Source organism: Paraburkholderia caballeronis, assembly GCF_900104845.1.
In the GTDB taxonomy this organism is placed as follows: domain Bacteria; phylum Pseudomonadota; class Gammaproteobacteria; order Burkholderiales; family Burkholderiaceae; genus Paraburkholderia; species Paraburkholderia caballeronis.
On record NZ_FNSR01000001.1, the window covers coordinates 1091151 to 1145735 of the forward strand.

Below are 54585 nucleotides of genomic sequence, written 5' to 3' on the forward strand. Positions count from 1 at the left end.
CGCGGATGATGTTCAGCCTGTCGCGCGCCGGTTATGCGCCGGCGGTGTTCGGGCGTCTCACGCGCAGCAGCGTGCCGACCGCGGCGCTGTCGCTTTCGACGATCGGCATCGCGGTCGCGGCGGTGCTGAACGCGCTGTATCCGCAGACGGCGTTCACGCTGATGATGTCGATTGCGATGTTCGGCGCGATGTTCACGTGGCTGATGATCTTCGTCACGCACCTGTTTTTCCGCCGGCGCTACGCGGGGCCGACGCCCGCGTTCAGGATGTGGGGGCATCCGTTCGGCAGCGTGCTCGGCGCGCTGTTGATGGCCGGCATTCTGGTGACGACCGCGTTCACGCGCGAGTTCAGGATGACGCTCGCGTATGGGCTGGCGTTCGTCGTCGCGCTCGTCGTGGCTTATGCAGTGTGGTATCGCCGGCGCGCGATTGTCGCCGCGGAGAAAGAGGCGTCGCGCGCGGGGCTTTGATTTTTCGCGGGCTGTAGCGATGCAGATGCTATGGCTGACCCGTCCGGCGATATATCGCTTCGCGCCGGGCGCGCCATGCGAATTTCGGTTCCGGCGGCCGCACTACGCAGCGCGAGGCATGAGAGCAATGCGCAAGCCGACGTTACGCGGCGGCCCTGGGTTCGGCGGCCGTCGCCGTAACGGCATCGCGCAATGACGCCACGCTGGCAATGGCGACCAACGGTGAGGGCGGGTTAGAACCGCCGCTGTTCGCCGAATGACGCGACACGAACGCCTCGACGCACTCCGTCAATGCTTGCCGGTGCTGCCGAACCCGCCAGTGCCGCGCTCGCTCGCGTCGAAATCCTCGACGATATTGAACTGCGCCTGCACGACCGGCACGATCACCAGTTGCGCGAGACGTTCGAACGGATTCAGTGTGAACGTCGTCTGTCCGCGGTTCCACGTCGAGATCATCAGTTCGCCCTGGTAGTCGGAGTCGATCAGCCCGACCAGATTGCCGAGCACGACGCCGTGCTTGTGGCCGAGCCCCGAACGCGGCAGGATCAGCGCCGCATAACCCGGATCCGCGACGTGGATCGCGAGGCCGGTCGGCACGAGCGCGGTCTGGCCGGGTTCGAGCGTCAGCGGCGCGTCGATGCATGCGCGCAGGTCGAGCCCGGCGCTGCCCGGCGTCGCGTAATGGGGCAACTGGTCGCGGATGCGTTCGTTCAGGATCTTCAGGTCGATTTTCATTGAGTCGTTGCGGGTACGGACGGAATCAGGAGCGGGGAAGCTGGAACGCGTCGGCCAGCAGTTCGTAGGAGCGCAGCCGCGCCGCATAACTGCCGGCGACGGTCAGCACGATCAGTTCGTCGGCCTGGAAGCGTTCCTGCAACGCGACGAGCCGTTCGGTGACGATTTCCGGCGTGCCGATGACGCTGCGTGGTTTTTCGCGGTCGATCACGAGCCGTTCGCGTTCGCCGTATTCCTGCGCGAGCCCTTGCGCGATATTCGGAATCGGCGCGTTGAGGCCGTAGGCCATCTGCACGCGGCGCAGGTCGACGGCTTTTTCGAGTTCGGCGGCTTCGGCTTCGGTGTCCGCGCAGATCGCGAACACGGCGGCGGCCAGATACGGCTTCGCCTCGTGGCCGGCGGTGAAGCGCTCGCGATACGTTTCTGCGACCAGATGCCCGAAGTGCGCGTTGATGAAATGCGCGAACGAGAAGCGCAACCCGAACTGCGCGGCAAGCAGGCCGCCGAAGTCGCTCGACCCGAGCACCCACAACTGCGGGCGCGTGTCGATCTGCGGCTGCAGCACGACGCCGTGCGCGACGTGGTCGGCGGGCAGCTTGCCTTCCATCAGGCCGACGAGGTCGCGCACCTGTTCCGCGAAGATATCGCCGCGGTTGTATTCGCCGGCCGCGACCGCCTGCGCGGTGCGCATGTCGCCGCCCGGCGCCCGGCCCACGCCGAGGTCGACGCGGTTCGGAAACAGCGCTTCGAGCATCATGAACTGCTCGGCGACCTTGAACGGGCTGTAGTACGGCAGCATCACGCCGCCGGAGCCGATCCGGATGCGCTTCGTCACGCTGCCGAGCCGCGCGAGCATCACCTCGGGACACGGATTGCAGACGCCGAGCAGCCCATGGTGCTCGGCGCACCAGTAGCGCGTGTAGCCGAGGTCGTCGGCGAGCTGGGCGAGTTCGACGGTCGCGGCGATCGCGTCGGCCGCCGTGTGCCCGGCGATCACGGGCGACTGGTCGAGTACGGAAAGTAGCGTCATGGCAGTACCGCTCCGGGGTTCCGTTCGGACTGCGCGCCGCGCTGGGCGCGCGTCACGAGATGATGCTCTGGTCCGGCAGACGCCGCGCGATCTCGGCGACCAGCGCGCGCGCGAGCGACTGCTTGTCGGCGCGCGGCAGCTTCGTGCGGCCGCCCGCTTCGAACAGGATGACTTCGTTGTCGTCGAGGCCGAACGTCAGCGGCCCGAGGTTGCCGATCAGCAGCGGCACCTTCTTGCGCACGCGCTTTTCCTCGCCGTGCACGTCGAGGTCGCCGCTCTCGGCCGCGAAACCGACGCAGTACGGCGGATGGGGCAGCGCGGCAACCGATGCGAGGATGTCCGGGTTCTCGACGAACGCGAATTCCGGAATCCGCCGGTCGGCGGTCTTCTTGATCTTCTCCGCGCTCACGTGGTCGACGCGCCAGTCCGCGACCGCCGCGACGCCGATGAACACGTCGTAGTCGGGCACTGCGCGCATCACCGCGTCGTGCATCTGCTGCGCGGTCTGCACGTCCTCGCGGTAGACGCCCCACGGCGTATCGAGCGCGACCGGCCCCGCGACCAGATGCACGTCCGCGCCGGCCTGCTGCGCGGCGCGCGCGAGCGCGAAGCCCATCTTGCCGCTCGACCGGTTCGTGATGCCGCGCACCGGATCGATCGGCTCGAACGTCGGGCCGGCGGTCAGCAGCACGCGGCGGCCGGCGAGCGTCTTTGGCGTGAAGAACGCGGTGATCGCTTCGTAGACGGCTGCCGGCTCCAGCATCCGGCCGTCGCCGATCTCGCCGCACGCCTGCGGGCCGGAGTCGGGGCCGAGCGTTTCGATGCCGTCGGCGCGCAGCTGCGCGACGTTGCGCTGCGTCGCCGGGTTCGACCACATCTGCCGGTTCATCGCTGGCACGACGAGCAGCGGGCAGTCGCGCGCGACGCACAGTGTAGAGAGCAGATCGTCGGCGAAGCCGTGTGCGAGTTTCGCGAGAAAGTCGGTGGAGGCGGGCGCGATCACGATCGCATCCGCGCCGCGCGACAGGTCGATGTGCGCCATGTTGTTCGGCACGCGGCCGTCCCACTGGCTTGTGTAGACCGGGCGTCCGGACAGCGCTTGCATCGTGACTGGCGTGATGAACTGCGTTGCCGCGTCGGTCATTACGACCTGCACGGTTGCGCCGGCCTTCGTCAGCAGGCGCGTCAGTTCGGCGATCTTGTAGCAGGCGATGCCGCCCGTCATGCCGAGGACCAGGTGTTTTCCAGCGAGTTCTGCGGTGCTCAAGTGACGTCTCCTGTCGGCCGCTCTTGGCGCTTTAGCGCCTGGAGCAGCCCCATGCAAAGCTGTCGGCCGCACTTGGCGCTTTAGCGCCTGGAGCGGCCCCATGCAAAGCTGTCGGCTGCACTTGGCGCTTTAGCGCCTGGAGCGGCCCCATGCAAAGCTGTCGGCCGCACTTGGTGCTTTAGCGCGTAGTGCGGCCCCATGCAAGGCTTGTCGTTAGCGCCCGGCGAGGCCCCACACCAACCCGCGCCGGCCATTCAACCGCCACTCCACCCCTCAGCGCGAGCCGCGCACGCGGCGCAGCTCGTCGAACACCAGCAGCACCGCGCCGATCGTGATCGCGCTGTCCGCGACGTTGAACGCCGGCCAGTGCCAGCCGCCTACGTGGAAGTCGAGGAAGTCGATCACGTGGCCGTAGACCAGCCGGTCGATCACGTTGCCGAGCGCGCCGCCGAGAATCAGCGCGAGCGCAGTGCAGAACAGCCGCTGCGCGGAGTGGCGCTTCAGCAGGTAGCAGATCACGAGCGCCGCGACCACGCCGAGCACGGTGAACGCCCAGCGCTGCCAGCCGCCGGCCGCCGCGAGGAAGCTGAACGCCGCGCCGCGGTTGTACACGAGCACGAGGTTGAAGAACGACGTGATCTCGCGGACCTGGCCGTAGCTGAACACGCGTGCGACCGCGATCTTCGTCAGTTGATCCGCGAGAATCACGATCAGCGCGACGCCGAGCCACGGCGCGAGCGAACCGCCCGCGCCGCTACCACGCTGCTTCGTCAGAGCCTTGGCCATTATGCCGCGCTCCTCGTTTCGCCGCTGCCGAACAGGTTCGCGACGCAGCGGCCGCACAGCGTCGGATGTGCGGCGTCCGCGCCGACGTCCTCGCGGTAGTGCCAGCAGCGTTCGCACTTCAGGTACTTCGACGTGATCACATCGATGCCTTCGTCGTCGGCGCTGTCCACCTTCGCGACTTCCGCCGCCGACGTGATGAGCACGAACTTCAGGTCGTCGTCGAGGCTCGCGAGCGCGTCGTAACGCGCGCCGCTCGCGCGGATCCGCACTTCGGCCTGCAGCGACGAGCCGATCTGGTTCGCGACGCGCGCTTCTTCAAGCGCCTTCGTCACGTCGCCGCGCACGGCGCGCAGCAGCGTCCACTTGTCGACCAGCGCATCGGCCTGCGGCACGTCCGGATACGCGTGATACGTTTCGGTGAAGATCGTGTCGCTCTGCGGCTCGAACACCTTCCACGCTTCCTCGGCGGTGAACGACAGGAACGGCGCGAGGATGCGCAGCAGGCCGTGCGTGATGTGATACAGCGCGGTCTGCGCGGCGCGGCGCGCGCGCGAATCCGGCGCGCTCGTGTACAGGCGGTCCTTCAGCACGTCCAGATAGAAGCCGCCCAGGTCTTCCGAGCAGAACGTCTGCAGTTTCGCGACGACCGGATGGAACTCGTAGCGGTCGTAGTGCGCGAGCACGTCGCGTTGCAGGCCGGCCGTCAGCGCGACGGCATAACGGTCGATCTCCAGCCAGTCGGCCACCGGCAGCGCGTGCTGACCGTAGTCGAAGTCGGACAGGTTCGCGAGCAGGAAACGCAGCGTGTTGCGGATGCGCCGATAACCTTCGGTCACGCGCTTCAGGATTTCCTCGGAGATCGCGAGTTCGCCCGAATAGTCGGTCGATGCGATCCACAGCCGGATGATTTCCGCGCCGAGGCGGTTCGACACTTCATGCGGATCGACGCCGTTGCCGAGCGACTTGCTCATCTTGCGGCCTTCGCCGTCGACGGTGAAGCCGTGCGTGAGCAGCGCGTTGTACGGCGGGCGGCCGTCGAGCATCGACGCGGTCAGGAGCGACGAGTGGAACCAGCCGCGATGCTGGTCCGAGCCTTCGAGATACAGGTCGGCCGGGAACTGCAGTTCGTCCTTGTGCGAGCCGCGCAGCACGTGCCAGTGCGTGGTGCCGGAGTCGAACCACACGTCGAGCGTGTCGCGGTTCTTCTCGTACAGGTTCGCGTCGTCGCCGATCAGTTCGCGCGGATCGAGCGTCTGCCATGCCTCGATGCCTGCCTTCTCGACACGCTGCGCGACTTCTTCGAGCAGTTCCAGCGTGCGCGGATGCAGCTCGCCGGTTTCCTTGTGCACGAAGAACGCCATCGGCACGCCCCACTGGCGCTGGCGCGAGAGCGTCCAGTCCGGCCGGTTCGCGATCATCGCGAAGAGACGCTGCTTGCCCCACGACGGATAAAACGCCGTCGCCTCGATCCCTTCGAGCGCGGTTTCGCGCAGCGTCTTGCCGCCGTCGTTCGGCGTCACGTCCATGCCGGCGAACCACTGCGACGTCGCGCGGTAGATGATCGGCGTCTTGTGGCGCCAGCAGTGCATGTAGCTGTGCAGATACTTCTCGGTGCGCAGCAGCGTGCCGGCTTCTTCGAGCGCGTCGACGATCTTGGGGTTCGCGGCCCAGATCGTGAGGCCGCCGAACAGCGCGAGCGATTCGATGTAGCGGCCGTCGCCCATCACCGGGCCGAGGATGTCAGAGTCGGCCATCCCGTGCGCCTTGCACGACGCGAAGTCTTCGACGCCGTACGCGGGCGCCGAGTGGACGATGCCGGTGCCGGTATCGGTCGTCACGTAGTCGCCGAGATAGACCGGCGACGTGCGGCGGTACGCCGGATGCAGCGACGCGAGCGGATGGTGGAAGCGCAGGTTCGCGAGCTTTTCGCCCGGGGTCGTCGCGATCACCGAGCCTTCCAGGCCGAAGTCCTTCAGGCATGCCTCGACGCGTTCTTCCGCGAGGATCAGCAGGCCGCGCGGCGTGTCGACGAGCGCGTACACGATCTCCGGATGCACGTTCAGCGCCTGGTTCGCGGGGATCGTCCACGGCGTCGTGGTCCAGATCACGATGCCGCCTGCGTTGTCACCCCCGGCGCGCGGCAGCGACGCGAGCCCGAACGCGGCCGCGGTTTCCTGCGGCTGCGCGAACGGGAACATCACGTCGATCGTCGGATCGGTCTTGTCCTTGTACTCGACTTCCGCTTCCGCGAGCGCCGAGCCGCAGTCGAAGCACCAGTTCACCGGCTTCAGGCCGCGGAACACGTAACCCTTCTCGATGATCTTCGCGAGCGCGCGGATCTCGCCCGCCTCGTTCACGAAGTTCATCGTCTTGTACGGGTTGTCCCAGTCGCCGAGCACGCCGAGGCGGCGGAAGCCCGCCTTCTGCGTCTCGATCTGGCCGGCCGCGTACTCGCGCGCCTTCTTCATCACCTCGGCGGCGGGCAGCGATTTGCCGAACTGCTTCTCGATCTGGATCTCGATCGGCATGCCGTGGCAGTCCCAGCCGGGCACGTAGACCGCGTCGAAGCCCGCGAGATTGCGCGCCTTCACGATCATGTCCTTCAGGATCTTGTTCACCGCGTGGCCGAGGTGGATGTCGCCGTTCGCATACGGCGGGCCGTCGTGCAGGATAAACTTCTTGCGGCCTTTGGAGGCCGCGCGGATCTTCTCGTAGATCCGGTTGTCCTGCCACTCCTTCACCCACTGGGGCTCGCGCTTCGGCAGGTCGCCGCGCATCGGGAACGGCGTGTCGAGCAGGTTGACGGGATATTTCGACTCGGTCTTGCCGGGTTTGGAACTGGCTTTCTTGTCGCTCATGGTGAGATCACGGTGAATTCGGGGAGGCAGGGCGCCGGGCGCGGCAGGCGGGGCCGCGCAGCCGTCGCGTCGCGCGCCGGCGTCGGCGCAGGGTGCGGCGGGTCCGTGCGGCGTCGGGCGCGCACGGGCCGCGAGGTCATCTAATTCGGTCGGTGGCCGACGTGGCGAAGCCGGTCGAGCGGCTGCCCGCGTGAGCGCCGGACGCAGCGAACCACGCGCGCGCGTTCGCGACGTCGCGTGCGATCGCCGCGCCGAGCGCTTCGAGGTCGACGAACTTCTCCTCGTCGCGCAGCTTCTTCAGGAATTCGACGCGCACCAGCTTGCCGTATGCGTCGCCGTGCCAGTCGAGCAGGTGGACTTCGAGCAGCACGCGGCCCGAGTCGTCGACGGTCGGCCGCAGCCCGAGGCTCGCGACGCCGGGCAGCGGGCTGTCCGCGAGGCCGTGCACCTGCACGACGAAGATGCCCGCGAGCGCCGGCCGCTTGTGGCCGATCGGCAGGTTCAGCGTCGGGAAGCCGAGGTCGCGGCCGAGCTTCATGCCGTGCGTGACGTGGCCGCTGATCGCATAACCGCGGCCGAGCGCGGCGCGCGCCGCGTCGAGGTCGCCCGCCTGCAATGCCGCGCGCACGCCGGAACTGGAGATGCGCGCGCCGGACGGATCCGCGACGGTCGCCATCTGCTCGACCTCGAAGCCGTAACGTTCGCCGGCTGCCTTGAGCGACGAGAAATCGCCGGCGCGCTTCGCGCCGTAGCGGAAGTCGTCGCCGATCATCATCCAGCGCGCGTGCAGCCCGCCGACGATGATCCGCTCGACGAACGCGTCCGGCGACTGGCTCGCGAACGTATGGTTGAAATGCTCGACGACGACGCGGTCCACGCCGTTCACGCGCAGCGACTCCAGCTTGTCGCGCAGCATCGCGATGCGCGGCGGCGCGCCGGCCGGGTTGAAGAACTCGCGCGGGTGCGGCTCGAAGGTCATCACGCAGACCGGCAGGCCGCGCGCGTCGGCGGCCGCGCGCACGCGCGCGAGCAGCGCCTGATGTCCGCGGTGGACACCGTCGAAATTGCCGATCGTCAGCGCGCACGGCGCGCGGCTTTCGGCATTGGGAAGACCGCGGAAGACTCTCACGATAGCGGGACCAGGATTGCGCAGAGCGAAAGCGCGGCCCGCATTCCGGGTGGGCCGCAACGAAACAGGAGATTATAAACGCTCGGCGGGGCGACCGCCGCCGCGGCCGCGGCGGGGGGAGGCCGCGATGATAAAATCCGCGGATGAAAAATCTTGTGATCCTGATTTCGGGACGGGGCAGCAACATGGAAGCCATCGTGCGCGCGTGCGAGCGCGAACGCTGGCCGGCGCGCGTCGCCGCCGTGATTGCGAACCGGCCCGACGCCGCGGGCCTTGCGTTCGCGGCATCCCATGGCATAACCACGGCGGTGGTCGATCACCGCCCGTATCCCGACCGCGCGGCGTTCGATGCGGCCCTTGCGGCGGAAATCGACCGCTTCGCGCCGGACCTCGTCGTGCTCGCCGGCTTCATGCGCGTGCTGACCGACGGGTTCGTCGAACGCTACGCGGGCCGGATGCTGAACGTGCATCCGTCGCTGCTGCCGAGTTTTCCCGGACTGAAGACGCACCAGCAGGCGCTCGACGCCGGCGTGCGGGTGCACGGCGCGACGGTCCACTTCGTGACGCCGCGCCTCGACCACGGGCCGATCGTCGCGCAGGCGGCGGTGCCGGTGCGGCCGGGCGACGACGCGGCGACGCTCGCGGCCCGCGTGCTCGAAACCGAGCATCTGATCTATCCGCGGGCGGTGCGCTGGTTCGTCGATGGGCGCCTCGCGTCCGACGGAATGCGCGTGACGCTCGCGCCGGCGCAGCAAGCGGGATCGCCGGCATCGCCGGACCCGTCGCCGGACCAATCGGGGCCGCAATGGCTCTTCCTTGACGAAGCAAACAGAGCTGGACACACCGCCGGGGAGGGCGCATGAGGCTACATGGTTTTCTGATCGGACAGACCGAGACGTTGCTGGCCGACGTATTGAAGTTCACCGGTCCCGCGGACGCGGTGACGAGCCGGTTCTTCCGCGCACACCCGAAGCTCGGCCACAGCGAGCGCGGCGTGATCGCCGAGGCGGTGTTCGCGGTGCTGCGCCGCCGGATGGAGTTCGCGCATCTCGCGGAGAGCGGCAGCGGCAGCCCGGCGCGGCGTCTCGCGCTGCTCGGGCTGATGCAGACGGCCGGCCGCTCGGCGGTGCGGCCGTTCGTGTCGGACGCGGAAGCGGGCTGGCTCGAACACGTGTCGAAGATCGATCCGGCGAGCCTGCCGCTGCGCGTGCAGATGAATCTGCCGGACTGGATCCTGCGCGCGCTTGAAACCCGTTTCGAGCCGGCGGAACTCGCGCAGCTCGCGGCCGCGCTGAACTATCCGGCGCCGCTCGACCTGCGCGCGAACCCGATCAAGGCGAGCCGCGACGAACTGCTGAAGTCGCTCGCGGCGGCCGGCATCGACGCCGCGCCGACCACGTTCGCGCCGTACGGCGTGCGGATCGACGGCAAGCCGGCGCTGTCGAAGCTCGACGCGTTCACGAACGGCTGGTTCGAGGTGCAGGACGAGGGCAGTCAACTGCTGTGCTCGCTCGTCGCGCCGCGTCGCGGCGAGATGATCGCGGATTTCTGCGCGGGCGCCGGCGGCAAGACGCTCGCGCTCGGCGCGGCGATGCGCTCGACCGGCCGGCTGTATGCGTTCGACGTGTCCGAGCGGCGGCTCGCGAAACTGAAGCCGCGCCTCGCGCGCAGCGGGCTGTCGAACGTGAACCCGGTGCTGATCGACAGCGAGCACGACGCGAAGATCAAGCGGCTCGCGGGCAAGCTCGACCGCGTGCTGGTCGACGCGCCGTGCAGCGGCCTCGGCACGCTGCGCCGCAATCCGGACCTGAAGTGGCGGCAGACGCCGGATTCCGTCGCGGAACTCGCGCCGAAGCAGCTTTCGATCCTCACGAGCGCCGCGCGCCTCGTGAAGCGCGGCGGGCGGCTCGTGTACGCGACGTGCAGTATCCTCGAAGCCGAAAACGAGGCGGTCGTGAAGCAGTTCCTCGACGCGCATCCGGAGTTCGTGCTGGTCAGCGCGCGCGACGTGCTCGCGGAACAGCGGATCGACCTCGACACCGGCGAGTATCTGTCGCTGTGGCCGCACCGGCACGCGACCGACGGCTTTTTCGCGGCGGTGCTGGAGCGCCGCGGCGACGCGAAGCCGTCCGCGGAGCAGACGGAAGCGGCGGCGCTGCCGGACGCGCTGGCCGACGCGCCCGCTGAGCCGGGCCAGTGACGGGCAGGAAGTAGAAGCAGGATAGAAGCAGGAAGCAAAAGCGCCGCGCGGGCGGTCCGGACTCCGGTCGGAAACCGTCCGCGCGGCGCGTGCAATTCACAGGACCATGGAAAACCGGTTGCTCTCTCACATGCTGGGCGGCGTCGTTCGCGACTACGGCCAGCCGGTCATGCTCTGGCAGGCGGCGGTGTTGATCGGCACGCTGGTGCTCGCGTGGTTCGCCGCGCGATTCGTGCGGCGCGCGCTCGACGCGCGCCGTCAGGCCCGCCACGAAGGGCGGCCGCATTTCGGCGCGGAAAGCCTGAACAAGGCGTTTTTCCCGCTGATCGGCGCGGTGTTCGTCTGGCTCGCGCGCGACATCGCGCGCAGCTTCATCCACACGTGGCTGCTCGACCTCGCGCTGGTGCCGCTGTTCGGCATCGGGCTGATCTACATCGTGTTCTATCTCGCGCGGCGCGTGTTCGGCCGCAGCGGGCAGACGCGCGCGTGGCTGTCGCTCGTCGAGCGGGTCGTGTCGCTCGTCGTGTGGGTCGGCATGGTGCTGACCGTGCTCGGCATCCAGGACGACGTGCTCGCATGGATGGAAAGCGTGCGGGTGCGGATCGGCACCGTCCACGTGACGCTGCTGTCGCTCGCGAACGGCCTGCTGTGGGTCTGCGTGACGATGGTCGTCGCGACGTGGGCGGGCGGCGCGCTCGAAGACCGGCTGATGCGGGCCACCACGCTCGACGCGAACCTGCGCGTCGTGCTGGCGCGCGTCGGGCGCGCGCTGCTGATGCTCGCGGCGGTGCTGGTCAGCCTGTCGCTCGTCGGCATCGACATCACGGTGCTCGGCGTGTTCGGCGGCGCGCTCGGCGTCGGCCTCGGCTTCGGCTTGCAGAAGATCGCGAGCAATTACGTGTCCGGCTTCATCATCCTGCTCGACCGGTCGCTGCACCTCGGCGACTCGATCAACGTGAGCGGCCTGCAGGGCAAGGTCACGCAGATCCGCACCCGCTACACGGTGGTGCGCGGGCTCGACGGGATCGAGACGCTGATTCCGAACGAGAAGCTGATTACCGACGTCGTGCAGAACCAGTCGTCGTTCCTGACGCGCGGTTACGCGAAGGCGGCGGTGCAGGTCGCGTACACGTCGGACCTCGAACTCGCGATGAAACTGCTCGCGCAGGCGGCGGAAGGCGTCGACCGGGTGCTTGCCGATCCGCCGCCGACGCCGTATCTGGCGGGTTTCGGCGCGGACGGGATCAACCTCGAACTCGGTTTCTGGATCGCCGACGCGGCGAACGGGACGGCGGGCGTGCGCTCGGCGGTCAACCTGAACATCTGGCGGCTCTACGGCGAGCACGGGATCTCGATTCCGTTCGCGCAGCGGGAAGTGCGGATCATCGGCGCGGACGGCGGCGACGCGATCCTGCCGGGCGGCCCGGCGACGGTTGCCATGGCGGTGGGCGCCGCGCCGGTCAAGGAGCCGCCGGCGAACGACGCGCCCGGCACGGCGGCGGCGTAGCGGCCACCGGGACGGGCGGAGGCGGTCGATTCTGCACGGAGAACGGCATATGCGGCAGATGGTCCAAGGCGGGGAACGGAACCGTCGTGGCGCGGTCGCACAGATGTGCCGCGACGAAAAAAATCCCCATTTGTTACAAACACTTGGAGCGGTTCTAGTAGAATGCCGTCCAGTCTTGCCGACGCTTTCACTTTCTTGACATCGGCGTTTGCCGGCGCGAGCCGGCGTTCTGGTTACACGGGTATATGACCTTGTTGAATTCCCTGCTCGATTTCCTCGCCAACGGGCTGCTGCGTTTCTCGTGGTGGCAGATCCTGTTGTTCGCCGCAATCGCCACGCACATCACGATCGTCGGCGTGACGGTCTATCTGCATCGCTGCCAGGCGCACCGCGCGCTCGACCTGCATCCGGTCGCGAGCCATTTCTTCCGCTTCTGGCTGTGGATGACGACCGGCATGCTGACCGGCCAGTGGGCGGCGATCCACCGCAAGCATCACGCGAAGTGCGAAACCGAAGAGGATCCGCACAGCCCGCAGACGCGCGGCATCTGGAAGGTGCTGCTCGAAGGCGCGGAACTCTATCGCGCCGAAGCGAAGAACGAAGAGACGATGCGCCGCTTCAGCCACGGCACGCCGAACGACTGGATGGAGCGCAACGTCTACTCGAAGTACCCGATCCTCGGCATCTCGCTGATGATGGTGATCGACGTCGCGCTGTTCGGCATCGTCGGCCTGACGGTGTGGGCCGTGCAGATGGTCTGGATCCCGTTCTGGGCGGCTGGCGTCGTCAACGGGCTCGGCCACTTCTGGGGCTACCGCAACTTCAACTCGTCGGATGCGAGCACGAACCTGTTCCCGATCGGCATCATCATCGGCGGCGAGGAACTGCATAACAACCACCATACGTTCGCGACGTCCGCGAAGCTGTCGAACAAGTGGTACGAGTTCGACATCGGCTGGATGTACATCCGCCTGATGTCGGCGGTCGGCCTCGCGAAAGTGAAGAAGGTCGCGCCGACGCCGCGCCTGACGGCCGGCAAGGCCGTGCCCGACCACGAGACGCTGCAGGCCGTGCTGTCGAACCGCTACGAAGTGATGGCGCGTTACGCGAAGGCCGTGAAGCAGGCGTACCGGCAGGAGCTGGCGCATCTGAAGGAAGTCGGCGCGCGCGAGAAATACCAGCTGATGCGCGGCGCGCGCAAGTGGTTCGACAAGGAAGAGGCGAGCCTCGACGAGCCGCAGAAGCGCCAGTTGCCGCAAATTTTTGCGGACAGCCAGAAACTGCGCACGTTCATCGAACTGCGCAACGAACTGGCCGCGATCTGGGAGCGTTCGAGCGCGTCGCGCGAACAACTGCTCGCGCAGCTTCAGGATTGGTGTCATCGCGCCGAACAAAGCGGGATCAAGGCGCTGCAGGAATTCTCGATGCGCCTGCGGCGATACGCATGACCCGGAAAGAAATCCATTAAAATCGTGTTACGTCACAAAACCCCGCGTTGGCGGGGTTTTTTGTTTTCAGGCCGTGCGAACGCAAGTGTGCGTTTCCCGCGGCGAACGGCAGCGCAGAGGGGATCATGAGTCAGGCGATCAGGATGGTCGAATACGACCGGCCGCAGGGCGCGACGTGCCGCGTCGGCGAGGCGTGGGCGAGGGTGCCCGACGCGCCGGCCGCGGCTGAGCGCGCGACATTGAAGGAACGTATTCGCGCGCTGCTCAAGCGCGAGAAGGCGGTGCTCGTCGCGCACTATTACGTCGATGCGGAGTTGCAGGAACTGGCGGACGAGACCGGCGGCTGCGTGGCCGACTCGCTCGAAATGGCGCGCTTCGGCCGCGATCACGACGCGCAGACGCTGGTCGTCGCCGGCGTGCGCTTCATGGGCGAGACCGCGAAAATCCTGAGTCCGGGCAAGCGCATCCTGATGCCGGACCTCGACGCGACCTGCTCGCTTGATCTCGGCTGTCCGGCCGACGAGTTTTCCGCGTTCTGCGACGCGCATCCGGACCGCACGGTCGTCGTTTATGCGAACACGAGCGCGGCGGTGAAGGCGCGCGCGGACTGGATGGTCACGTCGTCGATCGGGCTGGAGATCGTCGCCGATCTGCATGCGCGCGGCGAAAAGATCATCTGGGCGCCGGACCGCCACCTCGGCAGCTACATCCAGAAAAAGACCGGCGCGGACATGCTGCTGTGGCAGGGCTCGTGCCTCGTGCACGACGAGTTCAAGGGCGTCGAACTGGACCTGCTGCGCGCCGAGTATCCGGATGCGAAGGTGCTCGTACATCCGGAGTCGCCGGAAGGCGTCGTCGCGCTGGCGGACGTCGTCGGCTCGACCACGCAACTCATCGATGCGGCCGTGAAGCTCGACGCGCAGCGTTTCATCGTCGCGACCGACCTCGGCATCCTGCACAAGATGCAGCTTGCGGCGCCGGGCAAGACTTTCATCGAGGCGCCGACGGCCGGCAACAGCGCGACCTGCAAGAGCTGCGCGCACTGCCCGTGGATGGCGATGAACGGTCTCGCGAACCTCGCGGACGTGCTGGAGCGCGGGCATAACGAGATTTTCGTCGAGCCGTCGATCGGCGAGCGCGCACGCGTGCCGATCGACCGGATGCTCGCGTTCGCCGCCGAGCACAAGCGGCGCGTGCAGGCGAGCGGCGATCTCGCGCGCGACGCCTCGCTGTTTTCGCAGGTGGGGGCCGCGTGATGGGCGCACGGGAACTGATCGGCGTCGGCGCGGCGTCGCCGCTGCTCGACGAGGTGCGCGCGCAGTACGGCGCGGCGTTCGACGCGGCGCTCGCGCGCAACGTCGCGGATGCGCTGGCCGAGGACGTCGGCGCGGGCGACCAGACCGGACGGCTCGTGCCGGCCGACGACGTGCGCGATGCGCGCATCGTCGTGCGCGAGGACGCGGTGCTGTGCGGCGTGCTGTGGTTCGACGAAGTGGTGCGGCGCGTGGATTCGCGCATCGACGTGCGCTGGCACTACCGCGAAGGCGACCGGATGACGGCGGGTACCGCCGTGTGTTCGCTGCGCGGGCCGGCGCGCTCGCTGCTGACCGCCGAGCGCAACGCGATGAACTTCCTGCAACTGCTGTCCGGCGTCGCGACCGCGACCCGGCGCTACGTCGACTCGATCGCGCATACGACGACGCGTGTGCTCGATACGCGCAAGACGCTGCCGGGGCTGCGCCTCGCGCAGAAGTACGCGGTGCGCGTCGGCGGCGGCGCGAACCAGCGGCTCGCGCTGTACGACGGCATCCTGATCAAGGAGAACCACATCGCGGCGGCGGGCGGCGTCGGCGCGGCGATGGATGCCGCGCTTGCACTGAATGCCGGCGTGCCGATCCAGATCGAGGTCGAGACGCTCGAACAACTCGAAACGGCGCTCGCGCACGGCGCGACGTCGATCCTGCTCGACAACTTCTCGTTCGATGCGATGCGCGACGCAGTGCGCGTGACGGCGGGGCGCGCGGTGCTGGAAGTGTCGGGCGGCGTCAATCTGGACACGGTGCGCACGATTGCCGAAACCGGTGTCGATCGCGTGTCGGTCGGCGCGCTGACGAAGGACGTGCGGGCGACCGATTTCTCAATGCGGATCGTTTGACGACGCGTGGGCCGCACCCGTTGCGGCCCGGAAACAAGGAGGCCGCCGGCTTACACGGCGGCCTCCTTGTTTTCACATGCCCGGCAATCACACGTTCCGGTTGCGCACCCGTTCCGGCGACAGCACGGTAGGCAGCGCCTTCGGCAGCGAACCGGGCCAGTCGCGGCTGTAGTGGAGGCCGCGGCTTTCACGCCGCGAACGCGCGCTTTCGACGATCAACGACGCGACGTCGACCAGATTGCGCAATTCCAGCAGATCGCGGCTCACGCGGAAATTCGCGTAATACTCGTGAATCTCGTCGCGCAGCAGCGACAGCCGATGCTGCGCGCGCGCGAGCCGCTTGTCGGTCCGCACGATGCCGACGTAATTCCACATCAGCCGGCGCAGTTCGTCCCAGTTGTGCGCGACGACGACTTCCTCGTCGGAGTCCGATACGCGGCTTTCGTCCCAGTCGGGCAGCGGCGCGTGCGCGGCCGCGCCGAATCCTTCCTGCTCGATCGCTTCCGCGGCCGAACGGCCGATCACGAGGCATTCGAGCAGCGAATTGCTCGCGAGCCGGTTCGCGCCGTGCAGGCCGGTGTACGACGCCTCGCCGACCGCGTACAGACCCGCGAGATCGGTGCGGCCCGCGAGGTCCGTGACGACGCCGCCGCACGTGTAGTGCGCCGCCGGCACGACCGGGATCGGCTCTTTCGTGATGTCGATGCCGAACTCGCGGCAGCGCGCGAGGATGGTCGGAAAGTGCTCTTCGAGGAACGCCGCCGGTTGATGGCTGATGTCGAGATACACGCAGTCGATCCCATGCTTCTTGATCTCGAAGTCGATCGCTCGCGCGACGATGTCGCGCGGCGCCAACTCCGCGCGCTCGTCGTGAGCGGGCATGAAGCGGGTGCCGTCGGGCAGGCGCAGCACGCCGCCTTCGCCGCGCACCGCCTCCGAAATCAGGAACGACTTCGCGTGCGGGTGGAACAGGCACGTCGGATGGAACTGGATGAACTCCATGTTCGCGACGCGGCAGCCCGCGCGCCACGCCATCGCGATGCCGTCGCCCGTCGCGGTGTCGGGGTTCGTCGTGTACAGGTAGACCTTGCCGGCGCCGCCGGTCGCGAGCACCGTATGCGGCGCCTCGATCGTCACCGTGCGGTCGTTGTTCAGGTCGAGCGCGTAGAGGCCGTGGCAACGGCGGCCGGGCAGGCCGAGACGGTCGGACGTGATCACGTCGATCGCCTGGTAGTCTTCGAGCACGGTGATGTTCGGGTGGCGGCGCACGCGCTCGCTCAACGTCTGCACGACCGCGTGGCCGGTCGCGTCCGCCGCGTGGATGATCCGGCGATGGCTGTGGCCGCCTTCGCGGGTCAGGTGGAAGCCGAGTTCGGCGGCGGCGTCCTTCGTGAACGGCACGTCCTGGCGGATCAGCCATTCGATCGCTTCGCGGCCGTGCTCGACGATGAAGCGCGTCGCGGCTTCGTCGCACAGGCCGCCGCCCGCGATCAGCGTGTCGCTGACGTGATTCTCGACGCTGTCCGCCGAGTCCAGCACCGCGGCAATGCCGCCCTGCGCGCGATCGCTCGCGCCTTCCAGCATCGACCGCTTCGCGATCACGACGACGCGCCGCGTCTGGGCAAGATTCAGCGCGACGCTCAGGCCTGCCAGCCCGCTGCCGACGATCGCCACATCGAAATTCATGGTGCTGCTTCTCCGTCTCATCCGTTGAGTCGTGGCGGTGCGCCGGCCGGCGTCCACCGATGAAGCGGCAAGCATACTCCCGTGACACGCATCAGGAAAAGCAGTACGAAAGGCCGACGCGGAAATTCGCGCGGCGGCGGCCCAAAAGAAAAGCCCCGCGCGAGGCGGGGCTTTTCCTGTCTTCGTCAGGCCTGGAGACCGATCAATTACTTGATCTTCGTTTCCTTGTACTCGACGTGCTTGCGAACAACCGGGTCGAACTTCTTGATCGACATTTTTTCCGGCATGTTTCGCTTGTTCTTCGTCGTCGTATAGAAGTGACCCGTACCAGCGGTCGACTCCAGCTTGATCTTGTCGCGGGCGCCCTTTGCCATGATTTACTCCTTACGCTTCGCCGCGTGCGCGCAGGTCGGCGAGCACGGAGTCGATGCCGTTCTTGTCGATCAGGCGCAGGCCAGCGTTCGAAACGCGCAGGCGCACCCAACGGTTTTCGCTTTCAACCCAGAAACGGCGGTTTTGCAGATTCGGGAGAAAACGACGCTTGGTCTTGTTGTTCGCGTGGGAAACGTTGTTGCCGCTCATCGGCGCTTTCCCAGTTACTTGGCATACGCGTGCCATGAGAGCACTCCTAATACGCTTAAATTCTGAGTTCGAACGCCGCTGAGGTTTCAGGGAAGGCGAGGCGGTGGTTCGTGATCCGCACGTATGGATGTGGACTGAACCGACTCGACGCCAACACCGAAACACCGTGATGGGCTTCGGAACAGGGTTGGAAAGAGGCAAACCGCGATTCTAGCAGAAAAACTGCAGGAAAATCAAACGCGATTTGCTTCGCACCGACACGCCGCCAGGCGGCGTGTCGGCTTCAGCGCGGCATTATGCACTCAATCCCAGCCGTTGCGGGCAAACGAGAACGTCTCGTGCGTGCCGATCACCAGATGATCGAGCAACTGCACGTCGACGAGCGCGAGCGTGTCGCGCAACACGCGGGTCAGGCGCCGGTCGCTCGCGCTCGGCTTCACCGCGCCGGACGGATGGTTGTGCGCGACGATCAGGCCGGCCGCGTTCAGCGTCAGCGCGCGCCGCACGATTTCGCGCGGATAGACGGCCATGCGCGTCAGCGAGCCGCGCGAGCTTTCCTCCGAGCGGATCAGCCGGTGCCGCGTGTCGAGGAACAGGCACACGAATACCTCGTGCGGCCGTCCGCCGATCAGCAGCCGCAGATAGTCCTCGACGGCGCCCGGCGAATCGACGAGCGGGCGCTCGCGCAGCTTTTCGGATAACGCGCGCCGCGCCAGTTCGATGACCGCGAGCAGTTGCGCGGCCTTCGCCGGGCCGATGCCGCGCACGCCCGCGAACTCCTCGGGCTGCGCGTCGAGCATCGCGCGCAGCGAGCCGAAGCGCGCGAGCAGCGAGCGGGCGACGTCGAATACGTTGTGGCCCGGCAGGCCGGTGCCGAGCAGCAGCACGATCAACTCGACGTCGGACAACGCGCCGGGTCCCGCATCACGCAGCCGTTCGCGCGGCATGTCGCACGCCCGGGGCTCCACCTCGGCGCACGCCGCGGACGTGGCCGAGGCGGACGCGCCGCCGGATCGGGTGTCGGTTTCGCGCGCCGGCCCGCGTGTCGTCCGACAGGCAATGTCATTCATCGCTTACCTCCTGGGGGCGAGCCGGGGCGCAGCGGACAGCCCGCCCGCCGCGCCCCGGTGCGCCGACACGCCCGGCGACCGCCGCCGGATATGTGGCTTACAATACGGGTTTTCAGTCCGCGCGGTCGCGGCCTGTCCTGCGCCACGCGGCGCGCACGCGCGACGAGCGCGTTCAGATGGAATGAGTCCCGCATGAGCATCATTGACATCTCCGAGGTGAAACCCGGTTCCCACGTGACGCTTCATTACCGGCTTTCGCTCGCCGATGGCACCGAAATCGTCAATACGTTCGTCGATCGGCCCGCCACGCTGCTGCTGGGCGCCGGTCAACTCGCGCCGCCGCTGGAAGACATTCTGCGGGGCCTGAAGGTCGGGCACCATTCGACCTTCCAGCTAGCACCGGGCGAGGCGTTCGGCCAGCGCAACCCGGAGCTGATCCAGCGCGTGTCGATGAAGACTTTGCGCGAAAACGCGATGGTCGGCGAGGACTTCACGCCTGGCGACCTGATCGAGTTCAATGCGCCCGACGGCAGCCGCTACGCGGGCGTGCTGAAGGAAGTGAACGAAACCTCCGCGCTGTTCGATTTCAATCACCCGCTCGCCGGCCAGGCGGTCGCGTTTGAAGTGAAGATCATCGGAATCCTGTAAACCCATGAGCACCACGGACACGTCCTTTCTCGCCGACGCCGAAATCCTGCTGGCCCAGCCGCGCGGCTTCTGCGCAGGCGTCGATCGCGCCATCGAGATCGTCGAGCGGGCGATCCAGCTGCACGGCGCGCCGATCTACGTGCGCCACGAGATCGTCCACAACGCGTATGTGGTCGAGGACCTGCGCAAGAAAGGCGCGATCTTCATCGAGCAGCTGGAGGAAGTGCCGGCCGGCAACACGGTGATCTTCAGTGCGCACGGCGTGTCGAAGGCGGTGCGCGCCGACGCCGAGGCGCGCGGACTGCGCGTGTACGACGCGACCTGTCCGCTCGTCACGAAGGTGCACGTCGAGGTCGCGAAGATGCGCGAAGAGGACTTCGACATCGTGATGATCGGCCACAAGGGGCACCCCGAAGTCGAAGGCACGATGGGGCAGGTCGGCGAGCGGATGTACCTCGTCGAGGACATCGAGGACGTCGAGGCGCTGCAGCTGCGCGACCCGAACCGTATCGCGTTCGTCACGCAGACGACGCTGTCGGTCGACGACGCGGCGGAGATCATCGCCGCGCTGAAGGCGCGTTTTCCAGGCATCCGCGAGCCGAAGAAGCAGGACATCTGCTACGCCACGCAGAACCGCCAGGACGCGGTGAAGTTCATGGCGCCGCAGTGCGACGTGGTGATCGTCGTCGGCAGCCCGAACAGCTCGAATTCGAACCGGCTGCGCGAAGTCGCCGAGAAGCGCGGCATTCCCGCGTACATGGTCGATGCGCCAGACCAGATCGATCCGGACTGGCTCGCCGGCAAGCGGCGCATCGGGCTGACGGCCGGCGCGTCGGCGCCGGAGGCGCTCGCGCAGGCGGTGATCCGCCGGCTGCACGAACTCGGCGTGCGCAATGTGCGCGCGCTCGACGGCATCGAGGAGAACATCGCGTTTCCGTTGCCGCGAGGGTTGGGATTGCCGGCCTGAGCGGGTCTACCGGGAACGCTGAATCGACCGTTAAAAAGCGCGCCAGATGGCGCGCTTTTTTGTTATCTGGCGATCGCGGACCGTGAAAATATAAGTGCCATATCATAGTTGCAACCTGCTGTGGCAGGTGCCCCTTTTGCCGCAATGGGGCTGCCTAGGCGCCAACACCCTGCGGTAGCAGTAGATATGTCCCCTATTAATTGACGATACCCGCTATCCGCTCCAAACTGCTGCACTAACCCGGTGCGCAGGATCAGGGGCGTCGTCTCGCGAGACGAAATCATCGAAAACTCCGGCTGACAGTGCATTCCAGCGTTGCTGCAAGATTCTTCGCGGTGCAGCATGGGGCATAACTGGTGCATTCAGCGCACATAAAAGCGGCGCAACCATGGGTGCAACCCAATCCGGGATGCCTCTCAAAATTCGGTTGCAATGCAGGAAAACCCTGCCGGCTCAACATATTGCCCGGGGCGTTATTGGAGTTACAATGCGCGCGTCCTGAAGGCTGGACAGCCTTGTAGCAAGGGATTTCGGAAGGCGCAGGAGACCTTATTAATGCAAGTCGAGTTTGCTGATGCCGCGTGTCACGCGGCTGCGGTTGCGACGCACTTCGTGCGTGCGGACCGCAGTGGCGGTCCGGGCATGCGCGCAGCCGGAGTGCGGGCGGCGCGATGGACTGGCAGCGATGTGCTCTCCGGAGATGACAAAGAAAACGGCGCGCCGCCTGTGGCGGCCCGCCCAGAGGACTTCGGCGCTGTCCGCCTTCCGTTCGCAGCGCAATCTGGCATAAGGATTGCTTGCGAAAGCGCCGGCGTTCGCGCCGCTTCCGCACTGGCCGGCTCGGCCGGATTCGCCGCCGTCCCGCACGGGATCGAGCGACCGGCGTTCCAGCCATGTACGGAAGCGGCGGTGCACGAACGCAGCCAGGTGTCGTTCCCGTTCGCCGCTGGCGGCGGGTGCGGCCCTGATGAGGGGGTCATTTCGCGTCGCGCATTCCGGGGCAGCCGTCAGGCGGTCCGCGATGCGCGCGCCGTGCAGTGACAGGAAGTCCAACCCGACGGCACCGAACCATCCGACGGTGCCGTTTTTGCATCCGCTTCCCGTGAGCGTCCTGCCGTAACCCGGCGGCGATGCGATCAGGCGGCGGTCAACCGTTACCGGTCTTTTACATCAGTACCCGAGAGTGTCGTTGCGGTTCCGCGAACCATCGCCCACCGGCGGTGACGAGCACGAATCCGGTCGCACGGGCTAAGGAGCATTAAATGGATATCTTCATCCAGCAGATCCTGAATGGGCTGGTGCTTGGCAGCATCTACGCCATCATTGCACTGGGCTATACCATGGTGTACGGGATTCTGGGCATCATCAACTTCGCGCACGGCGACGTGCTGATGGTCGGCGCGATGGTCGCGCTGTCGGCGATCACGGTGCTGCAGAACCACTTTCCGGGGCTGGGCAACATCCCGACGCTGATCATCGCGCTGGTGATCGCCGCGGCGGTCTGCGCGGTGGTCGGCTACACGATCGAGAAGATCGCATACCGGCCGCTGCGCCGCGCGCCGCGCCTCGCGCCGCTGATCACCGCGATCGGGGTGTCGATCCTGCTGCAGACGCTCGCGATGATGATCTGGTCGCGCAACCCGCTGCCGTTCCCGCAGCTCATCTCGACCAACCCGCTCAACGTGATCCAGGCCGGCGAGAACAATCCCGGCGCGGTGATCTCGCCCACCGAGATCGTCATCATCGCCGTCGCGTTCCTCGTGATGGCGGGCCTGCTGCTGCTCGTGCACAAGACCAAGCTCGGCCGCGCGATGCGCGCGATCGCCGAGAACCCGAACGTCGCGAGCCTGATGGGCGTGAACCCGAACTTCGTGATCTCCGCGACCTTCATGATCGGCTCCGCGCTCGCGGCGCTCGCCGGCGTGATGATCGCCTCCGAATACGGCAACGCGCACTTCTACATGGGTTTCATCCCCGGCATGAAGGCGTTCACCGCCGCGGTGCTCGGCGGCATCGGCAACCTCGGCGGCGCGATGGTCGGCGGCGTGGTGCTCGGCCTGATCGAGCAGCTCGGCGCGGGCTACATCGGCAACCTGACCGGCGGGGTATTCGGCAGCAACTATCAGGACGTGTTCGCGTTCGTCGTGCTGATCATCGTGCTCGTGTTCCGTCCGTCGGGGCTGCTGGGCGAACGTGTCGCGGATCGCGCCTGATCCGGGGAGCCACATAAAATGACTTCGATTCAACCTGTCGAGCCGTCCACGACGCTCATCTCCGACAAGAACACCACGAAGACCGTCGCGGTGGGCCTTCTCACCGCGATCTTCGTGATCGCCGCGCCGCTGGTCGTCGGCGCGGCCGGCGGCAACTACTGGGTGCGCGTGCTCGACTTCGCGATGCTGTACGTGATGCTCGCGCTCGGCCTGAACGTGGTGGTCGGCTTCGCCGGCCTGCTGGACCTGGGCTACATCGCGTTCTACGCGGTCGGCGCCTATACCGCCGCGCTGCTCACGTCGCCGCACCTCACCACGCAGTTCGCATGGATCGCGAACCTGTTCCCCGGCGGCCTGCATACGCCGTACTGGATCGTGATCCCGGTCGCGATGGCGCTCGCGGCGCTCGCCGGCATCCTGCTCGGCGCGCCCACGCTGCGTCTGCGCGGCGACTACCTCGCGATCGTGACCCTCGGCTTCGGGGAGATCGTGCGGATCTTCATGAACAACCTCGACCGGCCGGTGAACATCACCAACGGGCCGCAGGGGATCACCGGCGTCGCGCCGCTGCGCGTGGCCGGCGTCGATCTCTCGCAGTCGCACACGCTGTTCGGTTTCACGTTCACGTCGGTGTACCTGTATTACTACGCGTTCGTGGTCTGCTCGCTGCTGGTGATCTGGGTGTGCAGCCGTCTGCAGCACTCGCGCATCGGCCGCGCGTGGGCCGCGATCCGCGAGGACGAGATCGCCGCGAAGGCGATGGGCATCAACACCCGCAACGTGAAGCTGCTCGCGTTCGCGATGGGCGCGTCGTTCGGCGGCCTGTCGGGTTCGATGTTCGGCGCGTTCCAGGGGTTCGTGTCGCCCGAATCGTTCACGTTCTGGGAGTCGGTGGTGGTGCTCGCGTGCGTCGTGCTCGGCGGCATGGGCCACATTCCGGGCGTGATCCTCGGCGCGGTGCTGCTCGCGATCTTCCCGGAGTTCCTGCGCTCGACGATGGGTCCGCTGCAGCACGCGATCTTCGGCCACGAAATCGTCGACACCGAAGTGATCCGCCAGCTGCTGTACGGCCTCGCGATGGTCGTGATCATGCTGTACCGCTCGGAAGGCCTGTGGCCCGCGCCGAAGCACGAGGACCGTATCGCGAAGGTGGCGAAGCGCGCGGGCAAGAAGCCGGTGCGCGCGTAAGGGAGAACACACAACATGAGCAACCAACCCATCCGCCTGTCCGTGAAGGGCGTGAACAAACGCTTCGGCGGCCTGCAGGCGCTGTCCGACGTCGGCCTGCAGATCGCGCAGGGCACGATCTACGGGCTGATCGGCCCGAACGGCGCGGGCAAGACCACGTTCTTCAACGTGATCACCGGCCTCTACACGCCGGACTCGGGCGAGTTCAAGCTGGACGGCGAGCCGTACACGCCGACCGCGGTGCACGAGGTCGCGAAGGCGGGCATCGCGCGCACCTTCCAGAACATCCGCCTGTTCGGCGGGATGACCGCGCTCGAAAACGTGATGGTCGGCCGCCACGTGCGCACGAAGCACGGGCTGATCGGCGCGGTGCTGCAGACGCCGTCGGAGCGCCGGGAAGAACGCGAGATCAAGGCGCGCGCGCTCGAACTGCTCGACTACGTGGGCATCGCGCAGTACGCGGACTACACGTCGCGCAACCTGTCGTACGGCCACCAGCGGCGTCTGGAGATCGCGCGCGCGCTCGCGACCGATCCGAAGCTGCTTGCGCTGGACGAGCCGGCGGCGGGCATGAACGCGACCGAGAAGGTCGAGCTGACGCGCCTGCTGGACAAGATCCGGGCGGACGGCAGGACGATCCTGCTGATCGAGCACGACGTGAAACTGGTGATGGGCCTGTGCAACCGGATGACAGTGCTCGACTATGGCAAGGTGATCGCCGAGGGGCTGCCGCAGGACGTGCAGAAGGACCCGAAGGTGATCGAGGCATATCTGGGCGCGGGGGTCCACTGATGGCAACGGCGATGTTGAAGATCAAGGGCCTGCAGGTCAATTACGGCGGCATCCAGGCGGTGAAGGGCGTCGACCTGCAGGTCGACGAGGGCGAGCTGGTCACGCTGATCGGCGCGAACGGCGCGGGCAAGACCACGACGATGAAGGCGATCACGGGGCTCAAACCGTACTCGGCGGGCGACATCGAGTACATGGGGCAGTCGATCCGCGGCGTGCCGGCGCACGAGCTGCTCAAGCGGGGTCTCGCGATGGTGCCGGAAGGGCGGGGCATCTTCGCGCGGATGTCGATCGTCGAGAACATGCAGATGGGCGCGTACCTGCGCAACGACACGGACGGCATCAAGCGCGACGTCGAGCGGATGTTCGGGTTCTTCCCGCGGCTGAAGGAGCGCGCGGCGCAGCTGGCGGGCACGCTGTCGGGCGGCGAGCAGCAGATGCTGGCGATGGCGCGGGCGATCATCAGCAAGCCGAAGCTGCTGCTGCTGGACGAGCCGTCGATGGGGCTGTCGCCGATCATGGTGGAGAAGATCTTCGAGGTGGTGCGGGAGATCTCGAAGGAGGGGATCACGGTGCTGCTGGTGGAGCAGAACGCGCGGCTCGCGTTGCAGGCGGCGAATCGCGGGTACGTGATGGACTCCGGCCTGGTCACGATGGAAGGCGACGCGAAGCAGATGCTCGACGATCCGAAGGTGCGGGCCGCTTATCTGGGCGAATAAACCCCGCTTCATGACGCGATAACAGCGCCATAAAAACAAAGCCGCATGTGCGTGACGCACATGCGGCTTTTTTCATGGTCTCGGCCTGCGAGCGTTTCAGCTTTCCGCAACCGGCTCCGGTTGTTTCGCTTCGAGCCGCTTGCCGAGGCTCACGACCGGATCGGCGCGATAGCCGAGCGCGTCGTAGAAACGCATTACGTCCGGCTTGTCGGGCATCACCTGCAGGTTCACCTTCGGGCAGCCGCGCGCGACGAGCGCCGCTTCCGCGTGCGCGACGAGCCGCGTGCCGATGCCGAGCCGGCGCGCGGCCGGATCGACCGCGAGCGAGTACAGCCAGCCGCGATGTCCGTCGTAGCCGGCCATCACCGTGCCGACGATCGTTGCGTCGCGCGTCGCGACGAAGAACAGATCGGGCTGCGTGGCGAGCTTGTTCGCAATCGACAGACGCGGGTCGCGATGCGGCTTGCCCGGCTCCCGGTACTCGGGGAACGCGTGCTGCCACAACGCGATCACCGCGTCGGTGTCGGCTGCGACGAAACCGCGGATCGCGAGCGGCGCGTCCAGTGCCTGCGGCATGTGCGGCATGTGGGTCATCGCGTCGGCCTCGTTGCGCTTACAGCGAGTCGAGCACGGTGCGAAGCATCGCCATCATCTGGTCGATTTCTTCGTTCGTCACGTTCAGCGCCGGCATGAAGCGCAGCAGGTTCGGCCGCGCGGCGTTCAGCAGCAGGCCGTCCGGCTGCATCAGGCGCGCCTTCTCGACGATCTGCGGGCCGATGTCCTTGCCGAGCAGCAGCGCGCGCAGCAGACCTTCGCCGCGCTCGCCTTCGAAGCCGCGCTCCGCCGACAGTTCGAGCAGCTTGTCGCGCAGATACTCGCCGCGCGCGCGCACGCCTTCGAGGAAACCCGGCGCGGTCAGCTGCGAGATCACCGAGTAGCCGACCGCCGTCATCAGCGGATTGCCGTTGTACGTGCCGCCCTGGTCGCCGGCCTCGAACACCGTGACTTCTTTCTTCGACAGCAGCGCCGCGAGCGGCACGCCGCCGCCGATGCCCTTGCCGAGCGTCATGATGTCCGGCTCGACGCCCGCCAGTTCGTACGCGAACAGCGTGCCCGCACGGCCGCAGCCGCTCTGCACTTCGTCGACGATCAGCAGCAGGCCGTGCTTCTTCGTCAGCGCGCGCAGTTGCTGCATGAACTCGCGCGTCGCCGGAATCACGCCGCCTTCGCCCTGGATCGGTTCGAGCATCACCGCGACCGTCTTGCCGGTGATGAGCTTCTCGACCGATGCGATGTCGTTCAGGTCCGCCTTCGGGAAACCCGGCACCTGCGGCGCGTAGATCGTGTCCCAGCCGGGCTTGCCGCTGGCCGACATCGTCGCGAGCGTGCGGCCGTGGAAGCTGTGGTCGAACGTGATGATCTCGTAGGCGCCGTCGCGGAATTTCTTCCCCCACTTGCGCGCGAGCTTGATCGCGCCTTCGTTCGCTTCCGCGCCGCTGTTCGCGAAGAACACCTTGTCGAAGCAGCTATGCGTCGTCAGCAGTTCGGCGAGCTTCGCCATCGGCTCGTTGTAGAACGCCGGCGACGGATTGATCAGCAGTCGCGACTGCCTGTCGAGCGCCTCGATCATGCCTTCGTTGCAGTGGCCGAGCGCATTCACCGCCCAGCCCTGGATGAAGTCGAGATAACGCTTGCCCTCGTTGTCGTAGAGCCACGACCCCTTGCCGTGCGTGAAAACGATTTCGGGCCGGTTGGTGATGTACATCAGCGACTCGATCGGGTACTCGGAGAAATTCATGGGGGGCTCCACGCGGGGACTGCGATAACGGTTGAAAGAAGCGGCTCGACAACGACGAGCCCGGAAAAGCAAAAAAGCCACGGAGGACCGTGGCTTTAGTGATTCGAACTGCATGTGCGCCGAAGGCAGAACGCACGTCCGTGACCAAGCCTGGCCCTAAGGAAGGGGCGAGCGGCGACGTCGGAGGGCGGACAGGGTGCGGTTCATGCGCGCAAGAATACGATAAGGCGAACGCCGGTGTAAACCATCAATTGCGCGCGGCCGACAATTTTTTCGCCGGCCGCGTGTGCGCACTCGCGCGGATGCGCGATTCGAAACGATTTCAGGCCGCGATTTCAGACCGGATTCGCGAGGTCGGCCGCGCTCGTGAACGAGTCCGCATAAAACTCGTTTTCGGGCAGTCCGTGATGCTGCGAGAAGTCGCGCTGCGCGGACTCGACCATCACCGGCGCGCCGCACGCATACACCTGATGGCCGGACAGATCGGGAAGATCCTCGATCACCGCGCGATGCACGAAGCCCGTGCGGCCGGTCCAGTTGTCGGCCGCGTCCGGCTCGGACAGCACCGGCACGAAGCGGAAGTTCGGCACGTCCTTCGCCCATTGCTCCGCGAGGTCCATCAGGTACAGGTCCTTGCGGCGGCGCGCGCCCCAGTACAGCGTGATCGGGCGCGCGATCTGCTTGTGGATCGCATGTTCGACGATCGCCTTGATCGGCGCGAAGCCGGTGCCCGACGCGAGCAGCACGATCGGCTTGTCCGAGTCTTCGCGCAGGAAGAACGTGCCGAGCGGCGCTTCGAAGCGCAGGATGTCGCGCTCCTTCAGCGCGCCGAACACGTGGTCGGTGAACTTGCCGCCCGGCATGTGGCGGATGTGCAGTTCGAGCGGGCCTTCGTCGTGCGGCGCGCTCGCCATCGAATAACAGCGGCGCGTGCCGTCCTTCAGGATGAATTCGAGGTACTGGCCGGCGAGATATTGCAGGCGCTCGTTCGCCGGCAGTTGCAGCTTCAGCACGACGACGTCGTCGGCCTTGTGTTCGATCGCGTTCACGCGGCACGGCAGCTTGCGCACCTGCACGTCGCCGACGCCCGCGACTTCGCGGATGTCGATTTCGAGGTCCGACTGCGCGGTCGCGCAGCAGAACAGCGCCATGCCGCGGGTCTTTTCGTCGTTCGACAGCGCGGATGCCGCATGCGCGCGCTGCTCGATGTCGCCGCTGATGACCGAGCCCTTGCACGAGCCGCATGCGCCGTTCTTGCAGCCATACGGCAGGCCGATGCCCTGGCGCAGGGCCGCGTTGAGGACCGGTTCGTCCGGCTCGACCTGGAACTGCCGGCCGCTTTGCTTGAGCGTTACGTTGAATGCCATGTTCGAAGAAGCGAGTGTCTGTAATCTGGAATCCGGAAGGGCCGCCCGCAAGGGGTTCCTCGCAGCTAAAATGCGTGCACCATGACTGTCACACGAACCCTGCGCCGTCCGCGCATCCTGATCGTCGGCTGCGGCGACGTGGGTCTGCGTTGCGTCGAGCGGCTGCGTGGCCGTGCGCGGGTGTTCGCGTTGACGAGCCAGCCGTCGCGCCGTGCGACGCTGCGCGATGCGGGCACGCTGCCACTGGTCGGCGACCTCGACGTGCGCGGCAGTCTCGCGCGGCTCGCCGGGCTCGCGCCCGTCGTGCTGCATCTCGCGCCGCCGCAGAAGGCCGGCGACGACGATCGCCGCACGCAGGCGCTGATCGCGGCGCTGACCGCGCGGCGCCGTGCGCCGTCGCGTCCTTCGACCGGTTACGGGGCCATCGGACGACTGCGCAGCACGACGACGCCGGGGTCGCTGCCGCCCCCGGCGATACACGGTGGCGCGGCTACCGGACCGTCGCGGCACGCGTTATCGACCCGGCCTGACGCCCGCGCGGCGAGCCGCCGCAAAGCGTCCGCTATTGTACCCGAGCGGGCTTTCGCGCCCGCCTGCCGCCTGCCGGCGCGTTTGCGCATCGTCTATGCGAGCACGACCGGCGTGTATGGCGACTGCGGCGGCGCGCGGATCGACGAAACGCGGGTGGTGCAGCCGGCCACGCCGCGCGCGCGACGGCGCGTAGCGGCCGAACGGCGGTTGCGCCGTGCGACCGCGCGCGGCGCGCTGGCGGCGACGATCGCGCGGATTCCGGGCATCTACGCGGCGGACCGGCTGCCGCTCGCGCGTCTCGCGAAAGGCACGCCCGCGCTCGCGCAAGCCGACGACGTGTACACGAGCCACATCCACGCGGACGACCTCGCGGCGATCCTCGTGCGTCTCGCGACGCACGGCCGGCCGTCGCGCGTGATTCACGCGTCGGACGACAGCGAACTGAAGATGGGCGCGTATTTCGACCGCGTCGCCGATGCGTTCGGCATCGCGCGCGCGCCCCGCGTGAGCCGCGCGGATGCGGAACGGCAGATCGATCCGATGCTGCTGTCGTTCATGCGCGAATCGCGCCGGCTGTCGAACCGGCGGCTGAAACGCGAATTGCGCGTGCGCCTGCGTTATCCGACCGTCGACGATTTCCTGCGCACGCTGCCGCCGCGCGCGTGACGACGGAGCGCGGCCGCCGCGATACGCGTCGCGTCCCGCGGCTTCAAAGCAGGGCGGGCAATGTTTCGAGCAGCAGGAAGCAGAACAATGCGCCGATCAGCGCGCCGATCAGGTCCGGTCGATACTGGCGCCGCGCACGCATGCCGACGAGCAGCCCGCCGATCAGCAACACGGCAAGCCCCACGAACGCGATCAGCCAGTACGAAATCCCGAATGTGCCATTGATGATCATGATCGCCCTCCAGCCCGGTTTTTGTGGTTGTTTCAGCGAGTATAGGGCGGGTCGTTCGCAACGGCATGCTGCGGCGCGGCGCAAACGGCCGCATTTCCTGCGTCAGCGTGCGCCGGCCCACGCGCACGGCGGGTGGCTTCGCGTTTACCCCTTTTACCCGTTACGCAGCGCGGCGAGCTGTTCCGCGTCGAGCCATCGCCATGCGCCCGGCGCGAGATCGGCGGGCAACGCGAAGCCGCCGATGCGCTCGCGATGCAGCGCGTCGACGCGATTGCCGGCCGCCGCGACCATCCGCTTCACCTGGTGATACTTGCCTTCGAGCACCGTCAGTTCGAGTTCGCGCTCGCCGCGTGCGCGCGCCGCGACGGCCGCGCTCGGCTCGCGTTCGCCATGCAGCAGCACGCCGTCGCGCAGTGCGTGCAGTTGCGCGTCGTCGAGCGGATGGCGCGTCGTCGCGACGTACAGTTTCGGCACCTTGCGTTTCGGCGATGTGAACGCGTGCACGAACTGTCCGTCGTCGGACAGCAGCAACAGGCCGGTCGTGTCCTGATCGAGTCGGCCGACGCACTGCACGCCGCGCGCCGCGAACGGCGGCGGCAGCAGATGGAACACGCTCAGGTGATGCTGCGGATCGCGCGAGCATTCGTAGCCGGCGGGCTTGTTCAGCATCAGATACGCGTGCTCGTGGAACGGCCAGACCTCGCCGTCGACGGTGAACGCGAGCCCGTCGGTGTCGAACGACGCGAGCGGATCGGTGCAGGCCGCGCCGCCGATCGCGACGCGCGCGTCGGCGATCAGCGCGCGGCACTGCCGGCGGGAGCCGAAGCCCTGCGTGAAGAGGATGCTTTCGAGATTCATGGCATGCGATGCGCGGCAAACCGCAGCATTCTAACCGGCGCGGCGCGCGTCCCTTCCTGCACGGTCTGGTTTCCAGCACGTATCGCCGCGATGGCGTAACGTAGCGACGTGCGGTTCGATGCGCACGCAGTCAGCGGCCCGCAAGGCCGCGCGCGCCAATCGCAAGCTTCCCTTCAGCGGCATTCGCCGCGCCTTTCTTCCGGTTTCCAGCACGGCGCGTGCATGCGTGGTGTGTCCGCCGGCACGCCGACATCGTCGCGTCCGATCCCGTTAGCAACCCGTAGCAAACGGAGGACTGTATGGCCAACACAATCGCGGACTTTCTGGCAAAGACACTCGAAGCCGCCGGCGTCGAGCGGATCTGGGGCGTGACGGGCGACAGCCTGAACGGCCTTTCGGACAGCCTGCACCGGCTCGGCACGATCCGCTGGATGCATACGCGGCACGAGGAGGTCGCCGCGTTCGCCGCGGGCGCCGACGCCGCTTCGACCGGTCGGCTCGCGGTGTGCGCGGGCAGTTGCGGGCCGGGCAATCTGCATCTGATCAACGGGCTCTATGATTGCCATCGCAATCGCGTGCCGGTGCTCGCGATCGCCGCGCACATTCCGTCCACCGAGATCGGCCTCGGCTACTTTCAGGAGACGCATCCGCAGCAGCTGTTCAAGGAGTGCAGCCACTACGTCGAGCTGGTGACGAACGCATCGCAGTTTCCGCGCGTGCTCGCGACCGCGCTGCGCACCGCGATCGACGACAGCGGCGTCGCGGTGATCGTGCTGCCGGGCGACGTCGCGCTGCTCGAAGCGCCGGAAGAAACGCCGTCGTGGACGCAGTCCGCGCGGCCCGCGGCGGCGGCGCCGGCCGCGGACATCGACCGGCTCGCGGACCTGCTGAACCATTCGGGCGGCGTGACGCTGCTGTGCGGCAGCGGCTGCAAGGATGCGCACGACGACGTCGTCGCGTTCGCCGACACGCTCGGCGCGCCGACCGTGCATGCGCTGCGCGGCAAGCAGTACGTCGAATGGAGCAACCCGTACGACGTCGGGATGACCGGGCTGATCGGCTTCAGCTCCGGTTATCACGCGATGATGTCGTGCGACACGCTGGTGATGCTCGGCACCGACTTCCCGTATCGCAACTTCTATCCGCCGCACGCGAAGATCGTGCAGATCGACAGCGACCCCGCCGCGCTCGGCAAGCGCGCGCCGCTCGCGCTGGGGCTCGTCGGCGACGTGCGCGAGACGCTGCGCGCGGTCACGCCGAAGCTCACGCGCAAGACCGATCGCCGCTTCATCGAACGCGCGCGCGAGCACTACGCGAATGCGCGCAAGGGACTCGACGAACTCGCGCGGCCGTCGGCGGCGGGCAAGCCGGTTCATCCGCAATACCTGACCGCGCGCGTCGATGCGCTCGCGGCGGACGACGCGATCTTCGCGGTCGATGTCGGCACGCCGACGCTGTGGGCCGCGCGTTATCTGACGATGAACGGCAAGCGCCGTCTGCATGGCTCGTTCAATCACGGGTCGATGGCGAACGCGATGCCGCAGGCGCTCGGCGCGCAGGCGGCCAGCAAAGGGCGGCAGGTGGTGTCGCTCTCCGGCGACGGCGGGCTGTCGATGCTGATGGGCGATCTGCTGAGCGCGCGCCAGCTCGACCTGCCGATCAAGATCGTCGTGTTCAACAACAGTTCGCTCGGCTTCGTCGCGATGGAGATGAAGGCGGGCGGCTACCTCGATACCGGCACCGACCTGAGCCCGACCGACTTCGCGGCGATCGCGCGCAGCGCGGGGATTTTCAGCGTGCGCGTCGAGACGTCCGCGCAGGTCGACGAGGCGCTGCAAAGCGCGTTCGCGCATCCGGGGCCGGCGCTCGTCGACGTCGTGACCGCGAAGCATGAACTCGCGATGCCGCCGAAGCTGCAATGGGCGCAGGCGAAAGGGTTCAGCCTCTACATGCTGCGCGCGGTGCTGAGCGGGCGCGGCGACGAGGTGATCGAGCTGGCGGCGACGAACCTGCGTTGAGCGGGGCAAGCGTCATCGCGAACCGTTGCATCGGGTTCGCGATGACGCGCGGGTGATGGACGCCCGATGCGGATGCGTGCTTAACCCGCGTGGTCGGCGACGCGTTTCGCGATCGCATCGCCGAGGTCGCCGGTCGATGCGCTGCCGCCCATGTCGCGCGTATGCGGACCCTGCTTCAGCACGTCGGCGATCGCCGCGACGATCGCGTCGTGCGCATCGCGCTCCGCGCCTTCGTGATGGCCGAGGAAGTCGAGCATCATCGCGGCGGACCAGATCATCGCGACCGGATTCGCGATCTGCTGGCCGGCGATGTCCGGCGCGGAGCCGTGCACCGGCTCGAACAGCGACGGGAAGCGCCGCTCCGGATTCAGGTTCGCGGACGGCGCGATGCCGATCGTGCCGGTGCACGCGGGACCGAGGTCCGACAGGATGTCGCCGAACAGGTTCGACGCGACGACCACGTCGAAGCGCTGCGGATGCAGCACGAAGCGCGCGCACAGAATGTCGATGTGCTGTTTGTCCCACGTGATGTCCGGATACTGCGCGGCGATCTCGGCCGCGCGCGCGTCCCACCACGGCATGCTGATCGCGATGCCGTTGCTCTTCGTCGCGACCGTCACGTGATGCCGCTCGCGCCGCCGCGCGAGATCGAACGCGAACTTCAGCACGCGTTCGGTGCCGGTGCGCGTGAACACCGACTGCTGCACGACGAACTCGCGCTCGGTGCCTTCGAACATCGTGCCGCCGACCGACGAATATTCGCCTTCGGTGTTCTCGCGGACGATCAGGAAATCGATGCCGTTGCTGTTCGCGAGCGGCGAGCGCACGCCGTCGAACGTGCGCGCGGGACGCAGGTTCACGTACTGGTCGAACTCGCGGCGAAACTTCAGCAGCGAGCCCCACAGCGAGATGTGGTCGGGCACGGTGTCCGGCCAGCCGACCGCGCCGAACAGGATCGCGTCGACGTCCGCGAGCTGTTCCTTCCAGTCGTCCGGCATCATCTTGCCGTGCTTCACGTAGTAGTCGCAGCTGGCCCAGTCGATGTGGCGATAGTCGAGCTGCACGCCGAAGCGGCGGCTCACGACGTCGAGCACGCGCAGCGCTTCGGGCATGACTTCGCGGCCGATCCCGTCTCCGGGGATCACCGCGACGCGATGGAGTTTGGCGGTCATAGACAAAGGCTCTGAAGTGAGGTCGCGCGACGCGGAGCAGGCACGGCTCGCGCGACGGGCTCGCGACGGAGCGGCTATTTTAGGCCCGAACATCGCGGGACGCCGTGAACGCAGCGGCAAAGGGCGGCTTCGCATTCGCGTCGTGCGCAGGCGGATTTCCGTGCCGGCGCGTCCACACGCTTTCACCCATCAATCTTTCCGCTTACGTGCCGATAACCACGATGTCGCTCACATCCGCTCACGATGCCCATGACGATCTCGCCTCTGTCCGGCGCAACGCCGGTGGTTTCCAATGCGTCGACCGACGCGAGCCAGACCGCGTCCGGTCAGACGTCGGGCAATGCCAGTGCCGGTTCCGGCTCCAGCGCGGCGTCGTCTTCGAACAAGGGCGGCGCTACCGGCGCGGGCGGCGGCGGGGCGGTTCAGCCGTCCGGTTCGTCGAGCACGTCGGCGTCGACGGAGCTTGCCGTGCAGGAACTGAAGAAGCTGATCGAACAGCTTCAGCAGCAGTTGCGCTCCATCGAAGCGCGACTGGCGGAACTTGCGAACCGGAACCGGCAGGGGGAGCCGGACGCGCAGGCGCAGACGGCCGCGCTGCAACAGCAGGCGTCGAGCATTCAGGCCGCGTTGAGCATCGCGGAGTCGTCGCTCGCGAATCTGCTGTCGGGCAAGACGTCGAGCGTTGGTTCCAACGTCGATACGACGGCCTGACGCGTCGCTGCTCGCCGTCGTTCATCTTGCGCGATGACGCACGCCGGCGCGGACCACGCCCGATGAACGCTTAAAGCGCCGGGTGCCGGCCGCGGACGCCCGGGCGTTTGCAGCAAAAAACCCGCGAAGCCTTGTGCTATCGCGGGTTTCTGTACTTCCGTGGAACTTGCTGGAATATTCTTTGGTGCTCGGGCCGGAATAAAACTCTTCCGGCAAAGCCTTATGCAATGGAGTTTTTGGCTTTTTTGTGGTTTCACATACCCCCGTAGATACCCCCATATGACGATGCGACTTTGGTTCGGTGCCGGACATTGAAACGACAGAGCCGGAAGCTGAAAACGCGTGGGAACAGCGGGAACAGGTCAGGTAGACGGATGATTTTCAATGATTTTTTTGTTCCCAAGTTGTTCCCAAAACACTCATATATATGGGAACAAATTGGGAACAATCGCCAGCATACGTATAGTTTGGCTGGGGGATCGTTCTGGCCTGATCGCGTTGAGCTACCCGCCTCTGGAACGCTACGCGCAAAAGAATTGCCCGTGCCGCCGCCCTTCGGGCCGCGAACGAAAACGGGCCTTGCGGCCCGTGCAAAGTGACTTTTGGATGTAGAGGCGTCACGCCGTCGCGCGCACGCGCATGATGGTTTGGCGGCTCGTGCCATATTGACGCGCGAGCGCCGCCACGCTCTTACCGTCCGCCAGCTCACGCAGCACTTCGGTTCGCTGTTGCTCCGAGAGGGCAGTGGGGCGGCCCATTGCCTTTCCTTCAGCCTTGGCCCGCGCGATGCCCGCATTCGTGCGCTCGATGAGTAGATCGCGTTCGAACTCAGCGACGGCATTTAGAACCTGCATCGTCATGCGGCCCGCCGCGCTGGTCAGATCGACACCGCCGAGGGCGAGGCAATGAACGCGCACGCCGCGTTCCGCCAGCGCTTCGACCGTCGTGCGAACGTCCATAGCATTGCGGCCGAGGCGGTCCAGTTTCGTCACGATCAACACGTCGCCTTCCTCCATGCGGTCGAGCAGCTTGGCGAAACCCGGACGTTGTTCCGCGCTCACGCTCCCGCTGATGCTCTCGGACACGACGCGGCGCTTGTCGACCGCGAAGCCTGCCGCCTCAATCTCGCGGACTTGGTTGGCGGTAGTTTGGTCGGACGTGCTGACGCGGACATAGGCGAACGTGCGGGACATATCAGCTCCGATGTGTACGAAAAGGATGTACGAATTATAGGTAGTGTACGAAACTGTGCAACCCTTATTTCCGTACATGTTGATTAAGGTATGTCTAAAAGGGTTCGGTTTCGGACATATCCGACAACCGCCGCCACCCGCGCTCAATCCTGCGAAAATATCGACCGTCGAGCCTAGGGCGGCCACCCGAAAACCGGATACCTTCACCGGCTGGCTCGACGCTTCATGAAGGTCCACGTGAAGGGTGGATATGGCATTCAAACTGCGACTTGATCCGCGTCTGCGTGCAGCGGATATTTCGGAGGCTGATACGGCCTCGACGACGGCACCAATTCCCGCCCCGCCAACACTGCATGAGCTTGTCCGGAGCATGGAGCGCGCGAACGTCAACGCGATCGCTGCCATGCGCAATCAGGCCAGCACGATAGAGCAAGGCAAGAAGCGGACTTTTGGCAAATTTCGCGCGCGCTGCGCGCGCTCTGCCATCACCTCAATTTCGGTCGAAGCTCCGGCATGGTTGCGCGAGGCGCGGGAGATAAACCGCGAAGCGCGTGAGAGACGCGACACCGCGCAGGCTGCTGAAAGGGCTGCCGTGCTGGAGCGCGATCATTTCGACCGGCGATACGTCGATAACCAGCGGATATTTTTCTTTTACCTCACCACCAAAACGCGACCATTCGAGATAGATGCGCTGGCCGTCGCAGTGGCAGAGAGCGGGCCCGGTAAGTATGACCGTGCGAACCTGTTGGCCGCTGTCATGCGTTGCGCTGCCGAGGCCGCAGCGAGCGCAGCACAAGAAGGCGTGGCGCTTACGGCACCCCCGCCCGAAGTCGCCGCTGCCCTGCGAAAGATCCGGCAGTTCGGTGACGATATCGACGGTGCTATTGAGTACGCGGTAACCGGTCAATGCAGCGTCATGCAGCGCTCATACCGCGTTTTCGCTCTGGTCTACAGTCATATGTCCCGCCAGCACGATACGACCTGCCGAAAAATAGCTGCGGCATTGCCGGCACCCTGTCCGCCGTCTACCGAGACAGCGAATTCCGATGCCACCACGTCGTCGTTGAAAAAAAGGCGTGGCGAAACCGGTAGAGACGCAAACGCGATCAAGGGCAGCAGGACCCGCGCCAAAGTCCACGCCGCCGCCGCCAAAATCATCGCAGAGCACGGCACGCTTGCTTCGGCCGATACAGCGATCATCGCCAAGAAAGCCGGCGTGTCACCAAGACACGCGCGACGTGTTCTCGACGGTGCCGGCGACGAAATCCAGCGCTTGGCTGCGGACATTCAAACCACGTGACATTCCACAAACGCGGACATGCTGTTTTGAGATGCCTCGCGGTGCGCTGAAACTTCGCTCCAACCTATGCCCAAAGTCGGCTTAGGACAGCTAGGAGCGAATATGACCCCACCGAACCGACGTGCCATGCGCGCCGCCAGAGAATTACCTCTGGACGGCTTCTCGCGCTGGAGCGATTTGCAGAGATTCATCCCCGTGTCCCGCGAAACGGTGCGCCAGCACGAGCTGGCGGGCCGCTTTCCGCGTCACCAAAAGATCACCCAGCGTTGCACGGTCTGGCCGAACAGGGAAATTCACCGATGGCTGGCGGACCCCGTGAACTATCGCGCCAGCGACATCATCGGGGAGGCCGCATGATCGAATTCACCTGCAACGAGGGTACGAAACGCGCTCAGCTCGATAACCTCACGCTCGCCTACTCGGGGGCGTATCGCCGTTGCACAGACCCGCACGCCCGGCGGATGGGTTCGGCACTGCGTTCGGCATCGAGCCAGCTCTGGACCGCTGGCGGCCCGGAAAACGTCGCGGCCAGCGTGCGCGCCGCCCAGCTCGCAATGCTGGCCGTCCAGCCCGTCAAGCTGTCGTGCGGCACGAACGCGTATCTCCGCGAGGCTCGATCGGACGTGAACGGTGCTATCGGGTACGAGATGGGCGACAGCGACGAGCTGGCGGAGGATATCCGGCCGCTCGATGAGGTCGCGGAGGTGTTCTGGTATCGCGGCGACGACAAACACGGGCGGGCCGCTATCGCCGTGCTGTGCATCATCGAGCGCCTGTTAGCGGCGGAGGTGCAGTGATGGCCGACCCCATCAAGGAGGCCGCATCGCTGCGCGACGTAGCGAACGCGGACAAGAAAGCGGCGGATGCCGCGCTCTACGCAGCTCAAATTGCCCGCCAGCGCGAGCGTTACGCCGCCGCGTATAGCCGCTGTTCCGACGGCGCACGACAGGAAGCAGCGCGCGGCATCTGCGTGGCTGCGGCCGTGTTCGAGAATGACGCGAAGCGGATGCCGACGCGGGCAAAGCGGGCCGTCGAGCTGCTGAAACACGCGGTTTTCATGCTCGATCCGAAGGCCCCGGCATGACGCGCGGCCAAAGTCACTTTATCCACGTGCCGGCGTCGCCGGTTCGCGCCGCCAGTCCCTTCGCTGGAACGTTCCAGACGGGGCTGGTTGCGCGAAGCGGCGGCGCACGCTATTCTGAGATAGCCGCTGAGACAACAGCGGCCGGGTTTGGAAGCCCGAAAATGTTGGCGGACAACCGCCGCTGTGCGGTTTTTTTACGTCCGTACGCCTTCGCGCGCCCTTACGATCAATGGGCGGGCCTTGGTGGGGAGGGCTTCGGCCCTGCCGGTGCCAACGTTCCGGCCTTCCAACCTTGCCATGTGCCCGCTCACCCCATTTGGAAGTGGGAAGCGGGCTTTCAACCAAACGTTGGAGGCCGCACCATGCGCCAACTCACGCACGCCCATACCGGGCAAAACCCCATCCTCATTCAGTCCGTCATCCGCGACGCCCTGTGCGCCGCAGCAACCGCCGACACGTATCAATCCGCGCTCGATGCAACCGGCGCGGCGCTCGTCGCTATCTCGGCACTCGTCCGTACGGAGGTGCGCCATGGCTAAGGCAAAGTCCCTTCGTTGCCGCCCCGGCGATCTGGCGCGGGTGATCGAGTCGATCTATCCGGCTCTTGTCGGGCGAATCGTGTTCGTCGAGGCATGGGGCGCGCACGACCGCTGGAATGTGACGCTCTTGGGTGAGCCTTTCTTCGGTTTCGCGCTTGTCACTGGCAGTCCGATCCTCGGTAACAAGACGATGTTCTACGACTCGTCACTGATGCCGCTGCGCGGCGACACGCCGGACATGTCCACGCAGAAGCCGGAGGCGATCCATGGCTAATGCTGACACGCAGACATCCATCATCGAAATGATGGAGAAAATCCAGGACGAAATCATGCAGGTCAATGGCGGCCTCCATGCCCTTAAGTGGGCAGCGTCGCACGCCTTCGACAACATGGAAGCTTTCTGCGAGTTGTCCATCCGGATACTGCAACCCCTCATTGACGGGACCAACTGCGCTGCGGTTCGCCTCGATGACCTGTGCGACGCGCTCACGAAAAGCGAGGTCAACCATGACTAGCACGACAATCCGCACGGCCGTCCTCGAAGCTGTCGATAACGCTCCCGCGCTCGATACCGGCGCACCGCTCGAACTGCAATTCGCCGTCAAACTCGGTGCAACCTGTGCCGATGCCTGGCTGGAACTGAAAGGCACTGTGCGCCTGCACGACTACGCCGCGCATCAGGCGGATGCGTTCTCGCGTGGCCTGTCGGGCGCGATGCACGAAGCGGGCGAATTCGACTCGCACCGGCTGGCTGTGAGCCGTCAGGCGTTCGCGGCCGGGATGATGGGGCGGGTGCAGCAGCACCTGCTGGCGGCGCTCGGCATGGTCACGCGCGATGAGCGCGTAACGCATTAAGGGGGAGCCATGCAAAACGCTGACATGGTGCCGCTCCGCGAGGAAAAAAACAGCGTGTTGCGTATCAGGTGCAGTGATGCGCGCGATGTCTATGCGGAGGCGGTATCCCGTGCCGAACTGGCGCGCGGGCTGGCGGATTCGATGTGCTCTATCGACGTGCTCAATGACGATGGCGTGGCACTGCTGCACAACGTAACGGCCGCAATCGACGCCCTGATTGGTGACGCGATGGGTCTTTACCGCTGCGCCCACGACATGCAGGCGAAACCGAAGCGCATCGAGTAGCCGTATCAACAGGGTTGATTAGCCGGGTAGCTGGCGGTGCGGTTTGCACTACTAATCGCATGCCAGTCCGGCCATAACGTGGCAAGGAAATATGCCGGATACACCATTGTCAGAATACGAGCGCGCACGGATCGCGCTCGATCATGTTCCGCCGGATGACCGCGAAACGTGGCGTAAGGCCGGGATGGCGCTAAAGGCCGAATTCGGCGAGGAAGGATTCGCCCTCTGGAACGAGTGGAGTCGCGCCGCCAGCAGCTACAAGGAAAGCGACGCGCGGGACGTCTGGAAGTCGTTCAAGGGCAGCAGGATAACCATCCGCACGCTGTACCACCTCGCGAAAGCTGGCGGCTTCGATCCGCGAGCGCACAAGGCAAAGTCACTTTCGCCGGCCGAACGGCAGAAGCGCGACGACGAACGCAAGGCACGCGAAGCCAGCGAGCGCGAGGCGATGGCGAAGCGTCACGATGAGGCCGCCAGCGAGGCGGAGCGGCTTTGGCTGGCAGCCGCGCCCGCGCCAGCCGATCATCCATATCTTGTCTGCAAGCGGATCGACGCGGGTGCGCTGCGCATCTATCGCGGCCCGATGCGGATCGGCACGGCAGCGTGCGACGGTGCGTTACTCGTGCCGGCGTTCGATGCAGCCGGCAAGCTTTGGACGCTGGAATTCATACTGGAGGATGGTCAGAAACGGTACCTGCCGAAGGGCCGCAAGTCCGGCGGCTTTACGCTCATTGGCGGTCCGGTCACGGATACCGTGCTGGTTGGCGAGGGTTACGCTACGTGCACCACGCTCGCGGCCGCCACGGGCCTGCCGGCGGCCGTCGCATTCGACGCGGGCAACCTGCTTGCGGTCGCAACGGCACTGCGTGGGCGGCATCCGGCCGCCCGCATCATCCTGTGCGCCGACGACGACCACAAGACAAAGGGCAATCCGGGTGTCACGAACGCCCGCGCGGCCGCCGTGGCGGTTGGCGGCCAGCTCGCGATTCCGCGGTTCGGCAATGACCGGTCCGACACCGCTAAAGACTTTAATGACCTTGGCGCGCATCTTGGGCTGGATGTGGTAGCCGCGTGCGTGCGCGCTGCGGAGGCCGTGGGAGGCCCGGAGGCGTCCGGCAAGGGCGGAGCGTCAGCCGCGCCAGCGAAGGCCGCCAGAAAGCCGAAAACGACCCACGCGAGCGACGGCCGGTCGCGCTTTCGCGTGGATGGGCGTGGTGTCTGGTACGAGGGGTATGACCGCGAAGGTAACAGGCTGCCGCCGCAATGGATCTGCGATCCGCTGGAAATCGGCGCGGAGACCCGCAACGAAGCCAATACGGAATGGGGCGTGCTGCTTGAATTCGCGGACCGCGACGGTAATCCGAAGCGTTGGGCGATGCCGCGCCGGATGTTGGCGGGCGACGGTGCGGAGTATCGCGCGATCCTGATGGACATGGGGCTAAACATCGACCCGTCGTCGTCAGCGAAACAGCGGCTCGCGAGCTATATCCAGAATGCGCGCAGCGATGGGCGTGCGCGCTGCACAAGCCGCGTCGGCTGGCATGGAAACGCATTCGTTCTGCCGGACCAGACCATCGGCATGGGCGACGATCTGACGATTTTCCAGACGGACGGCAGCATCGAAAGTCATTTCCGGCAGAGCGGTACGCTCGATGACTGGAAGCGCGAGCTGGCGGCGCTGTGCGTTGGCAACAGCCGCGTCATGTTCTGCGTGTCGGCGGCCTTCGCTGGTGCGCTGCTGCGGTTCTCCGGGCAGGGTTCGGGGGGCTTCCATCTCGTCGGTAACAGCACGGTCGGCAAGACAACGGCGCTGCGGGCCGCCGCCTCGGTGTTCGGCGGCCGCGATTACCTGCGGAGCTGGCGGGCCACGTCGAACGCGATGGAATCGACAGCCGCGCAGCATAGCGACGGGCTGCTGATTCTCGATGAAATCGGGCAGGTCGAGCCGAAGGAAGTGGGCGATATCGTCTACATGATCGGCAATGAGGCTGGCAAGGGCCGCGCCACGCGGAACGCGACGGCAAAGCCGGTGCTCACGTGGCGGTTGCTGTTCCTGTCGAGCGGCGAGAAAACGCTGGCGGCGATCATGGGCGAAGCGAATAAGACCGCGAAGGCCGGGCAGGACGTTCGCCTCGCAACCGTGCCGGCGGATGCGGGGCGCGGATACGGCATGTTCGAAGAGTTGCACGGGTTCGCGTCTGCGAAAGAGCTGGCGGATCGCCTGACGCATGCCGCCGGCCAGTATCACGGCGTGGCCGGGCTGGAGTTTATCCGGTACGTTTCGGGGTACGCGGAGGGAATGCCGGATACGGTCAGCCGCATGGTGTCGCAGCTCGTCGGCGAGTGGGTTCCGCAAGATGCGGATGGACAGGTTTCCCGTGTCGCGCAGCGGTTCGCGCTTGTGGGTGCGGCTGGCGAGATTGCGGGCGCTGCCGGTTGCACGGGATGGGGCGAGGGCTATGCGGTCGAGGCCGCGCGGGCGTGTTTCGATGCCTGGGTTCGTGAGCGAGGCGGTGTCGGTAACGCCGAATCGACGGCAATCATTCGGCAGGTGCGCGGCTTTCTGGAGGCGCACGGCGACGCGCGTTTCACGTGGGTCCAGCGTGTCGATGATGACCATGCGGGCAAGACAATGCACCGGGCCGGATTCAAGCGCCCCATGTCGGCCGACAGACCCGTGAATTCGGACCGGGAATACATGGCTGAATATGGGGAAAAAATGTCAGCCGCCGATGCCGAACGCAGCGATACAGAATACCTTGTGCTGACGGAGCCGTTCCGCAAGGAAGTCTGCAACGGATACGACCATCGTGCCGTTGCGCAACTGCTGGCGGATGTTGGCGTGCTGAAGGTTGAAGGCGGCGGCCGTCAGGACTGCAAGGTCCGCATTGGCTCCCTTGGCTTGATGCGCGCGTACCGTATCCAGTCATCAATCTTTTCTCTCGATATTGATTGACCGCGCCCGTGCCGTGGCGGCGGCGCGGGCCTTTCATTTGCGCGTCAATCTGCCGGCGGCCGCGTTCAAAGTCACTTTGGATGAATGCTCCAGCGAGTGATTCAGCGGCTTATCGCTGGTGCTTATCTGTGCGATATTCGTAACAATTGACTGACCTGTTCCCAAACGCCCTTTTCTCGGTGGGTACAGCCGTAATCCTTCTCTAGTAAGGCGTTTGGTTACTTGTTCCCAAATTCCCTGCCGTCTGTTCCCATCTCTAACGGGAACGCTGGAAGCCTTTCCTGTATTGCTACACAGGCTATTTGAAAGGCATGTTCCCCATGTTCCCAGTAAAAAATGATATGGAGGGAAGGGAGCAAGGGCATTGCACAGACAGGGTATGCCAATAATGGCGGGCGTTGCGGGCAATTCGGTACAAGAAAACGTGGCTTAAGGCGAGGCTACGGCAGTCCGGCGTCGGGTGCCGATCATTGCAAATTGAGAAAAGGCGACGCGGGTAATTCGAGCCCCGTTCCGTTTGTACGGACAGCGCGGGCTAGGGGGTTGTAGCCGCGTGTCGGTCGCTGCCGAGCTGGCGGCCATCAGTAGCGGGGGACCCTGAGAACGACGACGGATGCGGGTAATTCGAGCCCCGTCCTTTTTGTACTAACCCCGCGAGGGGTGGGGGTTGTAATAGTACGGTGTCGGCATGGCGGACAGGTTGAATCAAGGGGAAACCCTTATGGGGTCGGCCTGCACTCACCCGCTGAGCCCGGTTTTTAGGGGTTTTCACCTATGTTCACGCGGGATTGTCGCGGGTCCTCCCGGCGACTTTTCGAGCAGGGGTAATTCGAGCCTCGTTACATGCGCGGTCGCCAGTGTTTTTATGGGTAGTCACTTGGGTGGTCATTGGGCGTCCGCCATCCCAATCCCGCGCTCTGGTGCGCTTCCGGCGTCTGGACGTACTCTGCCATCAAGCCGACCGCGCTCGCCCGCCAGCGGCGCGAAAAGTGCCCGCGCCGCGCCGCTTTCGTACGAAATGGCGCGCTCGCTATTCTGGGCAGGCCGTTGCCGGGTGACTACCTTGGGTAGTCAGGTGGTCGCTTCGGGTGGTCGGGTAGTCAGGTGGTCACGTGTGCGGGTTATCGCGCGGCCGTCAGTGGAATCACCTTGGCCCCGGCCTTAAGGCGGTCGAGATAGTCCGCCCATATCTGCATCATCGCCCGTCTGTCCTTGATAAACCGCGTGCGGTTGTATGCTCCGCCAAGCGCGTCTGGAACGGCGTGCGCGAGCTGGTGCTCAATGACCTCCGGCTTTTGCTCCAGTTCCTCATGCAGGATCGTGCGCGCCATCGCCCGGAATCCGTGCCCGGTAATTTCCGTGCGCGTATCGTATCCGAGGCGGCGCAGGGCGGCATTGATTGCCGCCTCGCTCATTGGTCGCTTACGGTCGCGCGCACCGGGAAACACGTATTGCCCGTTCCCAGTGAGCTCGTGCAGCTCGCGCAGGATCGCGACGGCTTGTCGTGCCAGCGGCACGAGGTGAGGTGTATCCGTCTTTGTGACGAGGTAACGCCACTCGCCCCTGTCCAGATCTATCTCTGACCACTCGGCCTGCCGCAGCTCACCGGGCCGCACGAACAGCATCGGCGCGAGCCGGAGCGCACATAGCACCGGAAACGTACCGCTGAAGCCGTCGAAAGCCCGCAGCATTTCTCCCACCTTGATGGGCTCCGTTATCGACGCGAAATGCTTCGTCTGGGACGGCGGGATTGCGCCTATCAGGTCGGCGGCCGGGTCGTGACGGCAGAAGCCGTGCTTGATGCCGAATCGGAAAACGCGACTGATTTCACCACGCAACCGATGGGCTGTGAACCGTGCGCCCCGGCTATCCACGCGCTTGAGCACGTCCAGAATCTCCGGCGCGTCGATCTCGGAAATAGGTCGCTTGCCGAGCCAGGGGAGCGCATCGTTTTTGAAGCGTGCCAGCGTCTTTTCGTACTGCGCGGGCTCCACGTAGGACTGGCGTTCCTCCATCCATCCGTTAGCGACGGCCTCAAATGAATTGGCGGCGGCGATCCGTGCCGCACGTGCATCGGCTTTCTTGGCTTCGCCCGGATCAATGCCGGCCGCCAGCTTCTCGCGGGCTTCCTCGCGGCGCTTGCGTGCCGCAGCCAGTGACACTTCGGGATAGACGCCGAGCGCCAGCAGCTTCTCTTTTCCGGCGAAGCGGTATTTGAGCCGCCAGTAACGCTGTCCGGCGACCGTCAGCAGCAGGAACAGGCCGCCAGCGTCAAAGAGCTTGCGCGGCTTGTCTGCGGGCTTGGCGTTCCTGATTGCAGTGTCTGTGAGGGGCATGGGGGTATCCGTGGGGGTATTTTTTAGTCGCGGTAGCAGCGCTCGCCGGAGATACCCCTAAAAATACCCCCTAATACCCCTCGCTGTCACTGGTGAAACCTAGTGAACCCTAGAAACAAAAAACCCCGCTCAGGCTTATCTGGCGGGGTTTTCTGGCGAAACTTGTGCAACGTTTGATAACCTAATGGTGCCTCGGGCCGGAATCGAACCGGCACTCCTTTCGGAACCGGATTTTGAGTCCGGCGCGTCTACCAATTTCACCACCGAGGCATTTCCGGCATCGTCGTGCTCGACGACGTTTTATCCGCGCCATGGGCGCGAGCAAACGCAAATTATGACGTAAATCCCCTGGCCGGGCAACCAGGACGAGGTTCGTCCGCCAGGTCGCCGGTCAGACCGTGCGCGAGAACCGTTCGGCCCGCTGCGCGCCGAGATAGCGGTCGAACACCATCGCGATGTTGCGCACCAGCATCCGCCCGGCGGGCAGCACCTCGATCCGGTTCGTGCTGCGAGCCACGAGTCCGTCCTTCTCGAACTCGCGCAGCCGCTCCAGTTCCGGCGCGAACGCGGTCGGGAAATGCACGCAATGGGCGGCTTCGACCTCGTCGAAGCGCAGTTCGAGGTTGCACATCAGTTCGGTGATGATGTCGCGCCGCAGCCGGTCGTCCGCGGTGAGGCGCACGCCGCGCGTGAGCGCGAGCCGTCCGCCGCCGATCGCGGCGGCGTAGCCGGGCAGGTCCTTCGCGTTCTGCACGTAGACGTCGCCGACCTTGCCGATCGACGACGCGCCGAAGCCGATCAGGTCGCAGTCCGCGCGCGTGCTGTAGCCCTGGAAGTTCCGGTGCAGCGTGCGTTGCGCCTGCGCGCGCGCGAGTTCGTCGGTCGGCAGCGCGAAGTGGTCCATCCCGATGTACACATAGCCGGCGGCGGTCAGCCGTTCGGTCACGAGCCGCAGCAGCGCGAGCCGCTCCTGCGGCGACGGCAGCGCGGCGGCATCCATCTGCCGCTGCATCTTGAACAGATGCGGCATGTGCGCGTAGCCGAACACCGACAGCCGGTCCGGCGCCAGCGACAGCATCGTGTCGAGCGTGCGCGCGAAGCTCCCGACGGTCTGATGCGGCAGCCCGTAGATCAGGTCCACGCTGACCGACTGGAAGCCGCTCGCGCGCGCGGCGCCGATCACGTCCTCGGTCAGTTCCAGCGGCTGCACGCGGTTGATCGCCTGCTGCACGATCGGGTCGAAGTCCTGCACGCCGAGGCTCAGCCGGTTGAAGCCGAGCGCGCGCAAATGCACGATCGTGTCGGCGGACGCTTCGCGCGGGTCGATCTCGATCGAATATTCGCCTTCGTTGTCCGGCCGCAGCCGGAAATGGTCGCGGGTCGCGGCCATCAGCTCCGACATCTGGTCGAGCGACAGGAAGGTCGGCGTGCCGCCGCCCCAGTGCAGCTGGGACACCGGGCGCGCGGTGTCGAACAGTTGCGCCTGCAGTTCGATTTCGCGCCGGATCTGTTCGAGGTACGGCTTCGCGCGCGAACGGTTCTTCGTCGCGACCTTGTTGCAGCCGCAGTAGAAGCACACGGTGTCGCAGAACGGAATGTGGAAGTACAGCGACAGGTCGGTTTCGGCCGCGCCGGGGTCGGCGGCGGCGCGCGCGTAATGCTCGCTGTCGAAGTCGTCGCGGAACTGCAGCGCGGTGGGGTAGGACGTGTATCGCGGGCCGTTCGCGCTGTACTTGGCGAGCAGGTCCGGGCGGAACAGGATGTCGGCGGTGGTCATGATGGAGGGCTGTCTGGGTCGGGGACGCGCCGTGCGGATCACCCGTTTGCGGCCGGACGGCCTGGATCTGACAGCGCAGGTCGGGCCAGTGTACGGGAGCGTCGTCGCAGCCGATTGCGTAAAAAGGCCGCAGCGGCTTGATGGCACAATGCGGTTCGCGCACCGCCGTGCGCCCGAAACACAGACTGGCAGGAAGCAAATGGCGAGTTCAGGTTCCCCGTCCGACGCGCAAGGCTACGCGTGCCGCCCCGGCTGCGGCGCGTGCTGCATCGCGCCGTCCATTTCGAGCCCGATACCCGGGATGCCGTTCGGGAAGCCGGCGAAAACGAGGTGCGTCCAGCTCGACGAAAACGAGCGGTGCATGATTTTCGGACACCCTGACCGGCCCGCCGTCTGCGCGTCGCTGCAACCGGATCCGGTGATGTGCGGCGATAACCGCGAACAGGCGTTGCGCTGGCTGGGTTACGTGGAGACGGTCACCGCGCCGGCGCATCCGGATGGCGGCGCTGACGGCTCGTAGCCGCTGCGGCAGGCAACGGACTTCTCCGGCTGGACGTTATCTGGCCCGGTGAGCGAAGAATGCTAGCATCCGACGACACTCGATCCGCATTCGTCCACGGTGCCTAGTCGCCGCTCACCGGAGATACCGCATGACCCGATCCGCAACGCGCATTTCCCGGCGCACCTTCCTGCTCGCCGCGTTGACCGCGGCCGGCGCGAGCGTGTCGCTGGGAGCGTGCGCGACGGGGACTTTTCCGTTCATTCCCGACCACTACACGTTTTCGCGGCAGCAGGTGCAGGACGCGGTGCAGCGCAAGTTCCCGTACCAGCGGTCGGTGTCGCAGCTCTTCGACGTCTCGCTGACGAACCCGGTCGTCGAGCTGCTGCCCGAGCGCAATCGCGTGTCGGTGCGGCTCGACGTGCGGCTCACGAGCCCGCTGATCCGCCAGCCGGTCAACGGCGCGTTCATGCTGTCGAGCGAACTCGCGTACGACAGCGCGAGCCGCTCGGTGGTGCTGCGCTCGCCGTCGGTCGATCGCGTGGACGTCGACGGCGACGCGGCGCCCTACGCGCAGCAGATCAATGCGGTCGCGGCGCTCGTCGCGACGCAGTTGCTCAACAACTATCCGGTCTACACGTTCAAGCCGGACCAACTGCAGTTTGCCGGGGTGAACTACGAACCCGGTACAATCACCATCCTTACAAACGGCATACGCGCGCAGATCGTCGAAAAGTGACGATGCCGGCGCGTGCGGCCGTCGGAGGGCCGCGTGCCTGGGTACTGGCCCGTCCGGCCCGAACCTTCACTCACGACAAGAAAGGTCACGGATGGACTGGATCCTCATCTGCAAGGCGCTGGTTCTCGGCGTCGTCGAAGGGTTGACCGAGTTTCTGCCGGTGTCGAGCACCGGGCATCTGATCATCGCGGGCAGCGTGCTGAACTTCAGCGGCGAGTTCGCGAAGACTTTCGACGTCGTGATCCAGCTTGGCGCGATCTTCGCGGTCTGCTGGGAATTTCGCCGCAAGATCGGCCGCGTCGTCGCGGGGCTGCCGACCCGTCCGGACGCACGGCGCTTCGCGCTGAACGTGATCGTCGCGACGGTGCCGGCCATCGTGCTCGCGCTGCTGTTCGAAAGGGCGATCAAGTCGGTGCTGTTCGCGCCGGTGCCGGTCGCGTTCGCGCTCGTCGCGGGCGGCGTGATCATCCTGTGGGTCGAGTCGCGGCGGCGCACCGGCCAGGCGTCGGGCGACGCGCGGCTGGCGCAGACGGCGCGCGTGCAGTCGATCGACGACATCACGGTCGTCGACGCGCTGAAGGTCGGTTTCGCGCAGTGCTTCGCGCTGATTCCGGGGATGTCGCGTTCCGGTTCGACGATCATCGGCGCGATGCTGTTCGGCCTCGAACGGCGCGTCGCGACCGAGTTTTCGTTTTTTCTGGCGATTCCAGTGATCTTCGGCGCGACCGTATACGAGCTGCACAAGGCGTGGCACACGCTGTCCACCGACTGGCTCGGCATCTTCGGCGTCGGATTCGTCGCGGCATTCGTCAGCGCGTTTGCCTGCGTGCGCTGGCTGTTGCGCTATGTCGCGTCGCACGACTTCGTGCCGTTCGCGTGGTACCGGATCGCGTTCGGTCTGGTGATCCTGCTGTTCGGTTACGGCGGCGGACTGGGCTGGGACATTCCGACCTGACCGACCCGACGCGATGCCCGGCGGGGAGCCGGGCATTTCACCTGCGAGCCTTAGTCGGCGCGGCGGCGGAACACGAGGTCCCACACGCCATGGCCGAGCCGCAGCCCGCGGCGCTCGAACTTCGTGACCGGCCGGTAGTCGGGGCGCGGCGCGTAATCCGCGGCGGTGTTTTCGAGCGCCGGCTCCGCGCCGAGCACGTCGAGCATTTGTTCCGCGTAGTTCTGCCAGTCGGTCGCGCAGTGCAGATACGCGCCCGGCTTCATCCGCGACACGAGCAGCGCGACGAACTTCGGCTGGATCAGCCGGCGCTTGTGATGACGCGCCTTGTGCCACGGGTCCGGGAAGAAGATGTGCACGCCGTCGAGGCTCGCCGGCGCGATCATCCGCTCCAGCACTTCGACGGCGTCGTGCTGGATGATCCGGATGTTCGTCAGGTCGTGTTCGCCGATCAGCTTCAGCAGCGCGCCGACGCCCGGCTCATGCACCTCGACGCCGAGAAAGTCGTCGTCCGGCCGCCGCGTTGCGATCTCCGCGGTGCTTGCGCCCATCCCGAAACCGATCTCCAGCACGCGCGGCGCGCTGCGGCCGAACATGGCGCTCCAGTCCGGCTCCGTTTCCGCGTACGGGACGACGAAGCGCGGCCCCAGTTCGTCGAGCGCGCGGCGCTGGCCGGTCGATACCCGTCCGGCGCGCGTGACGAAACTGCGGATCCGGCGACGGTGCAGCACGTCGTCGGGGGCGGCTGACGCGTCGGCGGCGGCGGATGGCGTGGAGTCGTGCGAAGCGGAGTCGTTCGGGTCGTGAATCATCGTCGGGACTACGGGGTGTGGGTGGTGCGCTTGCGCGTCGGGACGCGCGGGGGTGTGGCTCGGGTGTGGCTCGATTGTTCGTGACGCGGCGTAGTGTGCGTGGGCCGCCCGCCTCTGTGGCGGCGACGGCCTTTTGCAGCTGCTGCACCGCGCTGGCCGTTGAACGTGTCGCTCCAACTGGCCGCAACGTTGGTCGTAAGGCCGCGCGAGGCCTGCCAGAAGCGTCGCGCATTATAGCAGCGCGGTTATGCGGGTTCGGCGCGTCGCGCCGGCCGCGCAGCATCCGCTAGCTTTCCGATTCCGACGACACCGTCACGTGGATCGGCGTCGGGTGCATCAGTTCGAATGAATCGACGCGTCCGGCGCGCACGTCGAGGAGCAGACGCTCCAGCGCGATTGCGCCATCGCGCATCCGCTGCGCGTCCGCCGGAAGGCGCTCGTCGGCGTGCGCGAGCATCGTCCTGCGCGCAGTCACGATCAGGGCGATGGCGCGCGTGCGAGGCATGAAGAATCGTTCCATTTATGGCATCCGCGCTGACGGGAGGCGAGTGAAACGGGTTGGTACCGGGCGTTCGCATGCGCTGGTGGCTCGACTGCCGTGCCGCCGGAGCCGATCGACCCGTCCGGAGCCGGCGACGGGAAGTGAAAGAACCAGCAGGGATCCGGTGCGCTGCGCCTGCGCGAAGCCTCTGACCGAGGCCGGCAAGCCGGTGTGGAGCGGGCGATGGGAATCGAACCCACGTCTCCAGCTTGGGAAGCTGGGGTAATGGCCATTATACGACGCCCGCAGAGCGCGCCATTTTACGCGGCTTTGGGGTGATTTTGCAATCGGCGGCTCGCTGCGGTCCGGTTGCGCGGGGTGCGCCGCCTCTATTTGAAGCACGTTCCGCGTTGCCGGACGCGACCCGCTACGCGCCAGTCGTCCCCGCTCCGGCTCACCCGCACGCAGAGCGGCGGCAGGCTCCATCGACGTCATGCAGTAGTCCCCGTAGTGATGTTTTCCGCGAATCGAATGCGCGCGGCTATTCAGCAAACGTTTCAGCGTGCCGTTATATCACTGGAGCTTCAACTTTGCTCGTCGGTATATCGGGATTCTCGCGTGCCGGGGACAGGCGTCGACTGCAGGCGAATCGCGCAGCAGGTTCGCCTGCCGTTATCTATTTGGCAGGCAAAGATCGGCGGTAGCCGCCGCCGTCCGAACGACCGGCGAACGGCGAACGACGACGGACGCACGCGTAACGGCGTGCGGTGAGGTTAAGGTTAATTGGGCTTGCGGGCGACGTCCCGCAGGCAGGCGAGCGTTGCACGGGTGCCGGCGCCCAGCGTTCGGGGCAACGGGCCGGCACGCGAGCAATCCACCCATCGAACAACGATATGAAAAGCGGTTTCTGTCTTGCTGCTGCGCTGGCATCGATCACGTGCCTGATGAGCGGCTGCAACGGGGTTTCCAGTTCCGACGAGCAGTTCGTCGAGGCGTCGATGCCGGATACGTTCCTGTCCTTCCGGATGTACGACTCGGGCGGCCAGTCCGGGCGGCGGCAGGCGTGCACGGCGACGATCCGCACGCCGCAGGGCGACGTGAACGAAGTCGTCGTGCTGGAGCGCGGCTCGGGCATGGTATTCGACGTCGCCGCGACGCGCGATGGTTCGGACTGGACCATCACGTCGGAAGGGACGGCGCCGACGGACGAGAATTCGCCGGTGTTCCGCTATCTGCTCGTGGACTGCGTGTCGGCGCTTGAGGACAAGTATCGGGCGGAGCCGTATGGCTATCGCAGCAGGCAGTCGCCGCTGCATCGGTGATGCAGCCGATGCAGCGTCTGATTGCACTCGCTGCCGCCGCGATGGCGGCAGCGTCGGCGGCAATGGCGCCGATGCTCAGATCCCGAACAGCGTCAGCGACACCGCCGCGCGCGTGACCACCATCAGCAGGATCTGCACGATCACGAACAGCAGGATCGGCGACAGGTCGAGACCGCCCAGTTGCGGCACGATCCGGCGCAGCGGATTCAGCAGCGGCGCGGTCAACTGATAGAGGACCGGCATCGCCGGGGAATTCGGGTTCAGCCACGACAGCAGCGCCATCAGGATCGTGAGCCACAGAGCGAGGTTCAGCGCCCACTTGATCACGGTGAGCAGCGCGACGATCAGCAGTGTCGGCAGCGCGCCGAGCGGATCGACGCCGGCGAGCGTCACCATCAGCAGCACATACGCGACGGAGGCGATCAGCGCGGCGACGATGCTGGCCCAGTCGATGCCGCGCACGCCGGGAATCACGTGCCGCAGCGGCAGCACCAGCCAGTTCGTGACCTGCTGCACGGCATGCGAGACCGGGTTGTACGCGGGCATCCGGACGAACTGCAGCCACGCGCGCAGCAGCAGCGCGGCGCCGAACAGCGTGAAAACGGTATTGAGCAGAAAGCGGGCGATCTCGCCGAACATCGGGTTTCCTTTTTCCTTCAGATAGCGCGCGGCGCTGGACAGGGGAGGGTGCGCGCACGGAACGGCATCCGTGCGGCGCGAATCAGCACGACACCTGGGGCGCGCCGGCTGGCATCGCACGGGCGCCGTGGTTCGTGGATCCGGAGTGATTGCCGCAAAGGCGCGGCGCGGCGCGGGACACGCCGTCGAGGCGGCTCCCGCGATACCGATACAGGATGCTGACCTTGCTCATTTTGCGTTCTCGTCGAGGGTCCCGAAGCGTGGGGCGCACGCGGCTGGCGTGCGCCGGTCGTCACATTATCATGGCTTACGCGTTGCCTGCATCCTTCGGCAGGGAGTCCATTTCATGGGCCGCGCGGGCGAGCGTCGCTTCGACCGCGTCGCCGATCGCGTCGAGCGACGCAGGCGGACGCGAGCGCTGCCGCGCGAGCGCCACCGCGCGACGCGTCATCAGCGCGTACAGCATCGCGTGATCGCCGCCGAGCGCCTCCATCGTCGCCAACTGCTTTTCGACCACACCGCCGTCGCCGCGCGACACCGGTCCGGCGAGCGCGCCCGCGAGGCCGTTGTCGCGCGCGGTTTCGATCGTGCCGGCGAGCATCGGCAGCAGCGCGCGCAGCGCGTCATTTTCGTCGAAGCCCAGCCCGTCCCGCCACAACTGCACGCATTCGGCGAGGCCGCACAGCGCGAAGCTGGCCGCGTAATGCGCGGCGCCGTGGTACAGCATCCGCGAGCCGCGCGGAATCGACAACGGATGGCAGCCGAGCGCGCCGGCGAGCGCGACGAGCACTTCCTTTAGCTTGCCGTCGGCTTCGATCGTCACCGAGCAGCCGGCGATGCGCGCAAGGTCCGCCTGGCTGCCGCCGAACAGATACAGCGGGTGAAACCCGCCGGTTGCCGCGCCCTGCTCGCGCGCCCGATCGAGCAACTCGACCGGCGACGCACCGCTGCAATGGACGAGCGCCCATGCGCCGTGGCTCTCGTTCGTCGCTGCCGGCGCGGCGAAGCGCAGAATGTTCGCTGTCGTACCGATGCGATCGTCAGGCACCGCTAGAAAGACAATATCGGCGTTATCGACGACCTGCTGCGGATCGGCATACGCGGCGCAGCCGGGAATCTGACCGGCCAGCCCGGCAGCGGATTCCGGCGTGCGGCTCGCGACCGCGACGACCGGATAAGCGGCGCGCGAAAAGCCGTGCGCGAGACACGACGCCAGTCGCCCGGCACCGATGAAGCCGATGCGCGGCGGCGGGTTTGCGGACATGACGGGCTCCCCGGCTGGACAGGATTCAGCCTCGGAGTATCGCGCATCCATAAGTCGATGGGTATTCGGGCGCAATCGCGAACGAACACGAGGCGGTGGAGAATCGGCGCGGTGAACCGCGCGAGGTCCTGCCGGCGCGGGTACGGCGATTGCTAACGTCGCCGCGGCGTGCGGCGCTCGCGCAACACTGCCGCCAGCGCGGCCAAAATTGAGCACAATAGGCCGTCAGCTTTTCCGGTTTGCCGTTGTGGTTGCGGAAGTGGGTTTTTCCTGTCCGGTTGTCCGATTCGGGAGTTCACAATGAGCATCTTCGCTTACCGAAAGCATCTGCGGTTCTTGACCCCCATTCAGCGTCGCCGCTGGTGGGATCAGAAGAAACGACTGTCCCCGAGAGTCCAGATCAGCGGCGCATACGTGCCGCCGAGCGTCACCCGCGAGTTCACGTACGTGAAGGTCGGATAGTGCGGGACGCCCGCGGCGGACGACGAACCGCGCGCATGAGTGGATGCCCGGTATGTGCCGGGCATCGCGCGTTTACGGAGCGCCAAGGCCTGACGGCGTCGCTCAGGCAATTTGTAATTAAACATTACCGTTCCGATGCGACCGGGCGGCCGCATGGCCGGTAAAAACGCCCGCTGCGGCGGAGTGGCTCTCCAGAAGCCTTGATTCGTCGGAATTTCCAGCCGGGCAATGCCGCATGGTGGAATCGCGGCCGACCGCCGCGCCGAGTCGTTCTTTTTGTGAATTGCAAT

Annotated in this window: 55 protein-coding genes and 2 tRNA genes (2 of these 57 running past the window's edge); 30 read left to right on the plus strand and 27 right to left on the minus strand. The window is 66.2% G+C overall.

The genetic code is table 11. The features are described 5' to 3' along the window. Positions 1-470, plus strand: partial view of an amino acid permease gene (locus BLV92_RS04830; protein ID WP_090546831.1) — the end only. It extends 865 nt beyond the left edge of the window; 470 of the gene's 1335 nt are visible here — the last part of the coding sequence; its start codon lies off the left edge, out of view; the stop codon is at positions 468-470. Between the two features lie 288 nt (positions 471-758). Here the strand turns inward: BLV92_RS04830 and dut are convergent, their stop codons facing one another. The 6 genes from dut to BLV92_RS04860 all read right to left on the minus strand — a co-directional run bounded on the left by dut (position 759) and on the right by BLV92_RS04860 (position 8299). Next, entirely contained in the window at positions 759-1205 is a 447-nt protein-coding gene (gene dut / locus BLV92_RS04835) for a dUTP diphosphatase (RefSeq protein ID WP_090542746.1), read from the minus strand. A gap of 25 nt (positions 1206-1230) precedes the next feature. Next, positions 1231-2235, minus strand: a complete 1005-nt coding sequence (locus BLV92_RS04840; RefSeq protein ID WP_090542749.1) for an LLM class flavin-dependent oxidoreductase — start codon at positions 2233-2235, stop codon at positions 1231-1233. Positions 2236-2287: 52 nt separating this feature from the next. Continuing rightward, entirely contained in the window at positions 2288-3502 is a 1215-nt protein-coding gene (gene coaBC / locus BLV92_RS04845; protein WP_090542751.1) for a bifunctional phosphopantothenoylcysteine decarboxylase/phosphopantothenate--cysteine ligase CoaBC, read from the minus strand. Between the two features lie 273 nt (positions 3503-3775). Further along, the gene (gene lspA, locus BLV92_RS04850; RefSeq protein WP_090542753.1) at positions 3776-4288 is read right to left on the minus strand and encodes a signal peptidase II; all 513 of its coding nucleotides are present in this window, start codon (positions 4286-4288) and stop codon (positions 3776-3778) included. Next, complete coding sequence (ileS, locus tag BLV92_RS04855) at positions 4288-7146, minus strand: isoleucine--tRNA ligase (protein WP_090542755.1); 2859 nt, start codon at positions 7144-7146, stop codon at positions 4288-4290. The genes lspA and ileS overlap by 1 nt, the downstream gene beginning before the upstream one ends. A gap of 136 nt (positions 7147-7282) precedes the next feature. Continuing rightward, positions 7283-8299 (minus strand): bifunctional riboflavin kinase/FAD synthetase, encoded by a 1017-nt coding sequence (locus tag BLV92_RS04860; RefSeq protein ID WP_309147452.1) that lies wholly within the window; start codon positions 8297-8299, stop codon positions 7283-7285. A gap of 119 nt (positions 8300-8418) precedes the next feature. Here BLV92_RS04860 and purN point away from each other — a divergent pair, with 119 nt between their 5' ends. The 6 genes from purN to nadC all read left to right on the plus strand — a co-directional run bounded on the left by purN (position 8419) and on the right by nadC (position 15585). Continuing rightward, on the plus strand, positions 8419-9138 hold the full coding sequence (gene purN / locus BLV92_RS04865; protein ID WP_090542758.1) for a phosphoribosylglycinamide formyltransferase: 720 nt from the start codon (positions 8419-8421) through the stop codon (positions 9136-9138). Then, entirely contained in the window at positions 9135-10475 is a 1341-nt protein-coding gene (locus BLV92_RS04870) for an RsmB/NOP family class I SAM-dependent RNA methyltransferase (protein ID WP_090542760.1), read from the plus strand. Before purN ends, BLV92_RS04870 begins: the two co-directional genes overlap by 4 nt. A 106-nt stretch (positions 10476-10581) precedes the next feature. Then, on the plus strand, positions 10582-11982 hold the full coding sequence (locus BLV92_RS04875) for a mechanosensitive ion channel family protein (RefSeq protein WP_090542762.1): 1401 nt from the start codon (positions 10582-10584) through the stop codon (positions 11980-11982). A gap of 251 nt (positions 11983-12233) precedes the next feature. Continuing rightward, positions 12234-13430, plus strand: coding sequence for a DesA family fatty acid desaturase (locus BLV92_RS04880; RefSeq protein WP_090546832.1), 1197 nt, complete (start codon positions 12234-12236; stop codon positions 13428-13430). A 125-nt stretch (positions 13431-13555) separates the two neighbouring features. Continuing rightward, a complete protein-coding gene (nadA, locus tag BLV92_RS04885) occupies positions 13556-14686 on the plus strand; it encodes a quinolinate synthase NadA (protein ID WP_090542764.1) in 1131 nt (376 codons plus the stop codon). Next, entirely contained in the window at positions 14686-15585 is a 900-nt protein-coding gene (gene nadC / locus BLV92_RS04890) for a carboxylating nicotinate-nucleotide diphosphorylase (protein ID WP_090542766.1), read from the plus strand. Before nadA ends, nadC begins: the two co-directional genes overlap by 1 nt. An 87-nt stretch (positions 15586-15672) precedes the next feature. Here nadC and nadB read toward each other — a convergent pair whose 3' ends face one another. From nadB to radC, 4 genes are all read right to left on the minus strand, one after another. Continuing rightward, positions 15673-17271, minus strand: coding sequence for an L-aspartate oxidase (gene nadB, locus BLV92_RS04895; protein ID WP_090542768.1), 1599 nt, complete (start codon positions 17269-17271; stop codon positions 15673-15675). 206 nt (positions 17272-17477) lie between these two features. Next, a complete protein-coding gene (rpmG, locus tag BLV92_RS04900) occupies positions 17478-17645 on the minus strand; it encodes a 50S ribosomal protein L33 (protein ID WP_090542770.1) in 168 nt (55 codons plus the stop codon). 10 nt (positions 17646-17655) lie between these two features. Beyond that, positions 17656-17889: a 50S ribosomal protein L28 gene (rpmB, locus tag BLV92_RS04905; protein ID WP_004186391.1), complete on the minus strand. Its 234-nt coding sequence runs from the start codon at positions 17887-17889 to the stop codon at positions 17656-17658. 266 nt (positions 17890-18155) lie between these two features. Then, positions 18156-18923, minus strand: a complete 768-nt coding sequence (gene radC / locus BLV92_RS04910; protein ID WP_090542772.1) for a RadC family protein — start codon at positions 18921-18923, stop codon at positions 18156-18158. A gap of 192 nt (positions 18924-19115) precedes the next feature. Between radC and BLV92_RS04915 the strand changes: the two genes are divergently transcribed. Both BLV92_RS04915 and ispH read left to right on the plus strand, forming a co-directional pair. Then, entirely contained in the window at positions 19116-19571 is a 456-nt protein-coding gene (locus BLV92_RS04915) for an FKBP-type peptidyl-prolyl cis-trans isomerase (protein ID WP_090542774.1), read from the plus strand. A gap of 4 nt (positions 19572-19575) precedes the next feature. After that, a complete protein-coding gene (ispH, locus tag BLV92_RS04920) occupies positions 19576-20538 on the plus strand; it encodes a 4-hydroxy-3-methylbut-2-enyl diphosphate reductase (RefSeq protein WP_090542777.1) in 963 nt (320 codons plus the stop codon). 552 nt (positions 20539-21090) lie between these two features. Here ispH and BLV92_RS31385 read toward each other — a convergent pair. Then, entirely contained in the window at positions 21091-21591 is a 501-nt protein-coding gene (locus BLV92_RS31385) for a hypothetical protein (RefSeq protein ID WP_143040645.1), read from the minus strand. A gap of 209 nt (positions 21592-21800) precedes the next feature. Here BLV92_RS31385 and BLV92_RS04925 point away from each other — a divergent pair, with 209 nt between their 5' ends. From BLV92_RS04925 to BLV92_RS04940, 4 genes are read left to right on the plus strand one after another with little or no spacing between them, the layout of a single operon-like run. Next, positions 21801-22751 (plus strand): branched-chain amino acid ABC transporter permease, encoded by a 951-nt coding sequence (locus tag BLV92_RS04925; RefSeq protein ID WP_090542779.1) that lies wholly within the window; start codon positions 21801-21803, stop codon positions 22749-22751. 18 nt (positions 22752-22769) lie between these two features. After that, entirely contained in the window at positions 22770-23939 is a 1170-nt protein-coding gene (locus BLV92_RS04930; RefSeq protein WP_090542781.1) for an ABC transporter permease subunit, read from the plus strand. 15 nt (positions 23940-23954) lie between these two features. Continuing rightward, entirely contained in the window at positions 23955-24731 is a 777-nt protein-coding gene (locus BLV92_RS04935; RefSeq protein ID WP_090542784.1) for an ABC transporter ATP-binding protein, read from the plus strand. Then, entirely contained in the window at positions 24731-25447 is a 717-nt protein-coding gene (locus BLV92_RS04940) for an ABC transporter ATP-binding protein (protein WP_090542786.1), read from the plus strand. Before BLV92_RS04935 ends, BLV92_RS04940 begins: the two co-directional genes overlap by 1 nt. Positions 25448-25543: 96 nt before the next feature. On the opposite strand, the gene BLV92_RS04945 is transcribed toward BLV92_RS04940, so the two are convergent. From BLV92_RS04945 to BLV92_RS04955, 3 genes are all read right to left on the minus strand, one after another. After that, complete coding sequence (locus tag BLV92_RS04945) at positions 25544-26041, minus strand: GNAT family acetyltransferase (protein WP_244283747.1); 498 nt, start codon at positions 26039-26041, stop codon at positions 25544-25546. A 19-nt stretch (positions 26042-26060) separates the two neighbouring features. Continuing rightward, entirely contained in the window at positions 26061-27245 is a 1185-nt protein-coding gene (locus BLV92_RS04950; protein WP_090542788.1) for an acetylornithine transaminase, read from the minus strand. A gap of 335 nt (positions 27246-27580) precedes the next feature. Further along, entirely contained in the window at positions 27581-28612 is a 1032-nt protein-coding gene (locus BLV92_RS04955; protein WP_090542790.1) for a CDP-6-deoxy-delta-3,4-glucoseen reductase, read from the minus strand. Between the two features lie 81 nt (positions 28613-28693). On the opposite strand from BLV92_RS04955, the gene BLV92_RS04960 reads away from it, so the two are divergent. Continuing rightward, complete coding sequence (locus BLV92_RS04960) at positions 28694-29809, plus strand: NAD-dependent epimerase/dehydratase family protein (RefSeq protein ID WP_090542792.1); 1116 nt, start codon at positions 28694-28696, stop codon at positions 29807-29809. Positions 29810-29852: 43 nt separating this feature from the next. Here BLV92_RS04960 and BLV92_RS04965 read toward each other — a convergent pair whose 3' ends face one another. Beyond that, entirely contained in the window at positions 29853-30041 is a 189-nt protein-coding gene (locus BLV92_RS04965) for a hypothetical protein (RefSeq protein WP_090542794.1), read from the minus strand. A gap of 153 nt (positions 30042-30194) precedes the next feature. After that, positions 30195-30899: a pseudouridine synthase gene (locus BLV92_RS04970; RefSeq protein ID WP_090542796.1), complete on the minus strand. Its 705-nt coding sequence runs from the start codon at positions 30897-30899 to the stop codon at positions 30195-30197. 299 nt (positions 30900-31198) lie between these two features. Here BLV92_RS04970 and poxB point away from each other — a divergent pair, with 299 nt between their 5' ends. Next, positions 31199-32917 (plus strand): ubiquinone-dependent pyruvate dehydrogenase, encoded by a 1719-nt coding sequence (poxB, locus tag BLV92_RS04975; RefSeq protein WP_090542798.1) that lies wholly within the window; start codon positions 31199-31201, stop codon positions 32915-32917. A gap of 80 nt (positions 32918-32997) precedes the next feature. Here the strand turns inward: poxB and BLV92_RS04980 are convergent, their stop codons facing one another. After that, on the minus strand, positions 32998-34224 hold the full coding sequence (locus BLV92_RS04980) for a tartrate dehydrogenase (RefSeq protein WP_373681892.1): 1227 nt from the start codon (positions 34222-34224) through the stop codon (positions 32998-33000). Positions 34225-34338: 114 nt separating this feature from the next. On the opposite strand from BLV92_RS04980, the gene BLV92_RS04985 reads away from it, so the two are divergent. Next, positions 34339-34800: a hypothetical protein gene (locus BLV92_RS04985; RefSeq protein ID WP_090542803.1), complete on the plus strand. Its 462-nt coding sequence runs from the start codon at positions 34339-34341 to the stop codon at positions 34798-34800. 617 nt (positions 34801-35417) lie between these two features. Here BLV92_RS04985 and BLV92_RS04990 read toward each other — a convergent pair. Further along, entirely contained in the window at positions 35418-35993 is a 576-nt protein-coding gene (locus BLV92_RS04990) for a recombinase family protein (protein ID WP_090546835.1), read from the minus strand. A 250-nt stretch (positions 35994-36243) separates the two neighbouring features. On the opposite strand from BLV92_RS04990, the gene BLV92_RS04995 reads away from it, so the two are divergent. The 10 genes from BLV92_RS04995 (at position 36244) to BLV92_RS05040 (ending at position 43012) form a co-directional block, all read left to right on the plus strand. Beyond that, the gene (locus tag BLV92_RS04995) at positions 36244-37293 is read left to right on the plus strand and encodes a hypothetical protein (protein WP_143040646.1); all 1050 of its coding nucleotides are present in this window, start codon (positions 36244-36246) and stop codon (positions 37291-37293) included. Positions 37294-37395: 102 nt separating this feature from the next. Further along, positions 37396-37650 (plus strand): helix-turn-helix transcriptional regulator, encoded by a 255-nt coding sequence (locus tag BLV92_RS05000; RefSeq protein ID WP_090542808.1) that lies wholly within the window; start codon positions 37396-37398, stop codon positions 37648-37650. Then, positions 37647-38090 (plus strand): hypothetical protein, encoded by a 444-nt coding sequence (locus BLV92_RS05005; protein ID WP_090542810.1) that lies wholly within the window; start codon positions 37647-37649, stop codon positions 38088-38090. Before BLV92_RS05000 ends, BLV92_RS05005 begins: the two co-directional genes overlap by 4 nt. Further along, a complete protein-coding gene (locus BLV92_RS05010) occupies positions 38090-38377 on the plus strand; it encodes a hypothetical protein (protein ID WP_090542812.1) in 288 nt (95 codons plus the stop codon). The genes BLV92_RS05005 and BLV92_RS05010 overlap by 1 nt, the downstream gene beginning before the upstream one ends. A 362-nt stretch (positions 38378-38739) precedes the next feature. Continuing rightward, positions 38740-38916, plus strand: coding sequence for a hypothetical protein (locus tag BLV92_RS05015; protein ID WP_090542814.1), 177 nt, complete (start codon positions 38740-38742; stop codon positions 38914-38916). After that, positions 38909-39190 (plus strand): hypothetical protein, encoded by a 282-nt coding sequence (locus BLV92_RS05020; protein ID WP_090542816.1) that lies wholly within the window; start codon positions 38909-38911, stop codon positions 39188-39190. Before BLV92_RS05015 ends, BLV92_RS05020 begins: the two co-directional genes overlap by 8 nt. Continuing rightward, positions 39183-39431, plus strand: coding sequence for a hypothetical protein (locus BLV92_RS05025; protein ID WP_143040647.1), 249 nt, complete (start codon positions 39183-39185; stop codon positions 39429-39431). Before BLV92_RS05020 ends, BLV92_RS05025 begins: the two co-directional genes overlap by 8 nt. After that, on the plus strand, positions 39424-39771 hold the full coding sequence (locus BLV92_RS05030) for a hypothetical protein (RefSeq protein ID WP_090542821.1): 348 nt from the start codon (positions 39424-39426) through the stop codon (positions 39769-39771). The genes BLV92_RS05025 and BLV92_RS05030 overlap by 8 nt, the downstream gene beginning before the upstream one ends. Positions 39772-39780: 9 nt before the next feature. Continuing rightward, positions 39781-40056, plus strand: coding sequence for a hypothetical protein (locus tag BLV92_RS05035; protein ID WP_090542823.1), 276 nt, complete (start codon positions 39781-39783; stop codon positions 40054-40056). Between the two features lie 106 nt (positions 40057-40162). Then, positions 40163-43012 (plus strand): DUF927 domain-containing protein, encoded by a 2850-nt coding sequence (locus BLV92_RS05040; protein WP_090542825.1) that lies wholly within the window; start codon positions 40163-40165, stop codon positions 43010-43012. Between the two features lie 1121 nt (positions 43013-44133). Here BLV92_RS05040 and BLV92_RS05045 read toward each other — a convergent pair. The 3 genes from BLV92_RS05045 to hemN form a co-directional block, all read right to left on the minus strand. After that, entirely contained in the window at positions 44134-45348 is a 1215-nt protein-coding gene (locus tag BLV92_RS05045) for a tyrosine-type recombinase/integrase (RefSeq protein WP_090542827.1), read from the minus strand. A 185-nt stretch (positions 45349-45533) separates the two neighbouring features. Beyond that, positions 45534-45618: transfer RNA gene (locus BLV92_RS05050), tRNA-Leu, on the minus strand. A 121-nt stretch (positions 45619-45739) separates the two neighbouring features. Further along, complete coding sequence (gene hemN / locus BLV92_RS05055; protein ID WP_090542829.1) at positions 45740-47125, minus strand: oxygen-independent coproporphyrinogen III oxidase; 1386 nt, start codon at positions 47123-47125, stop codon at positions 45740-45742. Between the two features lie 199 nt (positions 47126-47324). Between hemN and BLV92_RS31390 the strand changes: the two genes are divergently transcribed. The 3 genes from BLV92_RS31390 to BLV92_RS05065 all read left to right on the plus strand — a co-directional run bounded on the left by BLV92_RS31390 (position 47325) and on the right by BLV92_RS05065 (position 49318). Next, positions 47325-47645, plus strand: a complete 321-nt coding sequence (locus BLV92_RS31390) for a YkgJ family cysteine cluster protein (protein WP_110332505.1) — start codon at positions 47325-47327, stop codon at positions 47643-47645. A 130-nt stretch (positions 47646-47775) separates the two neighbouring features. Continuing rightward, positions 47776-48363: a DUF1439 domain-containing protein gene (locus tag BLV92_RS05060; protein WP_090542831.1), complete on the plus strand. Its 588-nt coding sequence runs from the start codon at positions 47776-47778 to the stop codon at positions 48361-48363. Between the two features lie 91 nt (positions 48364-48454). Next, positions 48455-49318: an undecaprenyl-diphosphate phosphatase gene (locus BLV92_RS05065; RefSeq protein WP_090542832.1), complete on the plus strand. Its 864-nt coding sequence runs from the start codon at positions 48455-48457 to the stop codon at positions 49316-49318. 50 nt (positions 49319-49368) lie between these two features. Here the strand turns inward: BLV92_RS05065 and trmB are convergent, their stop codons facing one another. From trmB to BLV92_RS05080, 3 genes are all read right to left on the minus strand, one after another. Beyond that, positions 49369-50127 (minus strand): tRNA (guanosine(46)-N7)-methyltransferase TrmB, encoded by a 759-nt coding sequence (gene trmB, locus BLV92_RS05070; RefSeq protein ID WP_090542834.1) that lies wholly within the window; start codon positions 50125-50127, stop codon positions 49369-49371. A 286-nt stretch (positions 50128-50413) separates the two neighbouring features. Further along, positions 50414-50632 (minus strand): hypothetical protein, encoded by a 219-nt coding sequence (locus BLV92_RS05075; protein ID WP_090542836.1) that lies wholly within the window; start codon positions 50630-50632, stop codon positions 50414-50416. A 208-nt stretch (positions 50633-50840) separates the two neighbouring features. Next, positions 50841-50915: transfer RNA gene (locus BLV92_RS05080), tRNA-Gly, on the minus strand. Between the two features lie 586 nt (positions 50916-51501). On the opposite strand from BLV92_RS05080, the gene BLV92_RS05085 reads away from it, so the two are divergent. Next, on the plus strand, positions 51502-51930 hold the full coding sequence (locus BLV92_RS05085; RefSeq protein WP_090542837.1) for a hypothetical protein: 429 nt from the start codon (positions 51502-51504) through the stop codon (positions 51928-51930). A gap of 75 nt (positions 51931-52005) precedes the next feature. Here the strand turns inward: BLV92_RS05085 and BLV92_RS05090 are convergent, their stop codons facing one another. The 3 genes from BLV92_RS05090 to BLV92_RS31980 all read right to left on the minus strand — a co-directional run. Then, positions 52006-52569: a YggT family protein gene (locus BLV92_RS05090; protein ID WP_090542839.1), complete on the minus strand. Its 564-nt coding sequence runs from the start codon at positions 52567-52569 to the stop codon at positions 52006-52008. Positions 52570-52876: 307 nt separating this feature from the next. Then, on the minus strand, positions 52877-53833 hold the full coding sequence (locus BLV92_RS05095; protein WP_090542841.1) for a Rossmann-like and DUF2520 domain-containing protein: 957 nt from the start codon (positions 53831-53833) through the stop codon (positions 52877-52879). A gap of 368 nt (positions 53834-54201) precedes the next feature. Further along, on the minus strand, positions 54202-54585 hold the 3' portion of the coding sequence (locus BLV92_RS31980) for a hypothetical protein (RefSeq protein WP_167626986.1). The gene runs 6 nt beyond the window's last position; 384 of the gene's 390 nt are visible here — the last part of the coding sequence; its start codon lies beyond the right edge, outside the window — the gene reads right to left on this strand; the stop codon is at positions 54202-54204.

Excerpts from the sequence above, each read along its gene's own strand:
- dut (WP_090542746.1), bottom strand. The coding sequence starts at position 1,205 with ATGAAAATCGACCTGAAGATCCTGAACGAACGCATCCGCGACCAGTTG.
- BLV92_RS04840 (WP_090542749.1), bottom strand. The coding sequence starts at position 2,235 with ATGACGCTACTTTCCGTACTCGACCAGTCGCCCGTGATCGCCGGGCAC.
- lspA (WP_090542753.1), bottom strand. The coding sequence starts at position 4,288 with ATGGCCAAGGCTCTGACGAAGCAGCGTGGTAGCGGCGCGGGCGGTTCG.
- ileS (WP_090542755.1), bottom strand. The coding sequence starts at position 7,146 with ATGAGCGACAAGAAAGCCAGTTCCAAACCCGGCAAGACCGAGTCGAAA.
- purN (WP_090542758.1), top strand. The coding sequence starts at position 8,419 with ATGAAAAATCTTGTGATCCTGATTTCGGGACGGGGCAGCAACATGGAA.
- BLV92_RS04870 (WP_090542760.1), top strand. The coding sequence starts at position 9,135 with ATGAGGCTACATGGTTTTCTGATCGGACAGACCGAGACGTTGCTGGCC.
- BLV92_RS04875 (WP_090542762.1), top strand. The coding sequence starts at position 10,582 with ATGGAAAACCGGTTGCTCTCTCACATGCTGGGCGGCGTCGTTCGCGAC.
- nadA (WP_090542764.1), top strand. The coding sequence starts at position 13,556 with ATGAGTCAGGCGATCAGGATGGTCGAATACGACCGGCCGCAGGGCGCG.
- nadC (WP_090542766.1), top strand. The coding sequence starts at position 14,686 with ATGGGCGCACGGGAACTGATCGGCGTCGGCGCGGCGTCGCCGCTGCTC.
- nadB (WP_090542768.1), bottom strand. The coding sequence starts at position 17,271 with ATGAATTTCGATGTGGCGATCGTCGGCAGCGGGCTGGCAGGCCTGAGC.
- rpmG (WP_090542770.1), bottom strand. The coding sequence starts at position 17,645 with ATGGCAAAGGGCGCCCGCGACAAGATCAAGCTGGAGTCGACCGCTGGT.
- rpmB (WP_004186391.1), bottom strand. The coding sequence starts at position 17,889 with ATGGCACGCGTATGCCAAGTAACTGGGAAAGCGCCGATGAGCGGCAAC.
- radC (WP_090542772.1), bottom strand. The coding sequence starts at position 18,923 with ATGAATGACATTGCCTGTCGGACGACACGCGGGCCGGCGCGCGAAACC.
- BLV92_RS04915 (WP_090542774.1), top strand. The coding sequence starts at position 19,116 with ATGAGCATCATTGACATCTCCGAGGTGAAACCCGGTTCCCACGTGACG.
- ispH (WP_090542777.1), top strand. The coding sequence starts at position 19,576 with ATGAGCACCACGGACACGTCCTTTCTCGCCGACGCCGAAATCCTGCTG.
- BLV92_RS04925 (WP_090542779.1), top strand. The coding sequence starts at position 21,801 with ATGGATATCTTCATCCAGCAGATCCTGAATGGGCTGGTGCTTGGCAGC.
- BLV92_RS04930 (WP_090542781.1), top strand. The coding sequence starts at position 22,770 with ATGACTTCGATTCAACCTGTCGAGCCGTCCACGACGCTCATCTCCGAC.
- BLV92_RS04935 (WP_090542784.1), top strand. The coding sequence starts at position 23,955 with ATGAGCAACCAACCCATCCGCCTGTCCGTGAAGGGCGTGAACAAACGC.
- BLV92_RS04940 (WP_090542786.1), top strand. The coding sequence starts at position 24,731 with ATGGCAACGGCGATGTTGAAGATCAAGGGCCTGCAGGTCAATTACGGC.
- BLV92_RS04945 (WP_244283747.1), bottom strand. The coding sequence starts at position 26,041 with ATGACCCACATGCCGCACATGCCGCAGGCACTGGACGCGCCGCTCGCG.
- BLV92_RS04950 (WP_090542788.1), bottom strand. The coding sequence starts at position 27,245 with ATGAATTTCTCCGAGTACCCGATCGAGTCGCTGATGTACATCACCAAC.
- BLV92_RS04955 (WP_090542790.1), bottom strand. The coding sequence starts at position 28,612 with ATGGCATTCAACGTAACGCTCAAGCAAAGCGGCCGGCAGTTCCAGGTC.
- BLV92_RS04960 (WP_090542792.1), top strand. The coding sequence starts at position 28,694 with ATGACTGTCACACGAACCCTGCGCCGTCCGCGCATCCTGATCGTCGGC.
- BLV92_RS04965 (WP_090542794.1), bottom strand. The coding sequence starts at position 30,041 with ATGATCATCAATGGCACATTCGGGATTTCGTACTGGCTGATCGCGTTC.
- BLV92_RS04970 (WP_090542796.1), bottom strand. The coding sequence starts at position 30,899 with ATGAATCTCGAAAGCATCCTCTTCACGCAGGGCTTCGGCTCCCGCCGG.
- poxB (WP_090542798.1), top strand. The coding sequence starts at position 31,199 with ATGGCCAACACAATCGCGGACTTTCTGGCAAAGACACTCGAAGCCGCC.
- BLV92_RS04980 (WP_373681892.1), bottom strand. The coding sequence starts at position 34,224 with ATGCGAAGCCGCCCTTTGCCGCTGCGTTCACGGCGTCCCGCGATGTTC.
- BLV92_RS04985 (WP_090542803.1), top strand. The coding sequence starts at position 34,339 with ATGACGATCTCGCCTCTGTCCGGCGCAACGCCGGTGGTTTCCAATGCG.
- BLV92_RS04990 (WP_090546835.1), bottom strand. The coding sequence starts at position 35,993 with ATGTCCCGCACGTTCGCCTATGTCCGCGTCAGCACGTCCGACCAAACT.
- BLV92_RS04995 (WP_143040646.1), top strand. The coding sequence starts at position 36,244 with ATGGCATTCAAACTGCGACTTGATCCGCGTCTGCGTGCAGCGGATATT.
- BLV92_RS05000 (WP_090542808.1), top strand. The coding sequence starts at position 37,396 with ATGACCCCACCGAACCGACGTGCCATGCGCGCCGCCAGAGAATTACCT.
- BLV92_RS05005 (WP_090542810.1), top strand. The coding sequence starts at position 37,647 with ATGATCGAATTCACCTGCAACGAGGGTACGAAACGCGCTCAGCTCGAT.
- BLV92_RS05010 (WP_090542812.1), top strand. The coding sequence starts at position 38,090 with ATGGCCGACCCCATCAAGGAGGCCGCATCGCTGCGCGACGTAGCGAAC.
- BLV92_RS05015 (WP_090542814.1), top strand. The coding sequence starts at position 38,740 with ATGCGCCAACTCACGCACGCCCATACCGGGCAAAACCCCATCCTCATT.
- BLV92_RS05020 (WP_090542816.1), top strand. The coding sequence starts at position 38,909 with ATGGCTAAGGCAAAGTCCCTTCGTTGCCGCCCCGGCGATCTGGCGCGG.
- BLV92_RS05025 (WP_143040647.1), top strand. The coding sequence starts at position 39,183 with ATGGCTAATGCTGACACGCAGACATCCATCATCGAAATGATGGAGAAA.
- BLV92_RS05030 (WP_090542821.1), top strand. The coding sequence starts at position 39,424 with ATGACTAGCACGACAATCCGCACGGCCGTCCTCGAAGCTGTCGATAAC.
- BLV92_RS05035 (WP_090542823.1), top strand. The coding sequence starts at position 39,781 with ATGCAAAACGCTGACATGGTGCCGCTCCGCGAGGAAAAAAACAGCGTG.
- BLV92_RS05045 (WP_090542827.1), bottom strand. The coding sequence starts at position 45,348 with ATGCCCCTCACAGACACTGCAATCAGGAACGCCAAGCCCGCAGACAAG.
- hemN (WP_090542829.1), bottom strand. The coding sequence starts at position 47,125 with ATGACCACCGCCGACATCCTGTTCCGCCCGGACCTGCTCGCCAAGTAC.
- BLV92_RS31390 (WP_110332505.1), top strand. The coding sequence starts at position 47,325 with ATGGCGAGTTCAGGTTCCCCGTCCGACGCGCAAGGCTACGCGTGCCGC.
- BLV92_RS05060 (WP_090542831.1), top strand. The coding sequence starts at position 47,776 with ATGACCCGATCCGCAACGCGCATTTCCCGGCGCACCTTCCTGCTCGCC.
- BLV92_RS05065 (WP_090542832.1), top strand. The coding sequence starts at position 48,455 with ATGGACTGGATCCTCATCTGCAAGGCGCTGGTTCTCGGCGTCGTCGAA.
- trmB (WP_090542834.1), bottom strand. The coding sequence starts at position 50,127 with ATGATTCACGACCCGAACGACTCCGCTTCGCACGACTCCACGCCATCC.
- BLV92_RS05075 (WP_090542836.1), bottom strand. The coding sequence starts at position 50,632 with ATGCCTCGCACGCGCGCCATCGCCCTGATCGTGACTGCGCGCAGGACG.
- BLV92_RS05085 (WP_090542837.1), top strand. The coding sequence starts at position 51,502 with ATGAAAAGCGGTTTCTGTCTTGCTGCTGCGCTGGCATCGATCACGTGC.
- BLV92_RS05090 (WP_090542839.1), bottom strand. The coding sequence starts at position 52,569 with ATGTTCGGCGAGATCGCCCGCTTTCTGCTCAATACCGTTTTCACGCTG.
- BLV92_RS05095 (WP_090542841.1), bottom strand. The coding sequence starts at position 53,833 with ATGTCCGCAAACCCGCCGCCGCGCATCGGCTTCATCGGTGCCGGGCGA.